This is a genomic window from Halomonas sp. PAMB 3232, from assembly GCF_031954225.1.
In the GTDB taxonomy this organism is placed as follows: domain Bacteria; phylum Pseudomonadota; class Gammaproteobacteria; order Pseudomonadales; family Halomonadaceae; genus Vreelandella.
Window position 1 is genome coordinate 453,348 of the sequence record NZ_CP134865.1, and the last position, 55,900, is coordinate 509,247.

The window sequence follows — 55,900 nt, forward strand, 5'->3', positions numbered from 1 at the left end:
TGCCAGCTGGTCGGCATCCGCCTGACCCAGCGAGCGCCACTGGCGTAAAAGCGCCGCCAGTCCCGCGCGCATCCTGGTGTAAAAGTCGTTTTGCGCCATGCTCGTCGTCAATCCTTTCGCAATCAGTGAGAACTCTCATGGGCTTCGATTTTGCCACGCCTGTCGAGCGGCGCCACCCCGAAGGGGGCTACTCGTCACAAAAATGGCACCGCTACGGCGCCGACATCCTGCCGCTGTGGGTGGCGGACATGGACTTTCGTTCGCCGCCGGCGGTGATCGAGGCGCTCGAGCGCCGCGTCGCCCACGGCGTGTATGGGTACGGCGAGGTGCCCGAAACGCTCAAGAAGACGCTTTGTGACTGGAGCGCGGCACACTACGACTGGCCGATCGAGGCCGAGTGGCAGCACTGGCTGCCCGGCGTGGTGCCCGCACTGCACTTCGCCACGCTGGCGCTGACAAAGCCCGGCGACGCCGTGCTTACCGCCACGCCCATCTACCCGCCGTTTCTGGCCGTGGCCGAGCGTACCGGGCGCGTGAGTCAGCAGGCAAGACTCGCCGAACCCACCAGCCCCGGCGAGCCCTGGCGGCTCGATCTCGAAGCGTTGGAAGCTGCCATCACGCCAGAGACGCGCCTGCTGCTCTGGTGCCACCCGCACAACCCGACCGGCCGCGTCTGGCGCCATGAAGAGCTTGAAGGATTGGCCGAGCTGGTCGCGCGCTTCGATCTTTTCGTGGTGTCCGACGAGCTGCACTGCGATCTTCTACTCGAGGAGGGTGCGCAACACCGCCCGTTGGCCGCACTGTTTCCGGAGCTCGCCCGGCGCACGATCACGCTCTGGGCGCCGTCCAAGACCTTCAACCTGGCAGGGCTCTCGAGCGCCTGCGCGGTGATTCCGGACGCCACGCTTCGCCAGCGCTTTGCCATGGCCTGTAAGGGGTGGCTTCCGGAGGTGAACGTGTTGGGGCTGGTGGCCGCCGACGCCGCCTATGGTCAGGGCGAGCCCTGGCGCCAGGCGCTGCTCGAGGTACTGCGCGGCCACCGCGACATGCTAAAGCAGTATGTTGCCCGCTGGCCCGGGGTGAGTCTAAGCGTCCCGGAGGCGACCTATCTGGCGTGGCTCGACGTGCGCCGGGCGAATCTGGGCGATTCGCCCTATCAAGCGCTCAAGGAGCAAGCGGGAGTGGCGCTTTCCGACGGAGCGGCGTTTGGCCGCCCCGGCTTTCTGCGCCTGAATTTCGGCACCACGGGCGCCGAGCTCGAAGCGGCGCTTTTGCGGCTCGACGCGGTGCTCGGACCCGCGGCTCAGTAGAGCAGCGCAAAGAGCTTGCGACGGTAGGCCACGGTCAACGGGTGGTCGGCGCCGAGGGCGTCGAACACCTGCAAAAGCGTCTTGCGCGCGGCGTCATCGTTATAGGCGCGATCGGACTTCATCAGCGTCAGAAGCCCTTCAAGGCCCGTATCGTAGTCGCCGTCGGCGACCTGACGCAGGGCGCGCTGGTAGCGCGCTTCGCTGTCGTCGCGATCCCCCAGGGCGGCGATTTCCTCGGCGGTGAGGGCCTGCTCGCTGAATTCGATGCTGGCGCGTACGCCGCGGGCGGCTGCTCCTTCGCGCTCTTCCGGCGGCAAGTTGTCGAGCACGCTGCGCGCCTCGTCGCGCTGGCCCTCGGCCACCAGCACCTTCGCCATGGCTACCTGGTAGGCGTGGTACTCCGGGTACTGGGTGATCAGCGTCTGGTAGATCTCCCTGGCGGTGGCGGTGTCACCCTCGGCCAGCGCCGCTTCGGCCTGCTCTTCGGGCGTGGCCGGTGCATCCTCCGGGGCCTGAATGTAGCGCCCGAGCCACTCACGCACCTCTTTTTCCGGCAGCGCCCCCTGGAAGCCATCGACCAGGCCGCCCTGGCTTACGAGCTTGACGTCCGGCACCGAGCGCACGCCGAGCTGTGCGGCGATCTCCGGGTTGGCCTGAGCGTCGAGTTTGGCCAGCAGGAAGGCGCCGCCGTACTCCAGCGCCAGCTTTTCGAGCACGCTGATCAGCTGCTGGCAGGGCTCGTTGGCCGGCGAGTAGCTGTCGAGCAGCACCGGTACCTGGCTCGAGGCTTCCAGCACTTTCTGAATGTTGGCCGCGCTCAGCTCGATGATCACATCGTCGCGGGCGACGGCGGGCCGGCTGCCGCTGGCGGCAGTGTCGGCGGCGGGTTCGGCCGTCAGCGTATTTCCGGTGCGGGGATCAATAATCGACATGTCACGTTCTGCGCTCTGCTAGGGAAAGAATAAAACAAGCATGGCACATGATATTAAGGCGGGGAGGGCGTTATTCAAGCGGTGCCGCGCAGGCAACGACACCGCAAAGGTGTGACCGGTTATTGGCGGGCGTCGAGCTCGGCCTGCATGTCGTCGATCATGGCGTACATGTCGTCACATAGCGCCTGGGAGGGCTCGTGACCTGATCCTGGCTCCATCAGTTCGAGCTCGTCCTGATGGCGAGAAAGTACGTCCTGAACGCCGCCGGCGCTGGTGATCGCTTCCATGTCAGCGGTGAGCTCCTCGGCAGTTTTGCCCTGCTGCATCTGGTTGGCCGCGTAGGCTTCCAGCTGGTCGTACACGTTCTGGTTGGCGGCCATCAGCGCCTCGGACGAGCACGCCTGGCTTTGAGCGAAGGCGCCCTGGGTGGTCAGGGCCGCGGCCAGGCTCAGAAATAGGGCGAATTTTTTCATGAAGACACATCCTTTATAGGTAGAGCGTTGCGCTCAAGAGACACTCTCAAGTGGGAGTCGTTCCCGTAATGACGTCATTTGAACGGGAAACGCCGGCAGCACCGCCTGGAAAAGCGCCTGCCCCTCTGGTGAGGTCAGCGTCAATGGCGAGGTGACGGGGCGGTCCTCGACCAGCCGCCCGGCGCCCATGACCAGTACCCGTGCGCAGAAGCGCTCGACCAGACGAAGATCGTGAGTGACGAACAAGAACGCCACGCCGACGTCGCGCTGCAAAGCGGTGAAGAGTTCGAGCATCTGGAGCTGCAGGTGCAGATCCAGATTCGAGACCGCTTCATCCAGCACGATCAGCGACGGCCGGGGCGCCAGTGCCCGTGCGATACACACGCGCTGAAGCTGACCGCCGCTGAGTTCGAACGGGTAGCGGCGGGCAAACCGGCGGGCCAGGCCGACGGCGTCGAGAAGCTCCGCCACCCGGGCCGGGTGCTGGGCACGGTCCAGGTCGGTGAGGTGAATCAGCGGCTCGCTGATGATATCACTCACGGTGAGGCGCGGGTTCACCGCGTTCTGCGGGTCCTGAAACACCATTTGCACCTGGCGGCGAAACGCCTGCCAGCCGGGTTTGTCGAGGTTGGATAACGCGTTGCCTTGAAAACGCACCGTGCCCAGGCTTGGCGTTTCGAGTCCGGTGAGCAGGCGCGCCAGGGTGCTCTTGCCGCAGCCGCTGCGCCCGAGAAGCCCCAGGGTTTCGCCCGGTTCGATCTCAAGCGACACCTCTGACAGCACGGGCCGGGCCGGGCGACGGTGCAACAGCGACCGCCTCGGGGAGTAGCCGTGAGAGACGCCTTCGGCGCTTAAAAAACTCATATGACCAGCCTCATGACGGTGCCTGCCGCTGCGGGTAGAGCGCCAGGTGCGCCTCGACCAGCGCCCGGGTAACGACGTGCTGCGGGCGCTCAAAAAGCGTTTCGACCGGTGCGCTCTCCACCAGCCGGCCCTGATCCATCACCAGCACCCGGTCGGCCAGGCGCGCCACCACGCCCATGTCGTGGGTGATCAGCAAAAGCCCCAGCCCAAAGCGCGTACGCAGATCGGCGAGCAGATCGAGGATGTCGCGCTGGTGGATGACGTCTAAATCCGTGGTCGGCTCATCGGCGAATAGAAACGGCGCCTCGCTTGCCAGCGCCAGCGCAATCATCGTGCGCTGGAGCATTCCGCCGCTCATTTCAAACGGATAAAGCTTCAACAGCCGCTCGGGCTCATCGAGCCCCGCATCCAGCATCGCCTGGCGGCTACGCGGGCCGCGCGCCTTTCTTGCCACGCCCAGCGCCTTGAGCGTTTCATCGAAGTGGCTTTTGAGCGTGCGCACCGGATTGAAGGCGCTGCGCGGGTTTTGCATGATCGACGCCACCACGCGACCGCGCAAAAGCGACGCGGCGATCGGCGTGCCGTCGAGGTGGACCTGGCCCGCACATTTGATCGTGCCGCTGGGCAGGGTGTCGAGGGCCGCCGCGCAGCTCAGCGACTTGCCCGAGCCGCTGGCGCCGACCAGCGCCACCACTTCGCCGCGCTCGAGAGTGATCGAGACGTCGTCGACCAGACGCTCGTCGTGGGTGTCGACGGTCATGCCTTCAAGGGTCAGGGTGCGGTGCGTGGGCGGCGCGTTCAATGCGTGTGCTCCCGTTGAAGTTGAGGGTCGAGGCGGTCGCGCAGCGCGTCGCCCAGCAGGTTGAAGGCCATTACGCTCAAAAACAGCGCCAGCCCCGGCCAGAGCATCAAACGTGGCTCGGTCCAGACGAACTGGCGCGCATCCGAGAGCATCACGCCCCACTCCGGCGTGGGGGCGGCGACCCCGAGCCCGAGAAACGACAGGCCCGAGACGTGTAGCATGATGTGACCGATATCGAGCGAGGCGAGCACCGCCAGCTGCGAAAGCGTGGATGGCAGCAGGTGGCGGGTAAAGATGCGCAGCCGCCCGGCGCCGGCCATGCGCGCAGCGCTGATGTAGTCGCGGTGCTTGAGCGACAGCACCACCGAGCGAGTGATCCGCGCGTACCAGGCCCAGTGGGAGAGGGCGATGGCGAGTATCACGTTGGTAAGCCCCGTGCCCAGCATGCCGATCATGAACAGCGACAGCACGAAGGTGGGGAAGGTCAGAAAGATATCCGTCAGGCGCATGGTGATCTGATCGAAGCGCCCGCCGATGACCCCGGCGCTGCCGCCCACCACGATGCCCAGCGCCAGCAGCAGCGAAAGCGTCACGGCGACCACGCCGAGCGAGACCCGCGTGCCCTCCAGAAGCCGTGCGAGAATGTCGCGCCCCAGGTGGTCGGTGCCGAGCCAGTGCGTGGCGCTCGGCGGGGCGAGGCGCTCGGAGAGTGCCACGGCGCTGGGGTCAAACGGCGAGAGCCCGGCGCCGAACAGCGCCACGAACACCAGCCCCGCCACCAGCGCCAGAGCGATGCAGGTGGTCAGGCGCGCTTTGGGTAAGCGCCTCCGAGATGGAGAATGAGACGGAGAAAGCGGTGCGCTCGAAGACCTCACTGCACGCCCTCCCTGGAAATACGAATGCGCGGGTCGGCGGCGGCGTAAACGATATCGACGATCAGATTGCAGACCACGAAGATGGTCACCATCAGCAGCGTAAAACACTGGATGACCGGGTAGTCGCGGTTGAAGATCGCCGATACGGCGTAGCGCCCCACGCCCGGCCAGCCGAAGATGCTCTCGATGATCAGCGTGCCGCCGATCAGCTCGCCGACGTGCATGCCGGTGGCGGTGATGATCGGAAGCAGGGCGTTTCTCAGCACGTGGCGGCGCTCTACCTCGCGCTCGCCAAGCCCGCGCAGGCGGGCGTACTGCACGTGGCGCTGGCTTCCCACCTCCAGCATGCTGGCGCGCAGCATCCGCGCGTTGATCGAAAGCGACATCAGCGAAATCGCCACGGCCGGCAGCACCAGGTGCGCGACGCCGCCGCGGCCCATCGGCGGAAGCCACCCCAGGGTCACCGAGAACAGCAGCACCAGCAGAAAGCCGAGCCAGAAGTTGGGCATCGACACACCGAAAAAGGCGATCAGGCGCACGACGAGATCCGGGGCGCGGTGATGGTGGCGCGCCGCCCAGCGGCCGAGCGGAATCGATACCAGCAGCGTCAGCACCAGCGCAACGCCGGCAAGCTCGAGGGTCGCCGGCAGAAAGTGCAGCATATCCTCGAATACCGGGCGCTGGGTAGCATAGGAGACGCGGAAATCGAGGCGCACCGCGCTTGCAAGCCACTGAGCGTACTGAGTGATCAGCGGCTGGTCGAGGCCGAGCGCCGCCCGCGCGTGCTCGAGCGCCTGGGGCGTGGGCGGCACCTGGGAGAGGCGCAGGTAGTCCATCGCCGGATCCGACGGCCCGAGACGCAGCAGCAAAAAGATGATGATGGACGCCGCCAGCAGCAGTAGCGGCAGCAATAAAAGCCGCTTGAGGATGAAACCGGCCATCAACGCCCGGCCTCGGGGGTGAACCGATCAAACGGAATTTCGCTGGCCATGGCGCCAAAGCGGATCTCGCCGACCGTCGGCGAAGCGACGGCGAGCACGCTGGCGTAGGTCAGCGGCAGATAGACGGCGGCTTCGTGCAGGCGGGTCAAAAGCGTCTCGTAAAGCGCCTGGCGCTGCGTCTCGTCGGTCGAGGTCAGAATCTCGCCAATCAGCGCGTCGATCTCGGGTTTGTCAGAAAGCCCCAGCTGCGCCTGGTAGTCGGCGTGGGCGGGCGCGCGCATGGCGCTAATAAACGCGTGGGGATCGAAGGGCGCGCCCCAGGTCCGGTTGAAGATCATGCCGAAGCGCCCGTCGCGCTGGCGGGCGTAGACACTGCTCTCCTCCTCGCCGATCAAGCGAACCATCATGCCCAGCGCGGAAAGCTCTGCCTGGACGATTTCCGCGGTGGATTTCGACACCGCGTCGTTGCCCACGAACACCAAATCGATCTGCAGCGGCTCGCCCTCCTTCATGCGCACGCCGCGGTCCATGCGCCAGCCCGCCTCATCGAGCAGCTCGGCGGCGCGGTCGGGATCGAACGCGTAGGGGGTAAGTCCCACATCGGCGTAGGGCACGCCGGGGGCGAATAGCGTGTCGGCGACCTGCTGCGTGCCGTAGAAAACGCTTTGGGCGATGCTGGCCTTGTCCACCGCGTGATTGATCGCCTGACGTACGGCCAGCTCCGCCGTGGCGCCGCGCTGGCTGTTCAGCGCCAGCATCAGGGTTTCCGTCGGCTCGGAAAGCGCCGTCAGGTAGCGCTCGTCCTGGGAGAAACGGGTAAAGGTGTCCGGCGAGATCAGGCCGTTGGGCCCGTAAATCAGGTCGATCTGACCGGTTTGAAGCGCCAGCGCCCGGGTGTTGGGATCGACGATCACGCTGACGTTTACCTCATCAAAGGCCGGCGCTTCGCCCCAGTAGGCGTCGTTTCGCACGAAACGGTCGAACTCGCCCAGACGCGTCTCAATGAGCTGCCAGGCCCCGGTGCCAATCGGCGCGCTCACGCCGGCGGTAAACGTGCCGTCGATCAGCTGCGACGGGGCGATAAAGCGAAACGGGCGGGGCAGCGCCAAATCCTGCAGTACCGGGTAGTAGGGCGCGTGCAGGTTCAGCTCGACGCGAAACTCGTCCAGCGCGCGAACGCTTTCGATCTGCTCGGTCAGCCCAAGCCAGGCGTGGCGCTCGCGGTGGGCCAGAATCGCGTCGAAGTTGGCCACCACCGCCGCGGCGTTGAAGGGCTCGCCGTTGGAGAAGGTGACGTCGTCGCGCAGCGTAAAGGTATAGGTGCGCCCGTCGTTGGTGACCTCCCAGCGCCTGGCAAGCCAGGGCGCCACGGTGCCGTCGGCCTGGTAGCGCACCAGCGGTTCATACACCATCGCCTGGGCGAACATCTGGTTGGGCGTATAAAGGTGCGGGTTCAGCGCCCCCACGTTGCTTGGCCAGGAAGCGTCGAGCCGCGATTCGGCCGTAGCCGGGCCGCCAGGGCCCAGCGTCAGGGAGAGTGCCAGAAGGGCGCCTAGAGCTGCGCGCATGATCACCTCGGTTCGCTCGAGCATTCGCTCGAACAGTGTGCAGAGTCAGTATGAAGAATTGCGAAAATTATCATACTTTCCCACCGAGGCGTAGGCAGGTGCCCGCTTGCGGCCCTTCAAAACGAGCGGACGCCGCGCTTTAGCTTGCCTGGCCGCAGCGCTCGATCTCGTCGGCGATCTGCTCGAGCAGTGCCGGGTAGAGCGACGCATCCAGCGCCAGGCCGACGCCCAGCGGGTCGAGTACGCCGGTATAGACCGCGGTGTCGCCAAAGACGCTCTCGACGAGACGGGCGTTGAACTGCGGCTCGCTGAACACGCACTGAATGTTCTCGTCACGCACCAGGTTCTGGAGCGCCTCGATACGCGCCGGGCTTGGAGAAGAGGCGTCACCCAGCGAAATCGCTCCGGCAGCCGGTACGTCGAAAGCCTCTTCGAAATATTGGTAGGCGTCGTGAAAGACGACGTAGCGGGTGTCGTGCTGATCGATGAGCTGCTCTGCAAGCCGCGCCTCGAGGGCGTCGAGCGCTTGCCGGCCTTGCTCGGCGTTGGCGCGGTAGTCGTTAGCGTTGCCCGGGTCGAGCTCGCTTAGCTGCTCGGCGATGGCGCCCAGCCACTGGCGGGCGTTGTCCGGCGAGAGCCAGGCGTGGGGGTTGGTGCCTTCGTGGCTGTGGCTATGCTCGTGGCTGTGTTCGTGACCCTGGTTCTCGGCGTGGTCATGATCATGCCCGTGATCGTGAGAATGGTCGTGGTCGTCGCTATCGTCAAGGGCGAAGGTGGCGCTGTCGCGGTACGTGAGCACGGTGGTGTTTGGGGCCTTGAGAAGCTCCAGATGGCGCGCATCACTTGCCAGGTTCTCGATCGGCGCGGTGAGCCAGGGCGTCAGGTCGTGGCTTACCCAAACGACCAGGTCGGCATCATTCAGGGCCTGGGCTTCGGAAGGGCGCAGCGAGTAGCCGTGAGGCGAGGCGCCGGGCTGGATGAAAAGCGCAGGCTCGCCGCGCTCGCCCAGGACGGTGGCCACCAGTGATGCGACCGGCGGAATGTCGACCGCCACGCGGGGGACATCGGCAACGGCAGCCACGGGAAAGGCGACCAGCAAGGGCCAGGATAAACGCGTTAACGGCATGTCGTGCTCCAGAAAAGTGATCGGGGGAGGGGCGCCGAGCGTGAGACGCTTATCTTAAAGGGTCGTCAATGCTCTCAAGTCATGTTATAACATAACAATATTTTGAAAAGCGATGAACTTCCATGATGCTGACTTCGCAGACCTCAAGCGATGCGCTCGTTACTCTTTCGCGCCTGAGCGTTCGCTTCGGCGGGGAAAACGTGCTCGAGAACATCGACCTGACGCTTTATCGCCACCAGATCCTCACGCTGATCGGCCCCAACGGCTCGGGCAAATCGACCCTGGTCAAGGCCATTCTGGGGTCGGTCAAACCCGCCTCGGGAAGCGTCAGCGTCCGGCCCGGCCAGCGCATCGGCTACGTGCCCCAGCGGCTGCACCTCGACCCGACGCTACCCATGACGGTCAAGCGCTTCATCAACCTGCCGCGCCGCCATGACCCGAAAGACGTCGAGCGCGCCCTAAAAGAAGCGGGCGCTGCCCATCTTTTACGCGCGGCGATGAGCACGCTTTCCGGTGGCCAGCTCCAGCGAGTGCTGCTGGCCCGGGCGCTGCTGGTCAAGCCGGACATCCTGATTCTCGACGAGGCCACCCAGGGGCTCGACCAGCGCGGTACGGCGGAATTCTACCGGCGTATCGACACCGTGCGCCGCACTTACGACTGCGCCGTGCTGATGGTCAGCCACGACCTGAACGTGGTGATGCGCACCGCCGACCACGTCGTCTGCCTGAACCGCGCCCTTTGCTGTCAGGGCAAGCCCGAGCGGGTGGTGTCATCGCCGGATTACCAGGCGCTATTCGGCGAAACGCTCCTCAACAGCGAGGGTAATGAGGCGCTAGCGCTTTACCGTCATCACCCGGGAGAGGTCGCTGATGCTGGATGATTTCATGGTGCGCGCCACCCTCGCCGGCGTGCTGGTGGCGCTGGCGGCGGCGCCGCTTGGCTGCTTCGTCGTCTGGCGGCGCATGGCTTACTTTGGCGACGCCACCGCCCACGCGGCGATTCTCGGCGTGGCGCTGGCGCTGTTGATGAACATCTCGATCTTCGCCAGCGTGTTGATGGTGGCGCTGCTCATGGCGGGCGGCGTGTCGATGCTCAGCGGGCGCGGCGTCGCCATGGATACGCTGCTCGGCGTTGCCGCCCACTCGGCGCTGGCGGTGGGGCTGGTGGCGGTGTCGTTTCTCTCCGGGGTGCGCATCGACCTCAACGCCTACCTGTTCGGCGACATTCTGGCTGTGGGTAGGAGTGATCTCTGGGTGATCGGCGGCGGCGCGGCGCTGGTGCTGGCGCTTCTGGGCTGGCGCTGGTCGTCGCTTCTGATGGCGACGATGAGCCGCGAGCTTGCCTACGCAAGCGGCATCGACCCGCGCCGCGAACAGCTCATTTTGACCCTGGCGCTGGCCATGGTGGTGGCCGTGGCGCTCAAGGTCGTGGGCGTTTTGCTGATCACCGCACTTCTGATCATTCCGGCGACGGCGGCGCGCCCGTTTTGCCGCACCCCGGAGGCCATGGCAATCGGCGCCACCGGCGTGGCGCTCACGGCGGTGACCGGCGGTCTGAAAACCGCCTACCTGATGGATACGCCCACCGGCCCCACCATGGTGACGCTGGCCGCGGTGCTGTTTCTGCTGGCAACGCTTGCAAGCCAAGGGGTTCGCCTGGCGCAGCGTTTGACGGCGCGGGCTTGACCCGCCCGACATTTTTCTCGACCCGTTTCTGGAGACCGCCATGACGCAACGACTCGCTCCTGCCTCAACGACCCTGTTTGGCCACGCCGCGCTCGATGACGACGTCAGCGTGCTGCCGCGCATTTTTGAAGAGGCGATCAACCTGGCCGTGCTGACACGCCCGCTCCCGGCGGATATCGTGCTGAGCGCGCAGGCGCAGTGTCAGACCGACCGCGCCTGGCAGTTTAGCTGGCTGGGTGAGGTGGACGAGGCCTTTACCGCGGACCTTCGTCGCCACCTGCCGGCGCCCGACGCCGGCGACGCGCTGATCGACGACGTCAGCACCATTGCCTCGGCCATCGCCTTTCTGTTCGAGACCGAAACCGTCGGCGTGCGCCTTCGCCTGCTCGATAGCGCCATGTGCCCGCGCTTTCACTGCGACAACCTGCCGGTGCGGCTGGTGAGCACCTACGTGGGGCCGGGCAGCGAGTGGCTGCCGGCGCACGCCGTCAACCGGGCCGGCCTCGGCGCGCCGCGCCCGGAGCGTCCGGACATCGTCACCGAACCGGGTGCCATTCAGACCATGGCGAACGGCGACATTGCCCTGATCAAGGGCAGCGGCTGGGTCGGGTGTGAAGAGCGGGCGCTGGTCCACCGCAGCCCGGCGCTGGCTCCCGGCGAGAAGCGGCTGTTGATGACCATCGATCCGGCGTGATGGAGTGAACGTCATGACGACACCGCCCTTGATTCCCGTCAACGTGCTCACCGGCTTTCTGGGCAGCGGCAAGACCACGCTGCTCAACCGTTGGGTGCGCCAGACGTCCATGGATAACACCTTGGTGGTGATCAACGAGTTCGGCGACATTGGCCTCGATCATCAGCTGATCACCCAAAGCGACGAGCAGGCCGTGATCGAGATGAGCAGCGGCTGTCTGTGCTGTACGCTGCGCGGCGACTTGAGCCGCACCCTGCGCGAGGCGCTCGAGGATCTCGAGGTGCGGGGCAAGCCCGCCCCAGCGCGCGTGGTGATCGAAACCACGGGGCTGGCGCTGCCGACTTCCCTTTTGCAGCTGTTGATGACCGATGCCTGGCTTGCGCACCGCTTCAAGCTCGACAGCGTCGTGTGCTGCGTGGATGCGGTCAACGGCGAGGCCACATTGGACGCTCATGAGGAGTCGCGCCAGCAGGTCGGCGTGGCGGACAAGCTCCTGATCACCAAGACCGATCTCGCCGAGCAGGCGAGGGTATCCGGGCTTGCCAACCGGCTCGCTCGGCTCAACCCGACCGCCGAGCAGTGGCAAGTGATCGATGGCAAACTCTCCGCGAGCCTGCTGGTGGGCGCCGGGCTTTACGCCGACGGCGGCTATCAGGTCGACCAGTGGCTCAAGGCCGGGCGCTACACGGTCAGCGCCGCTGCGTCCCACGCGGGCACCGCGATTTCGTTAAGCCCCGGCCCTGTCACGGCGCACCACTCAGGCGATCTCCACGCCCACCACATCGACTCGATCCGCGCCTTCTGCTTCACCGTCGAGGAGCGCATTGCCCCGGATACGCTGGAGAACTGGCTGGACATGCTGATGTCGCTGATGGGCGACAAGATGCTGCGCATCAAGGCAGTAGTGCACCTGAGTGACCGCGACGCGCCGCTGGCGATTCACGGCGTACAGCAGATCTTCCATCCGCCTGCGGAGCTTCCTCTCGAGAGCGTTTCGGATCGCGTCTCGCGGTTCGTGTTCATCACCCAGCACATCGCGCCGGAGACGGTGGCCGAGATGTATCACTTCTTTAGCGCATCGAAAGAGAGCGCCTGACGCGCGCCGCGCTCAATGCACGACCTCGGCGCGCGGGGTCTTGAAGCGCGCCCGGTAGGCGGTGGGAGTGAGCGCGTAGCGCCTGGCGGGCACTGTGTGCCTCCGCTCGTCCAAGCTGAAGCCGGCTTGGCTGCTCCATCGTTCAGACACAAAAAAGCCGATTCTCGAAAGAATCGGCTTTTATATCAAAGATGGTAGCGGGGACCGCTGACTTTAAAAAAGAGCGAATCGATGACCTTCCTGAACTTATGAAGAGCTGAGCCCGCTGAGCTACTCGTCTGCCTCACCGTTCAGGCATAAAAAAAGCCGCTACCTTTCGGTAACGGCTTTTTTATCGAAGATGGTAGCGGGGACCGCTGACTTTAAAAAAAGAGCGAACCGATGACCTTCCTGGACTTATGAAGAGCTGAGCCCGCTGAGCTACTCGTCTGCTTCACCGTTCAGGCATAAAAAAAGCCGCTACCTTTCGGTAACGGCTTTTTTATCGAAGATGGTAGCGGGGACCGGATTTGAACCGATGACCTTCGGGTTATGAGCCCGACGAGCTACCAGACTGCTCCACCCCGCATCAACGTGAGGCGTATTCTACATAAGTCTGAGAAGGAGTCAATCATCGAGTGCGATAAATCGATACGCCATGCGTGGATTCATCGTGCTGCAACATTGGGGGAGTAACGCTATGCTTTCCATGACGCAACGGGCTTTCTCAACTTCAATGAAACCGGCTCGGTGCGCAGGAGCAAAAGATAACAACACGTGCGTGCCAAACGCTTTGCGGTGGCACCAATCCGAAGTGGCTTGCGCCACGTCTTGTGTGGCTCGGATGCAGGTCATTTGTCATTTCAGGGAGGTAAACAATGGCTAATCAACCCCAGGTGGCGTGGGTGACGGGTGGAACAGGCGGGATCGGCACGGCCATTTGCCGGTCGCTGGCCGAGGCGGGGTATTTGGTCGTCGCCGGTTACCGTAACCCGGAGAAGGCAAAAACGTGGCTCGAGAGCCAAAAAGCCGACGGCTTCGACAACATGGCGCTTTCCGGCGTCAATTTATCGAACTACCAAGCGTGCCTGGACGGCGCCCAAGAGATCGCCGATACCCATGGCCCGATCAGCGTGTTGGTCAATTGCGCCGGTATCACGCGCGACGGTACGCTCAAGAAGATGGCCCGGGAGCAGTGGAGCGAGGTGATCGATACCAACCTCAACAGCGTCTTCAACACCTGCCGCAGCGTGATCAACCCAATGCTCGAGCAGGGCTACGGGCGCATCATCAATATTTCATCGATCAATGGGCGAAAGGGGCAGTTCGGCCAGGTCAATTACGCCGCGGCGAAGGCAGGTATGCATGGGTTGACCATGTCGCTGGCCCAGGAAACCGCTACCAAGGGCATCACGGTCAACACCGTGTCGCCGGGCTATATCGCCACCGATATGATCATGGAGATCCCTGAGAAGGTGCGCGAAGCGATTCGTGAAACCATCCCCGTCAAGCGCTACGGCACGCCGGAGGAGATCGGCCGGCTGGTGGCGTTTTTAGCCGATGAGCAGTCGGGATTCATTACCGGCGCCAATATCGATATCAACGGCGGCCAGTTCATGGGCTGATACGCCTTGGCCTACCGCTGACACTCAGCCGCTTGAATACGACGTAAAAAAAGGAGGCCACAAGCCTCCTTTTGAGTTTCCCCTTTCCCGTGTGCAACGCATCTGTCGCGCTGCTCTCCTGACGCCTCAAGCGTGGGGCGGGCGCGCAAGCCGACTCAGCAGCGCGTCGAGCTCACCAACCTCCCGGTCCCAGACGTCGCCGGGCACCGGCCCCAGCGCCATGAGTGCTGCCAGCACGCTGCGTGTCTCTTCGGCCTGGCTGCGCTCACCGCCCAGACCATCGTTCAAACGCTCGACCTGAATGGCCAGGCGAAGCGGCTCGTCTTCGGGTTTGACGCTGCCCAGCGCCAAAAGCGAGAGATGTACGCGAAGCCGTGCCACGCCCTCTTCGACGGTTCGACGGCTCTGCTCCGGAGCGCTGATCGCCGCGCATCGAGCGGCGTTGCGGCGCTGGTGCGCGTCCAAAAACGCTCCGGTCGGCGGGGTCGCGAGCACCTGCGCCGCCTCGACGGCGTCGTTTTGCTGCGCTTCAAAAGCGCGCTGGTCCGCGCTCAGGTGGGCTTGAGTCAGCGGCATGAGCGCGTGCCACTGCGCGACGGTATCGGCCACTTCCAGGCGGCTCAACCGCTCGCGCCGGGCGCGCAGAATACCGCTCAGGCGGCGCTGCATGCCCTCGCTTCGCCGGTTGCGCGGCAGCGGTTCGAGCTGCTGGGCGCGCTGGATAAACGCTTCGAGCGCTTGGGCCTCGCGGGCGTTTTCCGGCTGCCAGGCGTCCATTTCGTCGATCAGGGCCTGCATGGCGTCGAGCTTTTGCTGCGAGCGCGCCGACTGTTCGCTCTTGTGCGCGTCGCGCTGGGCAAACAGCTGATCGCAGGCCCCGCGAAAGTGCTTCCAAAGCGTTTGCTCCTCGCCCTTTGGGGCCCGGCCCAGGGTGCGCCACTGCTGCTGAAGCGCCTTGGTGCGGGTGGTACGCTCGTGAATGGGGCGCTCGGTGGCATGCAAAAGCGCATTCACCTCGTCGATCAGCGCGCGCTTTTGCGCGGCGATCTGCTCGGCGCGCTGGTCGATCAGCGCCTGCAGCCGATGGCGCACCTTGCCAAAGCGCCGACCGACCGTTTCCGAGGCTTCCCGCGGGATGGGCGTGTATTCGCGCCACTGATGCCGGGCGCGATCGCGAATTTCGCGCAGCACGTCCGGGTCGGCGTTGTCGGCGGGCTGCTCGCACAGGGTTTCGAGCTGCTCGCAAAGCGCTTCGCGGTGGCGAAGATTGGCCTGACGCGTCTGCTCGAGGGTTTCCCGCCAGGGCGCCAGGCGTTCGTGAATGCGCTCGGAAGCGGCGCGAAAGCGCGTCGACAGCGCCCGGCTGGCCGCGGCGTCGCCAAGCTCCTTCCACTCCTTGACCAGCTGGCGATGGCGGCGGTCCAGCGCCGCGTCCGCCATCGCCGGCGCCTCGGCCAGCGTCTCGATGCTCGAGGCGAGCTGCTCGCGCTTGGGCCCGGCGACGAAGCCGCGCCAGTCTCTAAGCTCCGCCAGCTGCGCGCCCAGCTGCTTCAACCGCGCCTTGAGGGGGTTGGCCTGGACACTGTTCAATGCGTCGATCGAGGGCTTGAGTCGTTGGTGAAGCCGGCTGGCGCTTTTGAACGCGCCGCGCTCGAGCATGTGCTCGAAACTGTCGAGCTCGGCGGTCAGCGCCTCGAGTGAAGGCGCTTTTTGGGTCTGTTCCCCCGCTGGCTGCTCCAGCGCCAGAAGTGCCTGGGCGCGCTGTAAAAGCGCTGGCTTGGAAAGGTCCTTGGGCCAGGCAACGCGTTTGACTCGATCCTCGAGTGTCGCGGGGTCGTGGTCGGCGAGTCCTCGCTCGACATCGGCCTGGTGCGTCTGCCAGCGCTGCCAGGCTTCTGTGACGCGCTCATACGCGGCAAGCGCCTGGGTGTAGCGCGCCTGGGTCGTCTCCGGCGGTGCGTGAAGATCCGACAGTGACTGCCAGCGCTGGCCCAGCAGCTGGCGCTGGGCACGCAGGCTGTCGATGTCCTGAAGGGTGACGGCCTCGGCGTGGACCAGCCCGTTCAGGGTCTCCTCGAGCCCGGCGAGCAGCTGATCACGAGTCGTTTCGATCTCTTCGCGGTGCACCTGGCGCTCCTGGCGCGCCTGTTCCTGGGTTTCGTGGTCGTTCAAGGTCTTGCGCGCGCCGAGCAGCGCCTGATGAAAGCGCTCCTCTTCGCGGGGGCCGGGCGGATGGTCGAGTTTTCGCCACTCGCGCTCCAGATGACGAAGGCGGCCGCCGTAAAGCGGCTCCCAGGGCGCGCGGGCGTGCTGCTCGAGTTTTTCCAGCAGCTCTTCGCGGCGCGTCATTTGCTGATCGAACCACTCGTTGTCGTGACGAAGCCGTGAGAGCTTTTCGCGCGCCAGGCGCATGACGTTGCGATCGCGGCGCGCCTGTTTCAACAGCGTCTTCAAACTCGCTTCGCTGTCGAGGCGCTCGGCGGCGCGCTTGCGCACGCTCGCCACACCGTTGTTGCAGGCCTGATAGATCAGATCCTCGTCATCAACGAGCCGCTCCAAAGCGGTCAGGCGAAGATCGAGGTTGTCGCCACGCAGCGCGATCTCGTTGAGCAGTGCCGTGTTTGAAAGTGAGTCGACCAGCCGGCTGCGCGTATAAAGGTCGGTCTGGCCTTCCCGGCCGGTCAGGCGCTCGATCACGGCCTCGCGCCAGCCGGGAACGTGCTGGCGCTCGGGGAGCCGGCTGGTCAGCGTGTCGAGGTCCCCCAGCGCCAACAGGGCGGCCAGCTCAACGGTGGGGTCCGGGTCGTCGACCAGCGTTTTCAGCGCGTCGCGCTGATCGGGCTGCTGCGGGTCCAGCGTTTCGAGGGCCTGGCGGCGAATCTCGGCGTTGGGGTGCTGCCACCGAGGCGCGAACAAGCGTCTTAACAGTCCGTGCATGAATCTTCCTGCAAGAGGTGCATCGCGTGAAAAAAATCAGCCATCGGTGCTTTGGTAGTTGCAGTCACCGTCGCTGTCGCTTAGCTTTGCCAGTGGCAATGTGCGCTGGCCGCAAGAGGTGGGCGAGCCGTCGCATTCCAGCGCGTACCAGCGCTAAGTTTATCTTACCTGAACATGACATGGAGTTCGGCCATGAGCCTCAACGCCGATAGTGCCGACAACGCCTTTACCTTTAAAGGCGGCATGCTGCCCATGACCGTCATGGAGTTGAGCAGCGCCGACCCCGAGCAGATCAGGCGTCAACTGGCCGGCAAACTCTCCCAATCTCCCGCCTTCTTCCAGCATACACCGGTTGTGCTGGGCGTGGAAAAACTCGATGAGCCGCACCTGGCGCTGGAGCGTATCTGCGCGGTGTGTCGCGATCACAAGCTTTTGCCGGTCGCGGTGCGCGGCGGCCCTGAGCCGGTGCGCCAGTCGGCCTGGGCGCTGGGGCTTGGCTGGTTTGCGCCGGTCGAAGAGGGGCGTTCGCGGGCACTTGAAAGCGTCGAGCGCACCGATGCAGGGTCTCATGAGACGGCTTCGGCCGAGGTCGAGCGCGAAACCCCGCACGAGCCGGTCGCGGTCACCACGCGGCTTTTTCGCGGCACCGTGCGCTCGGGCCAGCAGGTTAGCGCCGCCGAAGGCGATCTGGTCGTGATCGGCGCGGTCAACGCCGGCGCCGAGGTGCTCGCGGCGGGCAGCATTCATGTTTATGGCGCGCTGCGAGGGCGGGCGCTGGCGGGCATTCACGGCAATACCCACGCCGGCATTTATTGTCGCGAGCTCGAAGCGGAGCTTCTATCCGTGGCCGGCAACTACAAGCGCCTCGAGGACATCGACCCGAAGCTTTTGGGACTGGCCGCGCAGGTGCACTTCAGTGAAGAACAGCTCGAGATCAAACGTCTGGCCTAGGGTGTGGCTGGTACGATTGACGTAGCGACGTGGCGGGCGCTTTTCGATAGAGTAGCGATACAGGCGACGTCACCGGATTGACACCGATATGTGCGTTGCGCGCGATGACGATAAGAAGAGGCGCCGCGCGATTCAACGACCTCTTAAAGGATATAACTCTTGGCCAAAATTATCGTAGTGACCTCAGGTAAAGGGGGGGTCGGTAAAACCACCAGCGCGGCGGCCATCGCCACCGGGCTTGCGCTGCGCGGCAAAAAGACCGTCGTCATCGATTTCGACGTGGGGCTGCGTAACCTGGATTTGATCATGGGCTGCGAGCGGCGCGTGGTGTACGACCTGGTCAACGTCATTCAGGGCGAGGCGGCGCTCAACCAGGCGCTGATTCGCGACAAGCGCGTGGATAATCTGTTCATCCTGCCGGCGTCTCAAACCCGCGACAAGGACGCGCTGACTCAGGAAGGCGTGGAAGAGATACTCGAGCAGCTGCGCGGTGATTTCGACTTCGTGATCTGCGACTCGCCCGCCGGCATCGAGCGCGGCGCGCAGCTCGCCATGTACTTCGCCGACGAGGCGGTGGTGGTGACCAACCCGGAAGTCTCCTCGGTGCGCGACTCCGACCGCATCCTCGGGCTTTTGGGCTCCAAGACCCGCCGCGCCGAGCAAAGCCAGGACCCGGTGCGCGAGCACCTTTTGATTACCCGCTATAACCCGTCGCGCGTCACCTCCGGCGATATGCTCACCCTGGAAGATATCCGCGAGATTCTCGCCATCAATCTGCTGGGGCTGATTCCGGAGTCCGAGGCGGTGCTGCGCGCCTCCAACCAGGGCGTGCCGGTCACCCATGACGGCGCCAGCGACGCAGGTCAAGCCTACGCCGACACCGTGTCGCGCCTGCTTGGTGAAGATGTGCCGCTGCGCTTTCACGAAGTACAACGCAGGAGTCTTCTGGGCCGCATGTTTGGAGGAGGTCGGCGATGAAACTGCTCGAATTCCTGAAGCGCGAGCGCAAGAAGTCCGCCTCGGTGGCCAAGGAGCGTTTGCAAATCATCGTGGCTCACCAGCGCAGTCAGCGCGGTCAGCCCGACTACATGCCGATGCTCGAGCGCGAGCTTTTGGAAGTGGTGCGCCGCTACGTCCACGTCGCCGACGATGCCATCCAGGTATCGCTCGATAGCGAAGACAACTGCTCGGTGCTCGAACTCAACGTGACCTTGCCGCGCGATTCTTGAGTGGTTGGTCGTGAGCGGTGAGCGGTGAAGGGCAAGGCGTGAGCGGTTGAGGGTAAGTCGTGAGTAACGGGCGGGCGTAAGCCGGGAGAACGGTGGAACTTTTGTGTTCACCGCCGTTGTTGTAGGGTGGCGGGATACGTCCACGGGAGTATCCGCACATGGCGCCAGCCAACGCCGCCCCTGCCAGTTTTCTTTGGCACGATTACGAAACCTTCGGCGCCGACCCGCGCCGCGACCGACCGGCGCAGTTCGCCGCGATCAGAACCGACGCCGACTTCAACGAAATCGGTGAGCCGGTCGAGATCTACTGCAAACCCGGTGACGATGCGCTGCCGCACCCGGCGGCCTGTTTGATCACCGGTATCACGCCGCAAAAGGCCCGGCGTCACGGTCTGCCCGAGGCCGAGTTCGCCGGGCGCATCCAGGCGCTGATGAGCGACCCCGGCACCTGCGTGGTGGGCTACAACAGCCTGCGCTTCGACGACGAAGTCTCGCGTCATCTGTTCTACCGTAACTTTCTCGACCCCTACGCCCGCGAGTGGCAAAACGGCAACTCCCGTTGGGATTTGATCGACGTGGTGCGCGCCTTCTACGCGCTGCGCCCCTCTGGCATCACCTGGCCCAAACGCGACGACGGCGCCCCGAGCTTCAGGCTCGAGGATTTGACCGCGGCCAACGGCATCGAGCACGCCGGCGCCCACGATGCGCTGGCGGACGTGCGCGCCACGATCAGTCTGGCGCGGCTTCTCAAAGCCCAGAACCCCAGACTGTTCGACTACCTGCTCGGTCTTCGCGGCAAGCGCGCCGTGGCCGCCCAGCTGGATGTCGCCAGCGCCAAACCGGTGCTGCACATTTCCAGGCGCTACCCGGCCAGCCGCGCCTGTAGCGCGCTGGTGATGCCGCTGGCCGAGCACCCCACCAACCCCAACGGCGTGATCGCGTTTGATTTGAGCGCTGATCCGAGTGCGCTTACTTCATTAAGCGTCGAGCAGATTCGTGAGCGGGTGTTCGTCAGCCATCAGGATCTGGCGGAAGGGGAGTCGCGCATTCCGCTCAAGGTGATCCACATCAACCGCTGCCCGGTGGTGTTTCCCGCCACCGCGCTCAAGGACGTCGAGGGGCCGAAAAAGGGCGAGTACGGCGATATCCAGGCGCGCTTAGGGATCGATGTCGACCAGTGTCGCGCCCACTGGAAGACGCTTCGCGATCAGGGCACGGTGATTGCCGAAAAGGTCGCCAGCGTGTTCAATGCCGGCTTCGAGGACGGGCCCCAGGACCCGGATTTGATGCTCTACTCGGGCAGCTTCTTCTCGGGGGCGGATCGCCAGCAGATGGAGCGGGTGCGCGAGACGCCGGCCTGGGATCTGGTCGGGGCGCGCTTTGCCTTTCAGGATCCGCGGCTCGAGGAGATGCTGTTTCGCTTTCGCGCGCGCAACTACCCGGACACCCTGGAAGGCGAGGAGCGCGAGCAGTGGGAGGCGTTTCGCTGGGCGCGGTTGAACGACCCGGCGGTGTCCGGCTTTACGCTCAAGGCCTTCGCTCGGGAGATCGAGCGCTACAACCAGCAGAGCCTGACCGACTACCAGCGCCAGATTCTCGAAGAGGTGGTGATGTTCGTCGAGGCGATGCTGCCCGCCCAGGCGTTCGACGCCTGAGCGGGCGCGGCTCACACTAGCGCGCCGCGTCGTCTTGTGGGAAGGGGTCGAGCGTGGCGCGGTAGGCGGCCACGTCGCTTGGCGTGTCACCCGGATCGAAACGCACCTCCAGCACGTGGGCCATCAGCGATGGCCAGCTGTCGCGCACATCATCAGCGCTGACCTTGAGCACCGCTTCGGCCATTTGCGCCTGGCGGTCGAAGCGCACCGGGTCCAGGGCGGTGGCCTGCCAGTAGCGGCTGGCCATGCTGGAAAGGCTCGTGTCGCGCTGCTCTAGCCGGCGCGCCACGGCCTGGCGGTGAGGTGCTAGCGCCTCGTCATCGAGGGTTTCCAGCGCCTCGGCGGCCTCTTCCAAAAAGCGTTCGATGCGTGCGGCGATGTCGTCGCTGTCGACGTCCGCCGACTGCACCAGAAAGGCGATCCCCGGCGCCTCGAGCAGCGGTGAGTAGCTGGCGTTGACGATATAGCCAAGCTGCTGCTCGGTGCGAAGCGCCTGGTAGAAATCGGTATCCAGCCACTGAGCGATGACTCTGAGCGTTGCCTGTTCGCGCTCGCTTTGATCGCGCCCCTGCACGTAGCGAAGCGCCAGCGACTCGTCTCGAGCGCTATCCGGACGCAGTATTGTATCTCCCTGCTCGACCGAGAGCGGCGTGAGTTCAATGATCTCATCGCGGGTCAGGCGCGGCGTCAACGCGTTGCGAAGCGTCTCGGCCTCTTCCCGGGCCTGCGCCTTTGTCAGGTTGCCCACCGCCATGGCGTCGACGTAAAGCCCACGCAAAAAGCGTTGGCGGAAGTCCTCCAGGTGGTGGCGGTCGAGGTGCTCGCTCGCCTCGAGCAGCGTGCGACTCCCCCACTGCGGAGACAACAGCGCCTCGCCCACCAAACGGCTAGCCTGACCGTAGAGCGATGCCTGGGGGGCATTTTGCCACTCGCGCGTAAGCTGGCTGCGCACGCGCTCGAAGCTGTCCTCGGTGATCTCGGCGGTCTTGAGCTGCTCGATGGCCTGCTCGATGAACGGCGCCTGGCCGTCACGCCAGCCGGAAAACGCCAGCGTCATGCCACGCGCGTGCGGGTAGGCGCTGAAGGAGTGCCCGGCGAGCCAGGCCGGGTACAGCGCGCTGCTGAGGCTGTCGTTGAGCCAGCCGGACAGCAGCCGCGTCAGCACCGCTTCCTCGGCGGAGTAGCTTGCGCTTGGGTGCTGCAGGCTGATCCGCCACTCCACGCTTGGCGTATTGAAGCGGCTGTCCTGCATGTGCCAGGCGGTGAAGGAGGGCGTCTGCATCAGCACGCCAGGCGCCTCGTCCTGGCCCGGCTCTAGGGTCAGGTCGCTGGCAATGAACGGGTTGGGCTGGGCAAGCGCAAGCCCGGACAGCGCCTGGCCTGTGGTGTCCGGCGCGTCGAGGCGCGCCCACCGGGTATCGAACCAGGGCGAGGCGGTGTCGCCCTCGACGCTTTGATCCGAGTAGACGCGAATCATGTTCTCTGGCGTCAGCGCCTCCAGGTAGGTTTGCTGCGCCGCGCTATCCATGCCGTCCATGCGGTAGGCAGCGTACTGCACGTCCTCCACCGGGTAGCGCGACAGGCTCATGGAAAGCCGGGTCGCCTCGCTTTGCGGGTCGCCGTGCTGCTGGAAGCGAAACGCCTGCTCGGCAAGGGCGGCCTGCTCGTCATAACGCCAGGTGTCGATGCCTTCGCGGCGAATCTCGTCGATGGCGGCGAAGAGTGTGGCCTGCACGTCCTCCAGCCGCTCGGTACCCTCCTCGGTCAGGCTGATCGAGACCGTGAACAGCGCGTGCTCGCCGTCGCCGCGCCCGACCCCGGCAGAGAGGCCAAGCGCTAGGCCCGCTTCGCGCAGTACGGCGAGCAGACTGCCTTCGCTTTCGTCGCCGAGCAGATGCGCGATGAGCTGCGCCGGCTTGGTGCGGTACTCGTCGACCGGGTCCGGCACGGGGAAGTAGAAGTTGACCCGGCGGCGATCCTCGAGCGACTGACGCTCGAGATACGTCGGAAGCTCGTCGCTCAGGACGAGCGGCGCGTCGATGGTCGGCGCCGAGAGGTCGTGGTCCGGGATGTCGGCAAAGCGCTCGGCGACCCATTCCTCCAGCGTATCCAGCGGCTGCGGGGCGACCACGGCCAGATTCATGACGTTGGCATCGTAGTGCTGGTGGTAGAACTCGATGATGCGATCGCGCAGTGAGGCTTCGCCTTCTGCGGGGCTGGCCAGGGTTTCGCGGCTGCCCACGGCGAAGCCGGTGGTGGCGTTGTCCGGGTTCAGCACCTGGTCGAGCACGTCGCTTTCGCGGCGGGCGTCATCGCGAATGCGCGCCATGTACTCGGAGTGGATGATGTTGCGCTCGCTTTCGAGCTGGTCGGCGTTAAACAGCGGCGAGAGAAAGAACGCGCTGAAGCGGTCGAGCGCGCCGGGCAGCGCCTCGGGGTCGACATCGAAGAAGTAGTTGGTGTCCTGCTGCGCGGTGAAGGCGTTGTGCGAGCCCGCGTTGTTGGCGATGTAGCTCTGGTAGGCGTCCGGCTCCGGGTAGGGTTCGGTGCCCAGAAACAGCATGTGCTCGAGAAAGTGGGCAAGGCCCAGAAGATCCTCCGGGTCCTGGGCGCTGCCAACGCGCACGTTCATCGACGCGGCGGCTTTGTCGGCGTCGGGGTCACTCACCAGTAGCGCCTGCAGACCGTTTTCCAGGGTCAGTACCCGGTAGTCGCGGGCATCGAAAGGGCTGGTGATGGGCGTAGAGGCCTTTGCGACCTGGGGCGGTTCGGCCCAGAGCATCGGCGCGTACAGGCACGTGCCGAGCAGCGCGCCGGTCAAGGCGTCACGCAGGGAGACGCGAGAAAAAGGGTCGCTTGGTAACATTGAAACTCCGTTGTCGAGATACGGCTAAGGGGCGCTCCACCGCAGCATGGGCCCCTGCGGATGGGCGCAGGCGGCCGACTGATTGGCGGGACTATTGACATGCTTTGATACCGGAAACGCGCCCAACAGTTCCAGCGGTGCCGGGGTCATCATCGCCTGAAGCGTCTCCGGCGGGCTTTCGGGGTCAAGCCAGGTCTCCAGCTGGGAGGCGTCGATGACCAGCGGCAGGCGGTCGGTCAGCGACGACAGACACACGTTGGCGGGCACGGTGATCAGCGCGGTAGAGTCGGTAAACGCCGTGAGCGTGGTGTGATAGCGACACCACAGCGCGCCGAGCAAAAGCGGCGCGCGGTCGGTGGCGGTGACCAGATAAGGCTGTTTACCGCCGTGACGCGGCTGCCACACGTAGAAGCCGGTGACGGGAATGACGCAGCGCCGGGCGTTGAAGGCTTCCTCGAACATCGGCCGGGCGGCGAGCGACTCCGCGCGGGCGCAGTGCGGGGCGTGGTCGAGCACCTTGAGCCAGGGCGGCGTCAGCCCCCAGAAAAGCGGCTCGTGGCGATAAACGCCCTGCACCATACGGATGGCCGAAATCGGCTGGCGCGGGGCCAGGTTGGGCGAGGTAATGAACGCGTCGTGCTGATCAAGCGATGGCACCATGCGCGAAAGCGAAAGGCGCTGCACGTGTAGGCGTCCCGTCATGCCGGCCTCCTTGTCACCCGGGGATAAAACGCATTAGAGCCAGACGACAAGAATACGCTTAAAGTCGTCATATAGTATCGAAAACAGTGTTCGATGTGGGGTATCCTGTCTTATATTAACCCTTCCTCAAACTCAAGTGCGCTGAGGCTTTCGCCTTTTTGCATGATTTCAAGAGACCGCCATGGCCCGTCCCAGACAGCACGCGCCCGACACCCTTCATGCGCAGGTCATGCAGGCCTGCGATGAGTGGTTGGCCACGCGGCCGGTGCACGGCCTATCGCTGCGTGCGCTGGCCCGGGAGGTGGGGTGCGCGCCGAGTACGCTGCTCAAACTCTACGGCAGCTTCAACAATTTGCTCCAGCACGTCAACGTCGACACCCTGGCGCGGTTGCAGCAAACCATCGAAAGCCTTGCCGAGGACGAGCCCGAGCCCTGGCTTCGCGCGCTGGCCCACGCCTACTGGCGCTTCGCCGAGCAGGGCTGCTACCGCTGGCAGCTGTTGTTCGACTACCCCCTGGCCGAAGAGGGCGAACTCGACCAGCGCCAGAGCGATCTGATCGAGGCGCTCTTTACCCAGGTAGAGTCATCGCTCACCCGCTATCAGCCGGCGCTGGACGACCAGGAGGCGCGGCGACTCGGGCGCACTCTGTGGGGCAGCGTGCATGGGCTAGTGCAGCTTGGCCTGAACGAGCGGTTGGGCTACTGGCAAGGCCAGCAGCTCAAGGTCGACGAGCTGCTCGATCAGCTGATGAGCACGGTGCTGGCCGGGCTTCGCGCTCAGGGGACTGATGGTGAAGGAGTGGGCGCTCAAGGGCGGGGTGCATGAAACGACTGGTCAAACCGGTGCGCTTCGTGCTGCGCCACGCCATTTATATCACCATGCGCGCAAGCTATCGGCTGCGCGTGCATGGCCGCGAGCACCTGCCCGCCAGGGGCGCAGCGCTGGTGGTGTGTAATCACGTAAGCTTCATGGATGCACTGGTGCTGGGCGGCGCGAGCCCCCGGCCGCTGCGCTTCGTCATGGATCAGCCGATCTATGACTCGCCCTGGCTCAAGTGGTGGTTTTTGTTGGTGGGCGCGATTCCGGTCGAGTCCGAGCGGCGTACCCCGGCCGGGCTTCGACGTACGCTTGGAAAGATCAGCGAAGCGCTGCGCGACGGCGAAGTCGTGATGATTTTTCCCGAAGGGCGGCTAACGCCGGACGGTGAGGTACAGGCATTTCGTCGCGGGCTCGAAACGATGCTCTCGCGAGACAACGTGCCGGTCGTGCCCGCCGGGCTTGCTGGGCTCTGGGGCTCCTGGGCGTCGCGCTGCAATGGCCCCGCTTTCAAAAAGTGGCCGAGGCGTTTTCGCGCGCGGGTACAGGTCACCTTCGGCCCGCCGATCTTGGCTCAGGAGGCTCAGGACACCGCCCTTCGTCACTACCTGCAGGCGCGCGTCGTAGCGCTGAAGGCTGCTGGCGAGCAGGATATCGCCCGCCGCGAACAGGCGGGCGAGAAGAGCGTGCAGTCGCGCAACAAGTAGTCTTGCAAAAAAGTCGCGTCAGCCGGTAGAGCCGGTAGCGCTGGGTCGTCGGCCGGGCGTACCTAGCGACGCTGCAGGCGCATCAGCGGCCAGCAGCGTGCCGAGGTGATCAGGTTGTCGCGAATCTCCAGAATCTCCATGCGCGTGCCGCCAATCTGCAGCGACGCGGGGCCTTCCGGAAACGCTTCCAGATGCTCGAGAATCAGCCCGTTGAGCGTCTTGGGGCCGTCGGTGGGCAGCTGCCAACCGAGCATCTTGTTGATCTCGCGAATGTTGGCGGTGCCTTCGATCACGTGGCTGCCATCGTCCTGCTGGTGAATCTCCTCGTCCTCGGAGACGTCGGTGGTGAACTCGCCGACGATCTCCTCGAGAATGTCCTCCAGCGTCACCAGCCCTTCCACATCGCCGTACTCATCGACCACGATGCCGATGCGCCGCTTCTGCTTTTGAAAGTTCAAAAGCTGCGTATGAAGCGGGGTCGATTCCGGAATGAAGTAGGGCTCGCGCGCCTCCTGCACCACCGCCGCCTTGGTCACTTCCTCCTTGGAGAGAAAGCGCGCGGCGTTGCGCAGGTGCAGCATGCCGATGATGTTGTTGATATCGCCCTTGTAGACCGGAAGCCTTGTGTGCTGGCTGGTGCGAATCTGGGCGAGAATCTCCTCCAGCGAGTCGTCGAGATCAATGCCCAGCACCTCGTGGCGCGGCACCATGATGTCGTTCACCGTGACGTTCTCGAGATCGAGAATCGACAGGAGCATGGCGCGGTGGCGATAGGGAATGAGCGTGCCCGCCTCGTGGACCACGGTGCGCAGCTCGTCGCGGGTCAGGCTGTCGCCGCCGTTTTCCACGCTTTTGACACCCACCAGCCGTAAAAGCCCGTTCGAGACCGCATTGACCAGCCATACCAGCGGGTACAGAAGCTTCAAGAGCGGCTCCAGCGCCATCGAGGAGGGGTAGGCGATGCGCTCGGGTTTGATCGCCGCGTAGGTTTTGGGCGTCACCTCGGAGAAGATCAAAATGGTGATGGTCAAAAGCGCGGTGGAGATGGCCGGGCCCGAGACGTCGCCGAAGAAGTGAATGGCGATGATGGTGGCGATCGAGGCGGCCAGGTTGTTGACGAAGTTGTTGCCGATCAGGATGACACCGATCAGCCGGTCCGGGCGAGTCAGAAGACGCATGACTCGTTTGGCGCGGCGGTCGCCGCTGCCGGCCTGGTGGCTGAGTCGATAGCGGTTGATCGACATCATGCCCGTTTCAGAACTCGAGAAGAAGGCAGATAGCAGTATCAGCAGGGCCAGCAGGCCAAACAGTAATCCCAGTGGGAAATCGTCACTCAAGTCGAAGGTTCCTTTGTGGCGTATCAAACTCGTTGTAAAAGGGTGGGGGGTGGCTGTCAAGCGCACCCCCATCGGCACTAGCGCGCGAGAATGATTTCCAGCACGAATTTACTGCCAAAATAGGCCAGCACCAGCAGCAAACAGCCGCCCAGCGTCCAGCGCACGGCGCGCATGCCGCGCCAGCCAAAGCGGTGGCGCCCGACCAAAAGAGTGGTGAAGATCACCCAGGCCGCGATCGACAGCACCGTCTTGTGCATCAGATGCTGGGCGAAGAAGTTGTCCAGAAAGATCAGGCCGCTGGCGATCGACAGCGTCAACAGCAAAACGCCGGCCCAGACCAGCTCGAACAACACGCGCTCCATGGTGGTCAGCGGCGGCAGCGACTGCACGATGCCGCGAATGTGGTGATGCCGGAGCGCCTGGTTTTGAAGCCCGACCAGCACCGCCTGCACCGCCGCGATGGCCAGCACCGCAAACGCCAGCGCCGAGCTTGCCGCGTGCAGCAAAATGCCCGGCGTAAGCCCGGTGTGGCTGCCCTGGTTGGGTAGCCAGGTGGCGAAGATCAGCGCCACCCCGGCCAGTGGAAACAGTGCGATGGCGGCGTTCAACACCGGCTTGAAGAGACTGGCGATCAGCACCACGTTCACCGCCACGGCCATCAACAGTGTGACGCTGGTGGTAAAGCCGGGCAAAAGCCCCGGCGCTTCCCGAAGCAGCATCACCACCACAGGGATATGCAGCAGAAGCCCGATAGCGCCCAGAAGGCGCACCATGCCCCGGCGCGGTGGCACGCGGCGAACCAGAGTCATGCCCTGCCAGATGGCCGCGGCGATATAGAGTACGAAAGCGATGGTCGCGAAAGGCAGCGCCTGCATGATGCTATCCGTGCGCATGTCGCGCATAAGTGATGAGGAAACGACGCGAGAACGTGGTCGAGAACGTGGTCATGAGCGATGGCCACGAGCGACCAAAGAGCCTAGAGACTAGCGTCTACTATAACCAATCGTAAAGCGTCGCACAGCAGCGCAACGCGAAGAGCCATAGAGACTCACGCGCTGAGCGCGTATAATCGAGCCAACACACGTCCGGCGGCGTCTACGCCCGGCGACAGCGACAAAGGCAGAGGCCCCATGTTCCAGAATTTGAGCGAGCGTCTTTCCCAGACGCTGAAGTCGATCAAGGGTCAGGCGCGCCTGACCGATGACAACATCAAGGAAACGCTTCGCGAGGTGCGAAAGGCCTTGCTCGAGGCGGACGTGGCGCTTCCCGTCGTCAAGGCGTTCATCGAGCGTGTGCGCGAGCGCGCCGTCGGCCAGGAAGTGTCCAAAAGCCTTTCGCCGGGCCAGCAGTTCGTCAAGATCGTCCAGCAGGAGCTCGAGGCGATCATGGGCGAGGCCAACGAAGGCCTCAGCCTGAAAGGCTCGCCGTCGGTCGTGTTGATGGCCGGTTTGCAGGGCGCCGGTAAGACGACCTCGGTCGCCAAGCTCGCCCGCTATCTGCGCGAGCGTGAGAAGAAAAAGGTGCTGGTGGTGTCGGCGGACGTTTACCGCCCGGCGGCGATCGACCAGCTCGAAACGCTAGCGAAAGAGGTCGAGGTCGACTTCTTCCCGTCAAGTTCGGATCAAAAGCCGGTCGATATCGCCAACGCCGCGATCAAGCACGCCAAAATCCAGTTCCATGACGTGGTGCTGGTGGATACCGCGGGGCGTCTGGCCATCGACGAAGCGATGATGGCGGAGATCCAGGCGCTTCACAAAGCGATCACGCCAAGCGAGACGCTGTTCGTCGTCGACGCCATGACCGGCCAGGACGCGGTCAACACCGCCAAGGCCTTCCACGAAGCGCTGCCGCTGACCGGCGTGATCCTGACCAAGGCCGACGGTGACGCCCGCGGCGGTGCCGCGCTGTCCGTGCGTCACATCACGGGCAAGCCGATCAAGTTCATGGGTGTGGGCGAGAAGGTCGATGCGCTCGAGCCGTTCCACCCGGACCGCGTCGCCTCGCGCATCCTCGGCATGGGCGACATGCTCTCGCTGATCGAGGAAGCCGAGCGCACCGTTGACAAGGACAAGGCCGCCCAGCTCGCCAAAAAAGTGAAAAAGGGTGACGGCTTCGATCTCGAGGACTTCCGCGAACAGCTCCAGCAGCTCAAGAAGATGGGCGGCATGGGCGGGCTTCTCGGCAAGCTCCCCGGCATGGGCCAGATGGCCGAAATGGCTCAGGGCCCGGGTCCGGAAAAGGAGATGGGCAAGCTCGAGGCGCTGATCAACTCCATGACGCCCAGGGAGCGGCGCTCGCCGGACATCATCAACGGCTCGCGCAAGCGCCGCATCGCCGCTGGGGCGGGGCTGGACGTACCGGCGCTTAACCGCCTGCTCAAGCAGCACAAGCAGATGCAGAAGATGATGAAGAAAGCCGGCAAGAAGGGCGGCATGCAGAAGATGATGCGCGGCATGTCCGGCATGATGGGCGGCGGTGGCCCGGGCGGGCCCGGCGGCCCCGGTGGAATGGGCGGCATGGGTGGCCCCGGCGGCATGCCCTGGCGCTAGGCTAAAGCGTCTGGCCCCTGACCCCCAACCCCAGAGCGAATGACGAGAGCGCCCGCCGGTGATCCGGCGGGCGCTCTTGCGTTGGGGTATCGCTTACGCGCGCAGGTGGCGCCGGTACACGCTCACGCCCTGCGGCCCCCAGTGATGGAGGGGGTAGCTGAAGGGCACCGGCTGCGGGCACGGCGCCTCGATGCTGCCCGGGGTCAGGTGGTACTCGAACGCCGGGCTACCCGCCACCCCCACGTGGTGCGCGCCCCAGTCGGTATGAAACGGCTGATGGATGTGACCACACAGAATCCTCACGGAGCGACCCGCCAGCAGTTCGGCGAACCGCTCGCGCCCCTCGATCAGACTGAACGTATCCCAGTGCGGGTGGCCGGTCTGAACCGGCGGGTGGTGCATGACGATCACCGTCGTCCCCTTGCTTGAGGCGAGCTCGCCTTCCAGCCAGTTCAAACGCTCGGCGCAAAGTGCCCCGTGGGGCGCCCCCGGCACCACCGTGTCCAGGCCCAAAAGCGTCACGCCGGGAAGCGCCACCCGCGCATTCAGAAACGGCCCCGGCACCAGCCCCGTCAGCCGGCTGCCGAGCCCCTCGCGCATCGCGCCGCGCCGGTCGTGGTTGCCGGGCACCGCCAGTATCGGCATGGAGAGAGGGGCGAGCAGCGCAGTCAGGCGCGCGTAATCCGCCGGGGTGCCGCCGTCGGCCAGATCGCCGCTAATCGCGACGATGTCCGGGCAGGGGGCGAGGGCGGCGATATCCGCCACCAGCGCTTCGAGCACGCGCGCGATATCGCCGCGCGCCTCGCCGGTCTCGGAGCGTTCGGTGAAAAGATGAAAGTCAGAAAGGTGGGCGATCAGCATGAAGGAAAGACTCGGGTAGGCACCGGCCTAGCGGCCGATGCGGGACAGCACGTCCGCCTTGAGAAAACGCTCGATGACGAGCATGAAGCCGATAGACGGAATCAGCAGAATCAGCGCGGTGATGGCGGCCACCTGATAGTTCCCGCCCATCGAGGCGTTGAACATCAGAAGTGGCAGCGTGGTGATTTCCGGCGCGCCGACGAAGAACGTGCCGGTGAATTCGTCGACGCTGTCCAGAAACACGAAGATCGATGCGGCGAGCAGCCCCGGCAGGGCCTGGGGCAGCGTCACATCGAAAAACGCGCGCAGCGGTGAAGCCCCCAGGTTGCGCGCCGACTCCTCCAGCGAGCGGTCCACCGCCGAGAACGCGGCGGTCGCGATCCACACTGCGTAGACCAGCCCCGGCAGCGAGTGCACCAGCACCACGCCGATCAGCGTGCCGTTTAGCCCGAGCTGGTGAAAGATCGCCGCGATGTTGACGAAGATCGGCAGGTTGGGAAACGCCTGGGGCAGCAAAAATAGCAGCATGATGGCGTGGCGCCCGGGCAGCGCCAGCCGCGCCAGGGCGTAGCCCGCCGGTACTGCCAGCGCCATGGAGAGCGCCACCGCGGAGAACGCGACCAGCACGGTATTGAACAGTGAACTCCAGGCGCCGGCGCGGGGGCGAAAGACCCGCGCCCAGAAATCGAAGCCCCACTGGGTGGGCAGCGTGTGGGGGTAGAACCACTGCTCGGCGAAGGCCCAGAGCCCGAGATTCAAAAGTGGGCCGAAGACGACGAAGGCTAAAAGCCCGAGCGCAAGCCCAAGGCTCAGCTGTGAAACGAGACGCGAGGCGTTCATTGGCGGGCCTCCCGGGCAAGCGTCAGACGTAGATAGATCCAGGCGGTCACGGCGGTCAGCGCATAGGAGAAGAGCCCCAGGGCGTTGGCCACGCCGTAGTCGCCGTAGTAGGTAATGCGGTGCGCCATCATCGAGGTCATCATGGTGGGGTTGCCGGACAGCAGCATCATCGGCACCGACAGTACCGAGAGCATCGCCACCAGCGAGAGAATCAGCCCCACCCAGAGCGTCGGCGCGGCCTGGGGCAGCACGATCTGAAACAGGCAGCGCAGCCGCCCGGCGCCCAGATTGCGCGCCGCCTCGCTGTGGCTCTGATCGATGGCCGCCATCGCGCCGGCCAGCAGCAGGGTGACGAAAGGAATCTGCTTCCAGGCGAAGGTCACGATCAATCCGCGCCAGTCCAGAAAGCTCTGTGCGCTCTGGGCGCTCATGAGCCCGGCCTCGATCAGCGCGGTGTTCATCATGCCGTTGGTGGAAAGAAACGAGCGCGACAGCTGCCCGGCCACCACGAAGGGGATGAACAGCGGCCAGCGATAGAGCCAGCGCAGGGCGCGCACCGCCCAGGGCGTGGCGCCGAGCGTCAGGTAGCCCGCGATGGCGACCGAGCAGGCCGCGATGAGCGCCAGCGCCCCCAGGCTTACGCCGATGGAAAACGCCACGTCGCGCCCGTAGAGCGTGAGCGCGCGCGTCAGATGATCGAAGGTGAGCCCGCTTTCATCGGTAAAGGCGCTCGCCAGCGAGCGCACCAGCGGCAGCGCATAAAGCAGCACCACCGCGGTCATGGCTGGAAACACCAGCAGCAGCCCGAGGCTCGGTACCAGGCGCCGTCGCGGCGGCGTGCAGGATGTGGCAAGAGAGGACGAAGTCATGAGGGTCGCTCGTCAACGTGAAGGGGGCGAGACGCCCCCGGTGGCGGGTCGGTGCCGGCTCAGCGGCTGACTTTCTGCTCGTAGGCTTCGAGAATGGCGCGGAAGTAGTCGCCCTGGGGCATCGAACGCCCACGGCTGGCCAGCGTCTCTGGCGAGACATCGGCGTAGAGCGCGTCCCACTGCGCCTGGCTCAGCTCGTCTTTCACGTGCTCGGCGTCGATCCCCGGAAACCAGTTGAACTCACCGACGATGCCTTCGGCCTGTACCTCGGGGCTGGTGGCAAGCGCGATGAACTCGGCGGCAAGTTCGGCGTGCTCGGCGCGTTCGGGAATGGCGTAGTACATCGGCTGGCCGGGCATGCCGGGTTCGGGCAGCAGCAGGCGGAAATCCGGGTTCAGGCGCCCGTCGGCTTTCCAGGTGTAGTACATGTCCATCCACACCGGGCCCATGCTGATCTCGCCGCGGTTCATGGCATCCAAAGTGCCGGCGTTGCCCGGCGTCATGGTGACATCGGCATTGAACGCGCGAAGCCCCTCGAGCGCATCGCTCCAGCGCGCCTCGGCATTCTCCTGCCAGGGGCCGTTTTGCAGGGTGTCCGCCATGTCGGTGAAGGCGTACATCCAGCCGAACACGAAGCCGACGCCGGCCATGCCGCCGGTGATGCCGTTATAGCCGAACGCGCCCGGGTGCTCGGTCACCCACTCGGCAAGCTCGGCGTAGCTTTGCGGCGGCTCGGCCAACAGCGCCGGGTTGTAGGCCAGCGCGATCTGGCTCTGAAACATCGGCATCACGTAGCCCTCGACGTCCACGCCGAGCGCGTTTTTCGCACTCTCGCCGGTGGCCAGCGCGGCGGTGTCCAGCTCATCGGTGTAGCGGCGCAGCAGACCCTCTTCGACCATCTGCCCGGCCATGCGCTGATGCAGGACGGCGACGTCCACGTCCCAATTTTCGCTGTCGCGCTGAGCGCTGATGGTTTCAAAGATCGCCTGGCTGCCCGCATCGCCTGGGCCGGTGCCGAGGGCGCGCACGGTGACATCCGGGTGGCTCGCCTCGAAGCGCGGGGCGAGGAACTCGTTCACGTAGGCGACCATGTTGTCGTCGCCGGCGGTGAAGACGTTGAGCGTGGTGTCGGCACTCGCCTGGCCGGTCACCGCGGCAAGCGCGAGCGCCAGTGGCGCGATACGAAAGAGGGGCGAGCGAAGGGCGTTTTCACGGGATGTGTTCATGCGGTGTGCTCCTGACGGTGGGCGGTGGATAGATAACGCTGGTGGGTGTCGAAGGGCATCAGCGCCTTCTCGGGAACCTGCAGGGTGACGAAGCGCCCCGGTGGCAGCGGCGCGGCGGCGGTGGCGAAGAGCGTCGTGCCCAGCACATCGACGCTGACCTGATAGCCGTCGCCGGTGTAGACGCACTCGATGACCTGGCCCTGGCGGCGCAGGCCTTGATCGAGTGCGGTCTCGTCGATGCGAGCATCGCGGGTGCGAAAGCCAAGCGTCGCGGCGCCGGCACGCATCAAGGGGTCCTGTGCCGTGCACGCAACGGTGTTGTCCACGCCCAGAAAGCGGGCGGCGTCCAGATCGGCGGGGGCTTCGTAGAGGGTGGCGGGTGGGGCCACCTGAACGATTTGGCCTTCGCGCATCAGCACGATCTGATCGGCCATCTGCAGCGCTTCTTCCTGATCGTGAGTCACCATGACGGTGGTCAGCCCGAGCGATTTCTGCAGGCGTCGAAGCTCCCCGCGCAGGCTTCGCCGAATGGCGGCGTCGAGATTCGAAAGCGGCTCATCCAGCAGCAGCAGTGGCGGGTCGATGATCAGCGCGCGCCCCAGCGCAATGCGCTGGCGCTGGCCGCCGGAAAGCTGGGTGACCGAACGTGCCTCGAAGCCACCAAGCGCCAGCCGCTCGAGCATCGCCGCTACCCGGCGCTTTCGCTCGAGGCTTGGCACGCCGCGAAGCTTCAGCGGGTAGGCGAGGTTCTCGCCCACGCTCATGTGCGGCCACAGCGCGTAGGATTGAAACACCATCGCGGTCTCGCGCTTCTCCGGAGCAAGCGCTGCGATCGATCGCGTACCAAGGCGAATGTCGCCGTCGCTGATCGGCGTGAAGCCGGCGATGGCGCGCAAGAGCGTGGTCTTGCCACAGCCTGACGGCCCCAGAAGACAGGTGAAACTGCCCGGTGCCACGTCGAGCCTGATGCGCTCGAGGATGCGGCGTTGTTTGAGGTCGACCGTCACGTCGCGCAGAGTGAGAGCATTCATCGACACTGGCAGGCTCCTCGCCAAACGGGTATTTTGAAAGCGCGTGCAAAAAAGTGATGAGGCGATCCTAAAACGTCACTGTGACGCTTTGATGTCGCTCGCATGGCGCTGCTTTTTTATCGCGCGCGCTCTTTATCCACGACCAGGCAGAAGGTGTGCCATGACACAGCAAAAGCGCCGCGTGACGGCGGACGACGTGGCGGCGGCGGCGGGGGTCTCTCGCGCCATGGTGTCGCGGGCGTTCACACCCGGGGCGTCGGTGTCGGTGAAAAAGCGCGAACACGTGCTGGGCGTGGCCGCCGCGCTCGGCTATCGGCCCAACCTGATCGCCCGGGGCTTGACCGGGCAGCGCACCGGGCTAGTCGCGGTGGTGGTCGGCAGCGTCTCGAAGCCTTATGAGGCCTGGCTTCTGGAGCACCTGCTGGCGGCGTTGACCGAGCGCGGTTATCAGCCGCTGCTGCTGCCCGCCGGGGGCAACAACATGAGCGAGATGATTCACCACGCGCTCTCCTATCAGGTGGAAGGCGCGATCGTGGCGGCGGGCTCGGTGAGCCCGGACATCGCCACGCTGTGTCGCCGAAGTGGCGCCCCGCTGGTGCTGATCGGGCGAGTGCTCGACAACTGTCAGGCCGATGCGGTGTGCTGCGACAACCAGGCCGGCATGGCGGCACTGGTGGGCAGGCTCTTGAGCCAGGGGCGCCGGCGTCTGGCCTGGCTTGGCGGGCGCGCGGACGCCTTCTCCCACCAGGAGCGTCTGAGCGGCGCCGAGCGCGCGCTGGCAAGCGCCGGGCATTCGTTCGTGGCCCACGCCCAAGGCGACTTCTCGCTGGAAAGCGGCGTCCTCGCCGCCACCGAGCTCTTGCGCTCGAAAACCGCTATCGACGCCATCGTCTGCGCCAACGACGCCATGGCCCTGGGAGCGCTCGAAGCCGCCCGGCGGTTGGGTATCGAGGTACCCAGGGCGCTTGCGGTGACCGGCTTTGACGACGTGCCGAGCGCGGCCTTTGGGCTCTGCCCGCTGACGACCGTCACCAATCCGGTAAAAACGACCGCTTCTGAAGCGCTTCGGCTGCTGGAGCGGCGCATGGCCACGCCCGCGGCCGCGGTCAATGTCGTTCGCGTGGCCGGGTCGCTCGTCGTGCGCGACAGCGCCTGACGAAAGGCCCTCGAGCCGTGCGATGAAAAACGCCGGGAACGAGGCTGGGCGCGGTTGACGCCCTGCGAGTTTTCTGGCTGTCAGGCTTTCCAAGCAGGCCGCATTTGCGTAGAATGCGGCCTCTTCATGTGTGGGTGTTGGCAAGCGGGGCGTCGAGTGCGCCGTCCGAGCCTGTCGCCTGGGCGTGAAAAAAGGTACAAAACGGCCTGCAGTCGGTATCGCCAGGCGCGCGCTGTATCGCGGAAGTTGTACCGGAAAATAGTCCGGAAAACAGCATGATGAGTGTTCTGATGGCGATGTCGCCATGCTCCACTCTCGTAACCTCAACCGAAGGATAGTTATCGTATGGTTACCATTCGTTTGGCACGTGGTGGCGCCAAGAAGCGTCCCTTTTACCACCTCACCGTCACCGACTCGCGTAACGCCCGTGATGGCCGTTTCATCGAGCGCATCGGCTTTTTCAACCCGGTAGCCCGTGGTCAGGAAGAGCGTCTGCGCGTCGATCTGGACCGCGTCGTACATTGGCAAAGCCAGGGCGCACAGCTCTCTGGTCGCGTTGCCGAGCTGGTGAAAGAAGCACGCAAGCAGGCGTAAGCCTGAACGTTCGTCGATGACGAACAGGGATACGGTTCGTAGGATGGCGGTTTTGTGGTAATGCACTGTAGGAGCACGGGCCAATGACGCGTTTAGACGCCGGCCAGACAGACGAGCACGTGGTGCTCGGCAAGCTGACCAGCCCCCACGGGGTGAAGGGTTGGCTCAAGGTATACTCCTACACAAGTCCTATCGACAGTATCCTGCAGTACCCGGAGTGGTGGGTTCGCCAGGGGGATACCCTGACGCGAATGCCGGTCATTCAGGGGCGCCAGCAGGGCAAGGCGCTGGTGGTGCAGCTCGAGGATGTCAACGACCGAACGGCCGCCGAAGCGCTGGCCCAGGCCGAAATCCTGCTGCCCAAGAGCGTGCTGCCGACACTGGCGGATGATGAGTACTACTGGCACGAGCTCGAAGGTTTGAACGTCTTCACTCGGTCAGGCGAGCGCCTGGGGCAGATCAGCTATCTGTTCGAAACCGGCGCCAACGATGTCATCGTCGTACGCGGCGATAGCGAGGCCATCGATAAGCGCGAGCGGCTGCTGCCGTATCTGCCCGATGACGTGGTGCTCGATATCGACCTCGTCGAGGGCCGTATGATCGTCGATTGGGACAGCGAATTTTGAGCGATCCAACGCTTCAGAACGCGCCCTTTGAAAGCGAACGCGGTGAAGAAGCACCCGCCCTGTGGTTTGGCGTGGTATCGCTTTTTCCCGAGATGTTCGACGCGCTCACCGGCCAGGGGGTCGTGGGTCGGGCCGTCGAACGGCGCCAGATCGAACTCGGGTTCTGGAACCCGCGCGACTACGCCACCGACAAGCATCGCAGCGTGGACGACCGACCTTACGGCGGCGGCCCCGGGATGCTGATGAAAGTCGATACGCTGCGCGCATCGATCGCCGATGCAAAAGCCCAGGGGCTTTCGCGGACAGGGCGAGTGCCAAAGGTGATCTATCTTTCGCCCCAGGGACGAAAGCTCGATCAGCCGGGCGTCGAGGCGCTGGTGCAAGGCGGCCCGCTGGTCGTGGTTGCCGGGCGCTACGAAGGTATCGACGAGCGGGTGGTGGAAAGTGACATCGACGAAGAGTGGTCGATCGGCGACTATGTGCTGAGTGGCGGTGAGCTGCCGGCCATGGTACTGATCGACGCAGCGGCAAGGCTGATTCCCGGCGTGCTGGGGCATCAGGACTCCGCCATCGAGGACTCGTTCAACGACGGTCTGTTGGACTGCCCGCACTACACCCGGCCGGAAGTCATAGACGGGAAGCGGGTGCCGGATGTGCTGCTAAGCGGCCATCATGGCGCGATCAAGCGCTGGCGGTTGAAGCAGTCGCTTGGGCGCACCTGGCAGCGTCGGCCCGATCTGTTGGCCGGACGCACCTTGAGCGCCGAGCAGCAGCGTCTGCTTGACGAGTTCATCGAAGAAAACGCCCTGCCCCACGGGTAGGCCAGGGCGGCGGTGCAGGGCTTAACGCACCTGCGTCACCCATAACGACTCCCGCGTGGCTCGTTTCGAGCGCCGGGATCACGGTTTGCCCCTTCCACAACTGCGTGGCAAACCATTACGTTATTCAGGAGTAAGACATGAGCAGCAAGAACAAGGTGATCCAGGCGATCGAAAACGAGCAGATGAGCAAGGAAATTCCGGGCTTTGCACCGGGCGACACCATCGTCGTTCAGGTCAAGGTCAAGGAAGGCACTCGCGAGCGTCTGCAGGCCTTCGAAGGTGTGGTCATCGGCAAGCGTAACCGTGGCCTGAACTCCGCGTTCACCGTGCGTAAGATCTCTCACGGTGTGGGCGTCGAGCGTACCTTCCAGACCTACAGCCCGCTGGTCGACTCCATCGAAGTCAAGCGCCGCGGTGACGTACGTCAGGCCAAGCTCTACTACCTGCGTGAGCGCAGCGGTAAGTCGGCCCGTATCAAGGAAAAGCTGGCGTAATCGCGGCTTTTTTGCGGGCGCGTTCGCGCCCGGGTACACAACCCCGTCTCCGCTTTGCGGGGCGGGGTTTTTTATTGGCTGCGCGCCGGGAGTCTGGCCTTGAACGACATCGATGTGTTTTTGGACGCCCTGTGGCTCGAGCAGGGCGCAAGCGAGCATACGCTGTCGGCCTACCGGCGCGATTTGATCGCCTGGCAGACGTATCTCGAACGCTTCGATGAGACCCTGCTGGCGCCAGACCCCGCGCGCTTTTCCGCCTGGCTCGACGAGCGCCAGCAGGCCGGCTATCAGCTTCGAAGCAACGCCCGGCTTTTGTCGTCGCTTCGAAGCTTCTACCGCTGGGCGCAGCTCGGTGGTCACATCGACCACGACCCGCTGGCCGAGGTGGCGCTGCCCCGGGTGCGCCCGAGCCTGCCCAATACGCTCGAAGAGGAAGAGGTCGACCGGCTGCTGCTCGCCCCGGACACCGCCACCGCGCTCGGGCTTCGCGACCGCGCCATGCTCGAACTCTTGTACGCTTGTGGGCTGCGTGTTTCGGAGCTCGTGGGGCTTTCCAGTGACGCGGTGAACCTGCGCCAGGGCGTGGTGCGGGTGCGCGGCAAGGGCGACAAGGATCGGCTGGTGCCGATGGGCGACGAGGCGGTAGGGTGGCTCGAGGAGTATCTGGCGCGCGGCCGGCCCGCGCTGATGGCGGACGTGACTCGCCCGGCGCTGTTTCCCGGCCGCGGCGGCAACGCCATGACGCGACAAACCTTCTGGCATCGGATTAAAATTCACGCCGTCACGGCCAATATCACCCGCTCTTTATCGCCGCATACGCTGCGCCACGCGTTTGCGACGCATTTATTGAATCATGGGGCCAATTTGCGGGTCGTACAGCTGCTTCTTGGACACAGTGACCTGTCCACGACGCAAATTTACACGCATGTTGCCCAGGCGCGTCTGGAGCAGCTGCACGCCGATCATCATCCACGAGGTTGAATACCATGCGTCAACGCACGACGTTATTATCACGCGCCGGGTCGCGCTCACGGCTTGCGCCGTTTTTGCTGGTGGGCGCGGCGCTTCTGCCCGCCGCGGCTCAGGCCGACGCCGAGCGCCTGGCCGAGTCGCTCGAAGTCAACGGCCAGCCCATGCCCGTCGAGGAAGTCCTCGAAACGCCCATGGAAGGCATCTACCAGGTGCGCCTGGAAAACGGCGAGTCCTTCTACGCCAACGAAGACGGCAGCTACTTTCTGGTCGGCGATCTTTATCAGAACGCCGAGCAGGGCCTGGTGAACCTGACCGAGCAGGCGAAAAACCAGCAGCGCATGGCCGCGCTCGACGCGGTGCCGGCGTCCGAGCGCTTCGTCTATCGCGGCGTGGACGAGCCCCGGGCGACCGTGGTGGTCTTCACCGACCCGACCTGCCCCTACTGCGAGCGGCTGCACGAAAGCGTGCCGGAGCTCAACGAGCGCGGCATTGCGGTGCACTACCTGGCCTTTCCGCGGGCAGGCATGGACAGCGACGCTGCCAGAACACTGGAGCGCGCCTGGTGCTCGGATAATCGCAGCGAAGCGATGACGCGCGCCCAGAGCCGTGAGAGCGTGAGCGGCGAGATCTGCGACAATCCGGTGGCGGATCAGTACCAGCTCGGCATGCAGCTCGGCGTCACGGGCACGCCGGCGATTATTTTGCCCGATGGGCAGCTGGTGCCGGGATTTGTTCCGCCGGATCGGCTGGTCGGCATGTTAGGCTTGGATGACTGACGTAAACGATTAAAATGCCGCCACGGGTGGCGCACGCCAAACTCAACTATCAAGACGCCGCACCCTAGGGTGCGAAGCTAGAGGGGAAGTATTTTGAAACCGGTAAGAGTAGGCCTTTGTGGTTTGGGAACCGTCGGTGGCGGCACGTTCAACGTTTTGATGCGCAACGCGGATGACATTGCTCGCCGCGCCGGCCGTCCGATCGTGATCGAGCAGGTCGCCCATCGCAGCATTCATCCCGACTGCGACATTACCGGCATCAACGCCACTACCGACGTGTTCGAAGTGGCGACCAACCCCAACGTCGACGTACTCGTCGAGCTGGTCGGCGGCTACGACGTCGCCCGCGAGCTGGTGCTCACCGCCATCGAAAACGGCAAGCACGTGGTCACCGCCAACAAGGCGCTGATCGCCGTGCACGGCAACGAAATCTTCCGCGCCGCGCATGAGAAGGGCGTGATCGTGGCGTTCGAGGCGGCGGTGGCGGGTGGTATCCCGGTGATCAAGTCGCTGCGCGAGGGCCTGGGCGCCAACCGCATCGACTGGGTGGCGGGTATCATCAACGGTACCGGCAACTACATTCTGACCCACATGCGCGACGAAGGGCGGGCATTCGAGGACGTGCTCGCCGAAGCCCAGGCGCTGGGCTACGCCGAAGCCGACCCGACCTTCGATGTGGAAGGCATCGACGCCGCCCACAAGCTGACCATTCTGGCCTCCATTGCCTTTGGCGTGCCGCTGCAGTTCGAGAAAGCCTTCACCGAGGGCATCGCGCGCATCACCGCCGAGGACGTCGAGCAGGCGGACAACCTGGGCTATATCATCAAGCATCTGGGCATCTGCAAGCGCACCGACAAGGGGCTCGAGCTTCGCGTTCACCCCACCCTGATTCCGAAAGAGCGCCTGCTCGCCAACGTGCACGGCGTCAAGAACGCCATCGCCGTGATGGGCGATGCGGTCGGCCCGACGCTTTACTACGGCGCCGGCGCCGGCGCCGAGCCGACCGCCTCGGCGGTGGTCGCGGACATCCTCGATGTCGCCCGCGACATCACCACCGACCATCACTATCGCGTGCCGTATCTCGCCTTCAGCGGCATCGAAGACGATATCAACGATCTGCCCATCATGCCGATGGAGGAGATCACCACGGCCTACTACCTGCGCCTTCTGGCGGTGGACCGCCCCGGCGTGCTGGCACGGGTCGCCACCATTCTGGCCGAGCAGGGCATCTCCATCGAAGCGCTGATTCAGAAAGAGGCCACCGAAGGCGAGCTCGTCCCGATCATCCTGCTGACGCACCGCACCCGGGAGAAGCAGATGAACGAGGCGATTCGCGAAATCGAGGCGATGGCCGATATTGCTGGCCCGGTCACGCGTATCCGCGTGGAGAGCCTGGACGAAGGGGAGTAGTCACATGCGCTATATCAGCACGCGGGGCCAGGCCCCCGCGCTCTCGTTCGAGGAAGTGGTGCTGACCGGCATGGCCAGCGACGGCGGGCTTTACGTGCCGGAAACGCTGCCCACGTTCTCGCAGGAAGAGCTTGAGGCGATGGCCGGGCTCTCCTACGCCGAGATCGCCTTTCGCGTCATGAAGCCGTTCGTCGGCGGTGAGATCGACGACGCTACCTTCAAGCGTCTGGTGGAGGAGGCTTACGCCACCTTCAGCCACGACGCGGTGGTGCCGCTCAAGCAGCTCGACGCCAACCACTTTTTGCTCGAACAGTTCCACGGCCCGACGCTGGCGTTCAAGGACGTCGCGCTGCAGCTTCTGGGGCGTCTGCTCGATCACTTCTTGAAAAAGCGCGGCGAGCGCGCGGTGATCATGGGCGCGACCTCCGGGGACACCGGCTCGGCAGCGATCGAGGGCTGTCGCCACTGCGACAACCTGGATATCTTCATTCTGCATCCGCATAAGCGGGTATCCGAGGTGCAGCGGCGCCAGATGACCTCGGTGCTGGCCGATAACGTCTTCAATATCGCCATCGAAGGCAATTTCGACGACGCCCAGGCGATGGTCAAGGCGAGCTTCGCCGATCAACACTTTTTGCAGGGTACCCGGCTGGTCGCGGTCAACTCGATCAACTGGGCGCGCATCATGGCCCAGATCGTCTACTACGTGGCCGCCGGCGTCGCGCTCGGCGCGCCGCACCGCGAGGTCAGCTTCTGCGTGCCCTCGGCGAATTTCGGTAACGTGTTCGCGGGCTACACCGCTTACAAGATGGGGTTGCCGGTGAAGCAGTTCATCATCGCCACCAATGCCAACGACATTCTGCACCGTACGCTTGCCGCCAACGACTTCTCCAAAAAGGAGCTCGAAGCGACGCTTGCACCGTCGATGGACATCGTCGTCTCGTCGAACTTCGAGCGGCTGTTGTTCGATGCCTACGAGCGCGACGGCAAGGCGGTCGCGGCACTGCTCGAGCGCTTCCAAAAAGAGCCGACGGCGCTCGCCGAGGCCCCGCTTGCGCGGCTGCGGGAGAAGTTCGCCAGCCACAGCGTGGATGATGCGACCATTCTGGAAGTGATCCGCGAGGCGCATCACCGCACCGGCGAGATGCTCGACCCGCACACCGCGACCGGCTACCGGGCCGCCGAGCGCGAACGCGCTGACAGCCACACACCGGTGATCACGCTGGCTACCGCTCACCCGGCCAAGTTCGCCGAGGCCGTGGTCAAGGCGGGCTTTCAGGGCGTGGCGCTGCCGACCCACATGGACGACCTGCTCGAGCGCGAAGAGCGCTACGCGGTGCTGCCGGCCGAGCTTGAAAGCGTCCAGCAGTTCGTGATCGATCATCGTCGCAAGCACTGATGGTTGATGTGAGCGACGCCATCGCAACGCTTTCGCAAAACGCCAGCCGGCCCCGACTGACGCCTCGTCCGTTGGACGAGGCGGTTTACGCTCGCGCCCAAAAAGAGGGCCTCTCCGAGCTGCAGTCAAGGCTTCTGGCCTCGCGCCTGCCGGGCTACACCGAGCCGCTTGCGCCGCTGGTGTCGCCGAGCCTTCGTTATCTCGCCCATCCGGCGCGTTTGGCCCACGGCAGGCGCGGCGCCGAGCGTATCGCCAAGGCCGTCGCCGAGGGCGAGTCGATCGGCATCCTGACCGACTACGACGTCGACGGTATCACCTCTCACGTGGTGATTCGGCGCACGCTGGTCGAGCTTTTTGGCGTGCCGGAAAAGCGGCTTCACAGCCTGATCGGCCATCGCATCAACGACGGCTACGGTATCAGCCTGCCGCTGGTCGAGCGCACGCTGGCGCTGTCGCCGCGCCCGAGCGTGGTGATTACCGCCGACTGCGGAAGTAGTGACGAGCCGCGGATCGCGCGCTTGAAGGAGGCGGGCATCGACGTGGTGGTGAGCGATCACCACGCGCTGCCCCAAGCGGGGCCGCCGGCCTCGGCATACGCCTGTATCAACCCGACGCGCGAGGACTGCGACTATCCGGACAAGACCATCGCCGGCTGCATGGTGGCGTGGCTTTTGATGTCGCTGGCCCGCGGCGTGCTCATCGAGTGGGGCGTTTTGAACGAGGCCACGCCCAAGCTCTCGCCCTGGCTCTCGTACGTGGCGCTGGGGACCGTGGCCGACTGCGTCTCGCTCGGCGCAAGCCCCGCCAACCGCGCGGTGGTCAGCCACGGACTGACCCTGATCAACCGGATGGACGCCGCCTGCTGGCGCGCCATGGCAGCAAGGCTCGGGGCGGACAGCGTGCCGTTCAACGCCGAGACGCTGGCCTTCCAAATGGGCCCGCGCATCAACGCCCGTTCGCGCCTCGATGACCCCTACGCGGCGCTTCACTATATGCTGGCCGAAAGTGACGCGGTAGCCAATCGCCAGCTCGAGGTGCTGGATCAGGACAACCAGTCGCGCAAGGCGATCGAGGCGGACATGGCCGAAGAGGCCAAGCGCCTGGCGCTGCCGGCGATCGAGGCCGGCGAGCCCGCGGTAGTGGTATTTCTCGAAGACGGCCACGCCGGCGTGCAGGGCATCGTCGCTTCCCGCCTGGTGCAGGCGTACGGGCGCCCGGCGGTGGTACTGACCAAAGCCGCCGCACCCAATATGCTCACCGGCTCCGGGCGCTCCATCGATGGGCTTCACCTGCGCGACGCCCTGCAGCGCACTTTTGAACTTGCCCCCGAGGCGCTGCCGCGCTTTGGCGGGCACAGCGGCGCGGCGGGGGTGGGCCTGGCGCTCGAGCAGCGCGAGGCGTTCAAGGCGGCGTTTCTACAGGCCGTGACCGAGCAGCTCGGAAGCGAACCGCGCACGCCAAAGCTTTACACCGACGGCACTCTCGACGCCGCCCAGCTGAATCTGGCGACACTTGGCGAAATCGACGCGCTGGGCCCGTTCGGCCGCGAGTTCGAGGCGCCGCTGTTTCAGGGCGACTTCATCGTCGAGTCGCTGCGCCCGGTGGGCGGCGACGGCGTGCACCTGATGCTGGAGCTCTCGAGCGGCCCGGTGACCTGCAAGGCGATCTGGTTTCGCGCCCTGACGCCCGGGGAGCTGCCCGCCTTCGGCGTCGGCGATACGCTGACCTGCGCGTTCAAACTCAACCGCAACCGCTGGCGCGGACGCGAGTCACTGCAGCTGATGGTCGAGCACGCCGAGATCATATAAGCGCCTGGCGACGCGGCCGTAGTATCAACAAGGACATAAAAGGGACGCACTCATGCGCGTGGAAGACCTGCCCCAGGACCCGCATACCCTGGTCGAAGACGCCATCGCGATGCTGCTCGGCACGCTGTTCGTGGCGCTGGGGGTGACGTTCTATACCCACGCGGTCCTGCTCACCGGCAGCACGGCGGGGCTGGCGCTTTTGTTGAACTACATGACCGGCTGGGGCTTCGGCGTCTGGTTCTTCGCCATCAACCTGCCGTTTTACTATCTCGCGATCAAGCGCATGGGCTGGAGTTTTACCCTGCGCACTTTCATTGCCATCGGTCTCGTGTCACTTTTCTCCGAGCTGACCGGCGAGTGGGTGGTCTTCGAGAGCGTACCCACGCTCTACGCCGCGCTGATGGGCGGGGCGCTGATGGGTCTTGGCATGCTGATGCTCTTTCGCCATCGCACGAGCCTGGGTGGCATCAACATCCTCGCGCTTTACCTGCAGCAGCGCCATGGCCTGCGGGCGGGCTACGTGCAGCTTGGCGTCGACTCCGTGATTCTCGCCGTCGCGCTCACCCAGTTGCCGCTGGATCGCGTCGCTTACTCGGTGCTGGGCGCGCTGACGCTCAATCTCATCATCGCGCTCAACCACAAGCCCGGGCGCTATATCGGCGTGAGCTAGGCCGCGCCTGGTTCTCGTAACGGCGGGCCAAAACTTTAGCCCCAGCGGGGGCGATTTCCCCCGGCGCTTTCAACGCTGCGCTGTGTTTTCATGGCGGCATTAAAACCGTGCCTACGAGTTTGAGAAAAGCCGTTCGGCGCGCATTAAAATGCTCGTACGACTAATGGATAGCCCCGAAAATAAATAAAACGAGCGTTTGCCTCTTGAACCCGCGCCCGCATTGGGCGAAAACTAATCACTGGAACACAATAATAAGGCGGGCGAGTCGTAGTGCCTGCCGGATCATTCGAAAACGAGGCTCACTATGCATAACAACGTAAAAAAACTCGCGCTGGTGTCCGCCGTTGCGGCGGCGGCCTTCGCAAGCCAGGCCAACGCCGGGGGCTACCAGATCAACGAACAGAGCGTCAGCGGCCAAGGTTATGGGCACGCCGGACGCAGCTCCAACGTCAACGACGCCACCATCGTTTACGGCAACCCGGCGGGCATGTCGTTTCTCGACCGCGCGCAGATCACCGCCGGCGGCACGTACCTGAACCCGAAAACCGACATCAGTAACGTTCAGGCCAGCCGTACGCTGGACTCGGGCGTGGCGACCGGCGGCGCACCCAACGGCGTTCAGGTGCCCGTGGGCGGTATCCCCGGTACCAACGAAGGCGACATGGTGCCCGGCACGCTGGTGCCGTTCGCGTTCTACGCGCATCCGGTCAACGAGCGGCTGGCGTTCGGCTTCGGCGTCTACGCCCCGTTTGGCTCCAAGACCGAGTACGAAGGCTCGTTTCAGGGCCGCTACTTCGGTGACTACACCGAAGTGGTCGTGCAGTCGGCGCAGCCGACGGTCTCCTACCGCTTCAACGACCAGTGGTCGGTGGGCGCGGGCGTTACCTACAACAAGGTCGACGGTGAGCTGCGCCGCCAGCTGCCTTCCGGCCCGGCGTTCAGCGCCGCCACCGATATCGACTCGCGCGTCGAAGGCGACGACGAGGCCTGGGGGTATAACCTCGGCGTGATCTATCAGCCGGTCCCGGAGACCACCTTCGGTCTGACCTACCGCTCCAAGGTCGACTACACCCTGGAAGGCGATTTCTCCGCGACCGACCCGCTGGGCAACGTGGTGCGCGCCGACTCAAACGCCTCGCTCGATTTGACCACGCCGGAGACGGTCAACTTCTCGCTGACCCAGCAGATGAGCGACCGACTCAAGCTGATGTTCGGCGCTTCCTGGGTACGCTGGAGCCAGTTCGACGAGATTCGCGTCACCGGCACCGGCGGCGGCGTGATCACTCAGGAGCAGCAGGACTACTCCAACGCCTGGGCGTTCGCCACCGGCGGTGAGTACCAGCTCACCCCCGAGCTTGCGCTGCGCGCGGGCGTCACGCTCGACTTCACGCCGACCAATGACGAGTTCAGAAGCGTGCGCATTCCCTCCGATGACCGGCGCATCTTCTCACTGGGCGCGGGCTGGACGCCGATTCCCGATTTGACGCTGGACGTGGCCTACTCGTACCTGACCGAGCGCGGCACTTCCGTCGAGCAGTCGCGCCAGGATCTGCTGGCAAGCCCGGCGACTCGCGGTATCCCGGTGGGCGGGGCGACCTACTCGGCGGACTACAAAAACGAAGCTCATGGCTTTGGCGCGCAGCTGACCTACCGCTTCTAAGTACGTCTCGGTACTCTCTTGAAAACCCGGCTCCGGCCGGGTTTTTGCGTGTGCGGGCAGGGCGGTAGATGCACCCACCCCCCGCTTTCGTTACACTAGGTGCCCATTAATGCATCGGTTTCGTTTGTCGGGTCAGCGGCCTTGCGCCGCCCCCGTGCTCAGCGAGCGCCCCGACCAACGACCACCCCATTTGAGTACCCTGGCGGTACTGATCAGATCAAGGCGCGACCCATGTTGGAAACCAACCCGATTCATACCCAAATCAAGGACCTGTCTGAGCGGACAGACGTTCTTAGGGGGTATCTTTGACTATGCCGAGAAGAAGGATCGGCTAGAAGAGGTCACCCGCGAACTCGAGGACCCGAACGTCTGGAGCGACCCGGAGTACGCCCAGAAACTCGGCAAGGAGCGGGCAACGCTTGAGACCATCGTCGCCACTATCGACGAGCTGGACCAGGGGCTTGGCGATAGCCGGGATCTTCTGGAGCTGGCCGAGATGGAGGAGGACGAGAGCACCGTCGAAGAGGTCAAGCGCGAACTCGATACCATGCAGGCGTCGCTCGAACGGCTCGAGTTTCGCCGCATGTTCGCCGGCGAGATGGACGAAAACAACGCCTACCTCGACATTCAGTCCGGCTCCGGCGGCACCGAAGCCCAAGACTGGGCGAATATCCTGCTGCGCATGTACCTGCGCTGGGCCGAGCATCACGGCTTCAAGGCCGAGATCATCGAAGCTTCCGCCGGCGAAGTGGCGGGCATCAAGTCGGCCTCGGTGCATATTCAGGGCGATCACGCCTTTGGCTGGCTCAGAACCGAAACCGGCGTTCACCGGCTGGTGCGCAAGAGCCCGTTCGACTCTGGCGGTCGCCGCCACACGTCCTTCGCCTCGGTGTTTTTATCGCCGGAAGTCGACGACAGCTTCGAGGTCGAGATCAACCCGTCGGATCTGCGCGTGGACACCTACCGCTCCAGCGGCGCCGGCGGTCAGCACGTCAACACCACGGACTCGGCGGTGCGGATCACCCACGAGCCGACCGGTATCGTCGTTGCCTGCCAGAACCAGCGCAGCCAGCACGCCAACCGGGACTTCGCCATGAAGCAGCTCAAGGCGAAGCTCTGGGAGCACGAGATGCAAAAGCGCAACGCCGCCAAGCAGGAAGCCGAGGACTCCAAGGCCGACATCGGCTGGGGCAGCCAGATCCGCTCCTACGTGCTCGACGACCAGCGCATCAAGGATCTGCGCACCGGCGTGCAGTCCAGCAACTGCGACAAGGTGCTCGACGGCGATCTGGATCAATTTATCATCGCAAGCCTCAAGCAGGGTTTGTAATCTTTTTTGGGTTCGATCATTCAAGGGTGTCTGATGGCCAACCAGGACGCGTCTTCTGCGGAAAACGAAAATCATCTGATCATGGAGCGCCGCGGCAAGCTCGCCGCGCGCCGCGAAAGCGCCGCCACCACCGGCAAGAGCGCCTTTCCCAACGGCTTTCGCCGGGATAGCCTGACCGTCGAGCTGCAAACGCAGTTCGGTGACAAGGACAAGGCGGAGCTCGAGGCGCTGGATCATCAGGCGGCGGTGGCCGGGCGCATCATGCGAAAGCGTGGCCCCTTCATCGTCATTCAGGACGTGGCCGGTCAGATCCAGCTCTACGTGGATAAAAAGGGCCTGCCCGCCGAGCTTCTGGAAGACATCAAGAGCTGGGACATCGGCGATATCGTCGCCGCGCGCGGCCCGGTGCATAAATCCGGCAAGGGCGATCTCTACGTGATGATGGTCGATGCCCAGCTTCTGACCAAGAGCCTGCGCCCGCTTCCTGACAAGTTTCACGGCCTGACCGACCAGGAAGCGCGCTATCGCCAGCGCTACGTCGACCTGATCATGAACCCGGAGTCGCGCAAAGCGTTCGAGACCCGCGCTGCGGTAATCAGCGCGATGCGCCGCTTTTTCGAGGACAAGGGCTTCATGGAGGTGGAAACCCCCATGCTGCAGCCGATCCCCGGCGGGGCCACGGCGCGCCCGTTCATCACCCACCACAACGCGCTGGGCATGGACATGTACCTGCGTATCGCCCCGGAGCTTTATTTGAAGCGGCTGGTGGTGGGCGGCTTCGAGAAGGTCTTCGAGATCAACCGCAATTTCCGCAACGAAGGTCTCTCGACCCGGCACAACCCCGAGTTCACCATGGTCGAGTTCTACTGGGCCTACGCCGATTACAACGACCTGATGGACATGACCGAGGCGATGCTGCGCGCCACCGCCCAGCAGGTACTCGGTACCACCACGTTGAGCTATCAGGGCAATGAGTACGATTTCGGCGCGCCGTTTCGCCGCCTGACGCTCAAGGATTCGATTCTCGAGTACGGTGACGGCATCGATGCCGCTGAGCTCGAGTCGCTTGAAGGCGCCGTGAAAGTCGCCGAGCGCGTGGGCGTGAAGGTGAAGCCGAGCTGGGGGCTGGGCAAGGTCCAGACCGAGATCTTCGAGGAGGTTGCCGAACATCGCCTCGATCAGCCCACCTTCATTACCCAGTACCCGGCGGAGGTGAGCCCGCTGGCAAGGCGCAGCGACGCCGATCCTTTCGTCACCGACCGTTTTGAGTTTTTCGTGGGCGGGCGCGAGATCGCCAATGGCTTCTCCGAGCTCAACGATGCCGAGGACCAGGCCGAGCGCTTTCGCGAGCAGGCCGCCGAGAAGGACGCGGGCGATCTGGAGGCGATGTACTATGACGCCGACTACGTGCGGGCGCTGGAGTACGGCATGCCGCCCACGGCGGGCGAGGGCATCGGGATCGACCGGCTGGTGATGCTGTTCACCGACAGCCCCTCGATTCGCGACGTACTGCTGTTCCCGGCGATGCGTCCGGAAGTCGAGTAAAAGTTGGTAAGGGCGCGTTTTAGCGCCCATAATGGTCAACGTTTCGACGGCGAGGAGAATCCCATGAAACTGCTTAACCGCTCCGCTCTGAGCGTCAGGCCGACCCAATCCTTTCTGGATTGGATCAACGCGCTGGAACCCACCATGGGAGACGACGACCTGACACTGGGTGACGTCGAACGTGAAAGTACCATTTACCTGATCCCCGAGATGGACACCCCCGAGGCGCTAGAGACCTTCGTGCACGAGCGCTGCGTGGAAATTCTCGAAACCGAACTGCGCGCCTGGGAAGAGGACGAGCGTCAGTGGCCCGAGACGCTGGACTGGTCACTGTTCCAGTCGTTTTTGCGCGTCGAGCACAGCTACCTGGCGATCGATCTCGACGATGAAACGGCGCTTGAAATTTCCGATGTCGACGACGCGCTGCTGCTCGACAACGACCCGGCCTGACGCTTTCGCAGAGCGTACGTTTTTCGAAACCGGCTTCGGCCGGTTTTGCCGTCAAGGCCCTGCAAAAAAGCCCGGCAAAAAAGCGCTGTAAAAAAGCGCTGTAAAAAAGCCCTGCAATAACGTCCTGCTCGAAGTCCTGCCCAGGGAGCGCTTTACTCAAACGCAGGCCTGTCTTAAGGAAGCCTTGCTCCATGCGACTGTTCGAAACCCGCCCAGGCGACGACGGCCTGCCCGGCCGTGAACGTGCGCTGGCGCTTCTGGCGCTGATGACCGGTACCACCATGGCGGTAATGGATACCACCATGGTCAATTTGGCGCTACCCACCATCGCAGAGGATCTGGGCGCCTCCGCCTCGCGTTCGGTGTGGATCACCAATATCTTTCAGGTCGTGTGCGCGGCGTTCTTGCTGGTGTTTGCGGGGCTTAGTGAGCTGATCACCCGGCGCCGGCTCTATCTGCTGGGGCTGGCCATCTTCGTTGGCGCCTCCATCGGGGCGGCCCTCTCCCGACATCTTGAGACGCTCTTGGTGTTTCGGGCACTCCAGGGCCTGGGCGCGGCGGCCACGCTCTCCATCGGCCCGTCGCTTTATCGGATGATCTTTCCGACCCGGCTGTTGGGCAGTGCCCTGGGTCTGAGCGCGCTGATCGTCGCCGCCGGCTACTCCGCCGGGCCCACGGTGAGCGGGGCGATTCTCTCTTTTGCCGATTGGCCCTGGCTTTTTGCGCTGAACGTGCCGCTCGGGCTCTGCTCGCTCTATTTTGCCGCCACGGCCTTGCCTCGCGAGACGCCGCGCTCGGGCGCCTTCGATATCGCCGGGGCGCTTTGCTCGATCGTGATGCTGGCGAGCTTCTTTCTCTCGATGGATGCGCTGGGTCATGCCGAGCCGTTGGCGGCGCTCGCCTGGGCCGGGCTCTGCCTGATCGCCGCGACGCTGTTCATTCGCCGCCAGCGCCGGGCGCGCTATCCGCTTTTACCGCTGACGCTCTTTAGCGAGATGCGCTTCACCCTGGCAGTCTGTACCTCGGGGCTTGCGTTCATCGGCCACGGGCTGACGTTCGTCGCGCTGTCGCTTTTTTACCAGAACCAGATGGGGTTCTCGCCGCTCGAAACCGCCTGGCTCTTCACCCCGTGGCCGCTTGCCATCATGGTGGTGGGGCCGCTGGCCGGGCGCCTTGCCGACAAGGTCAACCCGAGCATCCTGTCGAGCGTGGGCCTTGGCTTTCTGATGGTCGGGCTGATGGCGCTGGCGCTGGTGGATGAGACCACCGGGGCGGCGGGCAGTCTCTGGCGTACGGCGCTGTGCGGGATCGGCTTCGGGCTTTTCCAGCCGCCCAATAACCGCGAAATGATGGCGAGCCTGCCGCCGGAGCGCAGTGCCAACGTCTCCGGCATGATGAGCACGGTACGCACCGTCGGCCAGTCTTTCGGCGTGGCGGTGGTGGGCGCGGCGCTGGCGCTGGGGTTTTCGGTGCAGGTCACGCTCTGGTTCGGCGCTTTCACGACGCTTTTGGCGCTGGCAGCGAGCCTTTCGCGGGTGTCGCTTGCCGGGCGCGCACTCGTTGAACGGCGGGCATCGTCGAGGCCTCGGTAAGGGCGTACAATGAAGCCGTCCACACACCGAGGAGGCCTGTCATGACGTTGCAGACACAGATCGAGCAGAAATTAACGGCGCTTTCGCCGGACGTGCTGCGCGTAGAGAACGAAAGTCACCTGCACAACGTGCCGGCCAATTCCGAAACCCACTTCAAGGTGACGCTGGTCTCTGACAGCTTCGAGGCGATGATGCCGGTCAAGCGCCATCAGCAGATCTATGCGCTGCTCGCCGACGAGCTCGGCGGCCCGGTCCACGCGCTGGCGATGCACCTTTATACACCTGAGGAGTGGGCTGCGCGCGGCGGCGAGCGGCCCAATTCTCCGAACTGTCGTGGCGGCGAGAAGTGACCCCGGAAGCCAGCCGACGCCACTACCTGGACGCCATGGGCATCACCGCCTGGGCGTGCCGCTATCAGCTGCCCAACGCCCTGGCGACCGAGGCCTGCGAGTGGGAAACGCCAGAGAAAACCGAGCCGCGCCAGGCGCTGCACGCGCTGCTCGACGAGCCGCAGAAAGCCCCCGCTAGGGCCCCGGAGAGCGCCCCGAGCGCGCCACCCCAGGAAGCGCCTTCGAGCGCGCCGCCCAAATCCGCGCGGGCGCTGCTGGGCGATATCGCCCCACCCGCTCGGCCGGCGCTGGAACCCGCCGCCGCGCCCGCCACTCCACAGAGCGAGCCTGCGGCGCGCGCCGAGCCGGTCGTGTTCACCCTGACCTGCGCCTGCATCGACGGGCGCTGGCTCAGCGTACATGCCGGAGAGTTGGGCCCCACCGAGCGGCGCCTGCTTGCCAACATGCTTATCGCCGCCGGCGCCCCGGCCGGCACCACGCCCACGTTCACCGTTTTCAAATGGCCGCCGATGGCCGGCGCTTTCGCCTCGGACGACCCGCTTGCCGAGGCCCGGGAAGGCGTGGCGGCATTCATCGCCGGCGCCGCGCAGCGCCAGGGGTGGCACCTCGAGCGGCTGCTTTATTGGGCGAACGCGCCGACGCAGGACGAAGGCGAGGATACGCTCGCTCGGGTACTGGCGTTTGAAGGCGATTACAGCCGCACCCTCGAACTTCCCGTCTGGCGCGCTCCGGCGCTGGGCTCGTTGTTTGACGCGCCCGCCAAGCGCGCGCTCTGGCCAAAGCTTTTGAAACTGACTCAAAGCGGCCCGACGTGATACGACCGCTTTCGACGGGTGACCTTGCGGCGCTGCTCGCGCTGGAGGCGGATGCACAGAGTGGCGCGAGCGCGGCATCGCTTGCGCGCGCATTAGAAGATGAGGCGATGATCGTGCTGGGAGCGTGGCAAGAAAAAGCGCTGGTCGGCTACGCGCTGCTTGCAAGGCTGCCGTTCGAGGCGGAGCTGCAGGCGATCGGCGTGGCAAACGGGCAGCGCGGTCAGGGCATCGGCGGCGCGCTTTTGGAGACTGTGCTGGCGCATGCCCGCACGTGGCAAAGCGAGCGCACGCTGCTCGAGGTGCGCGCATCCAATCACTCAGCGATCAGACTTTACGAGGCGGCGGGGTTTTGCGTGGACGGTCGGCGGCGCAACTACTATTCGCCCGGCGCCCCGGCGGCCGGCGCTCCGGCGGCCAGCGATTCGGCGACCGGGCGAGAGGACGCGCTGCTAATGTCGCGCGCGCCCTGACGGTTGGCTCAGGCGCTTTCGGTGGCGCTTTCCTCGAACTTCGACAGCACCCCCTGCAGGCGGCGCTCCCACTCTTCGCGCTCCTGCTTGTACTCGGCGTTTTCGCGGCGAAGCTCTTCGTTTTCGAGCTTCATCAGCTCCAGCGCTTCGACGGTATCGGTGACTTTCTGTTCCAGCTGATTGAATAGTTCAAGGCTCATGCCGACCTCCAAAAACGGGGCAGAAAGCCCTGCCCCCGGTAAATGACGCGTTGAGCGTAACGCCACGCCGACTATTGGGCAAGCGCGCCGCGCCGGTAAAGCCGCGCGCTGGTTTCTCCGGCGCTGGTTTCGCGGTGAAGTTGCCAGGTGGCAGGCACCTCGACGGTCAAATCCCGCTCGGTTTCGAGATAAATGAACGCCTTTGGCGAAAGCCAGCCGTTCTCCAGGGCCTGGCAGCACGGCCCGGCCAGGCCCTTGTGAAAGGGCGGGTCGAGAAACACCAGCTCATACGTGCTCGGTGCGCTCGCCAGGAACGCGCCGGCCTCCATGGTCACGACCCGGGCGTTGGCCGCACCGAGCGTGGCCAGGTTCTGCTCGATCAGCCCGGCCACGCGCGGGGTCAGCTCGACGAAGGTCGCCTCACGAGCCCCCCGGGAGAGTGCCTCGATACCCAGCGCTCCGGAGCCTGCGAACAAATCCAGGGCGCGCTTGCCGGCAAGCGCCGGGCCCAGCCAGTTGAACAGCGTTTCGCGCACCCGGTCCGGCGTTGGGCGAAGCCCTGGGTGATCCAGCACGGGAAGCTGGCGGCGGCGGTAATCACCGCCGATAATACGTAGCTTGCCGGACGCTTTGGACGTCTCGCGCGACGCGGTGGTTTTGCGTGTAGAGCGTTGTCGTTTCATGGCGCCGATTGTAGCGGGGTCCGTGTCCAAAGTCCTGGCCGGCGGTGTTAGGATGGGCACAATGTTCACCTTTTTTAGTTGGATACCTCCATGTTCGGTTTCTTAAAACGCAAGAAAAAGCAGGATTCGCAGCCCCAGGACGAGCGCAAACGCGACGAGGTGGGCCTGGGCGACGCGAAGGACGAGAGCGCCGAGCGCGAGCCCGCACCAGGCCCGGTCGTGACAGAGGCGCCGGTTGAGGAGCAAGCCGAGCCGGCGCCGCGCCCCAGCGAGCCGGACGGCGAGCCGGGCCCGGAGAAGCCCGAGATAGAGCCCGAGATCGAACCCGAGCCCAAAAAGCCCGAGATCGAACCCGAACCCGAGCAGCCCGAAATCGAGCCTGCGCCGGAACCCCCCGAGGTGGAGCCGGAACCCGAAAAACCCGAGGTCGAGCCCGATAAAACCCCGGAAGTCGAGCCGGAACCGGCACAACCCGAGGTTGAGCCCGAGATCGAACCGGCGCGTCAAACGCCGGAAATCGAGCCCGAACGTCCGCCCGAGGTAGCGCCCGAACCCAGCGCACCGGAAGTCGAGCCTGCGCCCAGCGCGCCTGAAATCGAGCCGGGGTCGAGCGCGCCCAGCCCCTCGCCCCAGGACAAGCCGGTCGCGGCCAGGGAGGAGAAAAAAGAGGAGAAGAAGGGGTTCTTCGCTCGGATCAAGTCCGGGCTCGGCAAGACCCGGGCGAATCTGACCGACGGGCTGGCGGATCTCTTTCTGGGCAAAAAGCAGATCGACGACGAGCTTTTGGAGGACCTCGAGACCCAGCTTCTGATGGCGGACGTGGGGATCGAGGCGACCACCGCGATCATCGAGCGCCTTCAGGCGCGGGTATCGCGCAAGGAGCTCAATGATCCCGCCGCGCTTTACAAGGGGCTGCAGGAAGAGCTCGGGCGGATGCTCGAGCCGGTGGCCAAGCCGCTCGATTTCGACAAGCAAGGCGACGGCCCTTTCGTTATTCTGGTGGTCGGGGTAAACGGCGTGGGCAAGACCACCACCATCGGCAAGCTCACCCAGCGCTTTCAGCGCGAGGGTAAAAGCGTGATGCTCGCCGCCGGCGATACCTTTCGCGCCGCGGCCGTCGAGCAGCTCAAGGTGTGGGGCGAGCGCAACGACGTGCCGGTGATCGCCCAGCACACCGGCGCCGACAGCGCCTCGGTGATTTATGACGCGGTGTCGGCAGCCAGGGCCCGCGGGGTCGACGTGCTGATCGCCGATACCGCCGGGCGGCTTCACAACAAGAGCCACCTGATGGAGGAGCTCAAGAAGGTTCACCGCGTAATGCAGAAAATCGACGCCAGCGCCCCGCACGAGGTGATGCTGGTGCTCGACGCCGGGACCGGTCAGAACGCCATCTCCCAGGCCAGCACCTTCAATGAAGCCGTTCCGATCAGCGGCATCACGCTGACCAAACTCGACGGCACCGCCAAGGGCGGTGTGATCTTTGCCCTCGCCAAACAGCTCGAAACGCCGATCCGCTTCATCGGCGTCGGTG

General features: G+C 64.7%; 54 protein-coding genes and 1 tRNA gene (2 of these 55 only partly in view). 33 read left to right on the plus strand and 22 right to left on the minus strand.

All coding sequences use genetic code 11. The features are described 5' to 3' along the window. A protein-coding gene (locus tag RN346_RS02115; protein ID WP_263585267.1) for a hypothetical protein crosses the window boundary here: on the minus strand, positions 1-99 show its beginning. 333 nt of this gene lie to the left of the window's left edge; only the first 99 of its 432 coding nucleotides appear in the window; the start codon lies at positions 97-99; the stop codon falls past the left edge of the window. 38 nt (positions 100-137) lie between these two features. On the opposite strand from RN346_RS02115, the gene RN346_RS02120 reads away from it, so the two are divergent. Beyond that, positions 138-1,310 carry a PatB family C-S lyase gene (locus RN346_RS02120; RefSeq protein ID WP_311961977.1) on the plus strand — a complete coding sequence of 391 codons (1,173 nt, stop codon included), beginning with the start codon at positions 138-140 and terminating at the stop codon, positions 1,308-1,310. On the opposite strand, the gene RN346_RS02125 is transcribed toward RN346_RS02120, so the two are convergent. The 8 genes from RN346_RS02125 to RN346_RS02160 all read right to left on the minus strand — a co-directional run bounded on the left by RN346_RS02125 (position 1,304) and on the right by RN346_RS02160 (position 8,891). Beyond that, a complete protein-coding gene (locus RN346_RS02125; protein WP_311959801.1) occupies positions 1,304-2,242 on the minus strand; it encodes a tetratricopeptide repeat protein in 939 nt (312 codons plus the stop codon). The two genes, RN346_RS02120 and RN346_RS02125, sit on opposite strands and share 7 nt — an antisense overlap. Positions 2,243-2,361: 119 nt before the next feature. Further along, entirely contained in the window at positions 2,362-2,715 is a 354-nt protein-coding gene (locus RN346_RS02130; protein WP_263585264.1) for a hypothetical protein, read from the minus strand. 33 nt (positions 2,716-2,748) lie between these two features. Beyond that, positions 2,749-3,579, minus strand: coding sequence for a nickel import ATP-binding protein NikE (gene nikE, locus RN346_RS02135; RefSeq protein WP_311961978.1), 831 nt, complete (start codon positions 3,577-3,579; stop codon positions 2,749-2,751). Between the two features lie 10 nt (positions 3,580-3,589). Then, positions 3,590-4,381 (minus strand): ATP-binding cassette domain-containing protein, encoded by a 792-nt coding sequence (locus RN346_RS02140; protein WP_311961979.1) that lies wholly within the window; start codon positions 4,379-4,381, stop codon positions 3,590-3,592. Further along, positions 4,378-5,256 carry a nickel ABC transporter permease subunit NikC gene (gene nikC, locus RN346_RS02145; RefSeq protein ID WP_311961980.1) on the minus strand — a complete coding sequence of 293 codons (879 nt, stop codon included), beginning with the start codon at positions 5,254-5,256 and terminating at the stop codon, positions 4,378-4,380. The genes RN346_RS02140 and nikC overlap by 4 nt, the downstream gene beginning before the upstream one ends. Next, positions 5,253-6,197, minus strand: coding sequence for a nickel ABC transporter permease subunit NikB (gene nikB, locus RN346_RS02150; RefSeq protein ID WP_311961981.1), 945 nt, complete (start codon positions 6,195-6,197; stop codon positions 5,253-5,255). Before nikB ends, nikC begins: the two co-directional genes overlap by 4 nt. Continuing rightward, on the minus strand, positions 6,197-7,765 hold the full coding sequence (gene nikA / locus RN346_RS02155; protein WP_311961982.1) for a nickel ABC transporter substrate-binding protein: 1,569 nt from the start codon (positions 7,763-7,765) through the stop codon (positions 6,197-6,199). The genes nikB and nikA overlap by 1 nt, the downstream gene beginning before the upstream one ends. 139 nt (positions 7,766-7,904) lie before the next feature. Continuing rightward, the gene (locus RN346_RS02160; protein ID WP_311961983.1) at positions 7,905-8,891 is read right to left on the minus strand and encodes a metal ABC transporter solute-binding protein, Zn/Mn family; all 987 of its coding nucleotides are present in this window, start codon (positions 8,889-8,891) and stop codon (positions 7,905-7,907) included. Between the two features lie 122 nt (positions 8,892-9,013). On the opposite strand from RN346_RS02160, the gene RN346_RS02165 reads away from it, so the two are divergent. The 4 genes from RN346_RS02165 to RN346_RS02180 are packed head-to-tail and all read left to right on the plus strand — an operon-like array spanning position 9,014 to position 12,367. Further along, complete coding sequence (locus tag RN346_RS02165) at positions 9,014-9,772, plus strand: metal ABC transporter ATP-binding protein (protein WP_311961984.1); 759 nt, start codon at positions 9,014-9,016, stop codon at positions 9,770-9,772. Next, entirely contained in the window at positions 9,762-10,577 is an 816-nt protein-coding gene (locus RN346_RS02170; protein WP_311961985.1) for a metal ABC transporter permease, read from the plus strand. The genes RN346_RS02165 and RN346_RS02170 overlap by 11 nt, the downstream gene beginning before the upstream one ends. A 40-nt stretch (positions 10,578-10,617) precedes the next feature. After that, complete coding sequence (locus RN346_RS02175) at positions 10,618-11,271, plus strand: DUF1826 domain-containing protein (RefSeq protein WP_311961986.1); 654 nt, start codon at positions 10,618-10,620, stop codon at positions 11,269-11,271. Between the two features lie 13 nt (positions 11,272-11,284). After that, positions 11,285-12,367, plus strand: a complete 1,083-nt coding sequence (locus RN346_RS02180) for a GTP-binding protein (protein ID WP_311961987.1) — start codon at positions 11,285-11,287, stop codon at positions 12,365-12,367. 491 nt (positions 12,368-12,858) lie between these two features. Here the strand turns inward: RN346_RS02180 and RN346_RS02185 are convergent. Beyond that, a tRNA-Met gene (locus tag RN346_RS02185) sits at positions 12,859-12,935 on the minus strand. Between the two features lie 289 nt (positions 12,936-13,224). Here RN346_RS02185 and phbB point away from each other — a divergent pair. Beyond that, entirely contained in the window at positions 13,225-13,971 is a 747-nt protein-coding gene (gene phbB, locus RN346_RS02190; protein WP_311961988.1) for an acetoacetyl-CoA reductase, read from the plus strand. 126 nt (positions 13,972-14,097) lie between these two features. Here phbB and RN346_RS02195 read toward each other — a convergent pair whose 3' ends face one another. Beyond that, positions 14,098-16,908, minus strand: coding sequence for a DUF349 domain-containing protein (locus RN346_RS02195; protein ID WP_311961989.1), 2,811 nt, complete (start codon positions 16,906-16,908; stop codon positions 14,098-14,100). A 192-nt stretch (positions 16,909-17,100) separates the two neighbouring features. Here RN346_RS02195 and minC point away from each other — a divergent pair, with 192 nt between their 5' ends. The 4 genes from minC (at position 17,101) to sbcB (ending at position 20,743) form a co-directional block, all read left to right on the plus strand. After that, positions 17,101-17,859, plus strand: a complete 759-nt coding sequence (gene minC / locus RN346_RS02200; protein WP_311961990.1) for a septum site-determining protein MinC — start codon at positions 17,101-17,103, stop codon at positions 17,857-17,859. 159 nt (positions 17,860-18,018) lie between these two features. Further along, a complete protein-coding gene (gene minD / locus RN346_RS02205) occupies positions 18,019-18,837 on the plus strand; it encodes a septum site-determining protein MinD (protein WP_311961991.1) in 819 nt (272 codons plus the stop codon). Continuing rightward, positions 18,834-19,088 (plus strand): cell division topological specificity factor MinE, encoded by a 255-nt coding sequence (minE, locus tag RN346_RS02210; RefSeq protein WP_252109457.1) that lies wholly within the window; start codon positions 18,834-18,836, stop codon positions 19,086-19,088. The genes minD and minE overlap by 4 nt, the downstream gene beginning before the upstream one ends. Before the next feature lie 158 nt (positions 19,089-19,246). Further along, entirely contained in the window at positions 19,247-20,743 is a 1,497-nt protein-coding gene (gene sbcB, locus RN346_RS02215) for an exodeoxyribonuclease I (protein ID WP_311961992.1), read from the plus strand. Between the two features lie 16 nt (positions 20,744-20,759). Here sbcB and RN346_RS02220 read toward each other — a convergent pair whose 3' ends face one another. Both RN346_RS02220 and RN346_RS02225 read right to left on the minus strand, forming a co-directional pair. Beyond that, positions 20,760-23,609 carry an insulinase family protein gene (locus RN346_RS02220; RefSeq protein WP_311961993.1) on the minus strand — a complete coding sequence of 950 codons (2,850 nt, stop codon included), beginning with the start codon at positions 23,607-23,609 and terminating at the stop codon, positions 20,760-20,762. Between the two features lie 24 nt (positions 23,610-23,633). After that, the gene (locus RN346_RS02225) at positions 23,634-24,311 is read right to left on the minus strand and encodes an SOS response-associated peptidase (RefSeq protein ID WP_311959881.1); all 678 of its coding nucleotides are present in this window, start codon (positions 24,309-24,311) and stop codon (positions 23,634-23,636) included. Positions 24,312-24,492: 181 nt separating this feature from the next. On the opposite strand from RN346_RS02225, the gene RN346_RS02230 reads away from it, so the two are divergent. Both RN346_RS02230 and RN346_RS02235 read left to right on the plus strand, forming a co-directional pair. Beyond that, a complete protein-coding gene (locus RN346_RS02230; RefSeq protein WP_263585231.1) occupies positions 24,493-25,137 on the plus strand; it encodes a TetR/AcrR family transcriptional regulator in 645 nt (214 codons plus the stop codon). After that, positions 25,134-25,835 (plus strand): 1-acyl-sn-glycerol-3-phosphate acyltransferase, encoded by a 702-nt coding sequence (locus RN346_RS02235; protein WP_311961994.1) that lies wholly within the window; start codon positions 25,134-25,136, stop codon positions 25,833-25,835. The genes RN346_RS02230 and RN346_RS02235 overlap by 4 nt, the downstream gene beginning before the upstream one ends. A gap of 62 nt (positions 25,836-25,897) precedes the next feature. On the opposite strand, the gene RN346_RS02240 is transcribed toward RN346_RS02235, so the two are convergent. Both RN346_RS02240 and RN346_RS02245 read right to left on the minus strand, forming a co-directional pair. Continuing rightward, positions 25,898-27,172, minus strand: coding sequence for an HlyC/CorC family transporter (locus RN346_RS02240; protein WP_263585229.1), 1,275 nt, complete (start codon positions 27,170-27,172; stop codon positions 25,898-25,900). Positions 27,173-27,249: 77 nt separating this feature from the next. Continuing rightward, a complete protein-coding gene (locus tag RN346_RS02245) occupies positions 27,250-28,047 on the minus strand; it encodes an inner membrane protein YpjD (protein ID WP_263585228.1) in 798 nt (265 codons plus the stop codon). Between the two features lie 255 nt (positions 28,048-28,302). On the opposite strand from RN346_RS02245, the gene ffh reads away from it, so the two are divergent. Then, a complete protein-coding gene (gene ffh, locus RN346_RS02250; RefSeq protein ID WP_263585227.1) occupies positions 28,303-29,721 on the plus strand; it encodes a signal recognition particle protein in 1,419 nt (472 codons plus the stop codon). 93 nt (positions 29,722-29,814) lie between these two features. Here ffh and RN346_RS02255 read toward each other — a convergent pair whose 3' ends face one another. Genes RN346_RS02255 through RN346_RS02275 form a run of 5 tightly spaced genes read right to left on the minus strand, consistent with a single transcriptional unit; the run spans position 29,815 to position 34,548 of the window. After that, entirely contained in the window at positions 29,815-30,582 is a 768-nt protein-coding gene (locus tag RN346_RS02255; RefSeq protein ID WP_311961995.1) for a metallophosphoesterase, read from the minus strand. Positions 30,583-30,609: 27 nt separating this feature from the next. Next, positions 30,610-31,422, minus strand: coding sequence for an ABC transporter permease (locus RN346_RS02260; protein WP_263585225.1), 813 nt, complete (start codon positions 31,420-31,422; stop codon positions 30,610-30,612). Continuing rightward, positions 31,419-32,291: a sugar ABC transporter permease gene (locus tag RN346_RS02265; RefSeq protein WP_311959895.1), complete on the minus strand. Its 873-nt coding sequence runs from the start codon at positions 32,289-32,291 to the stop codon at positions 31,419-31,421. The genes RN346_RS02260 and RN346_RS02265 overlap by 4 nt, the downstream gene beginning before the upstream one ends. Before the next feature lie 59 nt (positions 32,292-32,350). Further along, positions 32,351-33,517 carry an extracellular solute-binding protein gene (locus tag RN346_RS02270; RefSeq protein WP_263585223.1) on the minus strand — a complete coding sequence of 389 codons (1,167 nt, stop codon included), beginning with the start codon at positions 33,515-33,517 and terminating at the stop codon, positions 32,351-32,353. Then, positions 33,514-34,548, minus strand: a complete 1,035-nt coding sequence (locus RN346_RS02275) for an ABC transporter ATP-binding protein (RefSeq protein ID WP_311961996.1) — start codon at positions 34,546-34,548, stop codon at positions 33,514-33,516. Before RN346_RS02275 ends, RN346_RS02270 begins: the two co-directional genes overlap by 4 nt. Before the next feature lie 160 nt (positions 34,549-34,708). Here RN346_RS02275 and RN346_RS02280 point away from each other — a divergent pair, with 160 nt between their 5' ends. The 19 genes from RN346_RS02280 to RN346_RS02370 all read left to right on the plus strand — a co-directional run bounded on the left by RN346_RS02280 (position 34,709) and on the right by RN346_RS02370 (position 53,486). After that, positions 34,709-35,704, plus strand: coding sequence for a LacI family DNA-binding transcriptional regulator (locus RN346_RS02280; protein ID WP_311961997.1), 996 nt, complete (start codon positions 34,709-34,711; stop codon positions 35,702-35,704). A gap of 345 nt (positions 35,705-36,049) precedes the next feature. Continuing rightward, the gene (rpsP, locus tag RN346_RS02285) at positions 36,050-36,298 is read left to right on the plus strand and encodes a 30S ribosomal protein S16 (RefSeq protein WP_007111767.1); all 249 of its coding nucleotides are present in this window, start codon (positions 36,050-36,052) and stop codon (positions 36,296-36,298) included. Positions 36,299-36,381: 83 nt separating this feature from the next. Further along, the gene (gene rimM / locus RN346_RS02290) at positions 36,382-36,924 is read left to right on the plus strand and encodes a ribosome maturation factor RimM (RefSeq protein WP_263585220.1); all 543 of its coding nucleotides are present in this window, start codon (positions 36,382-36,384) and stop codon (positions 36,922-36,924) included. Positions 36,925-36,983: 59 nt separating this feature from the next. Then, positions 36,984-37,745 (plus strand): tRNA (guanosine(37)-N1)-methyltransferase TrmD, encoded by a 762-nt coding sequence (gene trmD / locus RN346_RS02295; RefSeq protein WP_311960811.1) that lies wholly within the window; start codon positions 36,984-36,986, stop codon positions 37,743-37,745. Between the two features lie 137 nt (positions 37,746-37,882). Then, a complete protein-coding gene (gene rplS / locus RN346_RS02300; protein ID WP_263585219.1) occupies positions 37,883-38,239 on the plus strand; it encodes a 50S ribosomal protein L19 in 357 nt (118 codons plus the stop codon). Positions 38,240-38,338: 99 nt separating this feature from the next. Further along, complete coding sequence (xerD, locus tag RN346_RS02305) at positions 38,339-39,220, plus strand: site-specific tyrosine recombinase XerD (protein WP_311959921.1); 882 nt, start codon at positions 38,339-38,341, stop codon at positions 39,218-39,220. A 5-nt stretch (positions 39,221-39,225) separates the two neighbouring features. Next, entirely contained in the window at positions 39,226-39,987 is a 762-nt protein-coding gene (locus RN346_RS02310) for a DsbC family protein (protein WP_311961998.1), read from the plus strand. A 93-nt stretch (positions 39,988-40,080) separates the two neighbouring features. Further along, a complete protein-coding gene (locus RN346_RS02315) occupies positions 40,081-41,397 on the plus strand; it encodes a homoserine dehydrogenase (RefSeq protein WP_263585216.1) in 1,317 nt (438 codons plus the stop codon). Between the two features lie 4 nt (positions 41,398-41,401). Next, positions 41,402-42,796 carry a threonine synthase gene (thrC, locus tag RN346_RS02320; RefSeq protein WP_263585215.1) on the plus strand — a complete coding sequence of 465 codons (1,395 nt, stop codon included), beginning with the start codon at positions 41,402-41,404 and terminating at the stop codon, positions 42,794-42,796. Between the two features lie 8 nt (positions 42,797-42,804). Next, a complete protein-coding gene (locus tag RN346_RS02325) occupies positions 42,805-44,604 on the plus strand; it encodes a single-stranded-DNA-specific exonuclease RecJ (protein ID WP_409335779.1) in 1,800 nt (599 codons plus the stop codon). Positions 44,605-44,656: 52 nt separating this feature from the next. Then, positions 44,657-45,274: a YitT family protein gene (locus RN346_RS02330; protein ID WP_311959932.1), complete on the plus strand. Its 618-nt coding sequence runs from the start codon at positions 44,657-44,659 to the stop codon at positions 45,272-45,274. A gap of 304 nt (positions 45,275-45,578) precedes the next feature. Beyond that, positions 45,579-46,934: an OmpP1/FadL family transporter gene (locus RN346_RS02335; RefSeq protein WP_263585212.1), complete on the plus strand. Its 1,356-nt coding sequence runs from the start codon at positions 45,579-45,581 to the stop codon at positions 46,932-46,934. 231 nt (positions 46,935-47,165) lie between these two features. Further along, positions 47,166-48,264, plus strand: a protein-coding gene (gene prfB / locus RN346_RS02340) for a peptide chain release factor 2 (protein ID WP_409335780.1) whose coding sequence is annotated in 2 segments (ribosomal slippage) — positions 47,166-47,240 and positions 47,242-48,264 — 1,098 coding nt in all. Because the reading frame shifts where the segments join, the coding sequence is not laid out codon by codon here. A 33-nt stretch (positions 48,265-48,297) separates the two neighbouring features. Beyond that, complete coding sequence (gene lysS, locus RN346_RS02345; protein WP_311962000.1) at positions 48,298-49,809, plus strand: lysine--tRNA ligase; 1,512 nt, start codon at positions 48,298-48,300, stop codon at positions 49,807-49,809. Between the two features lie 63 nt (positions 49,810-49,872). Continuing rightward, positions 49,873-50,259, plus strand: a complete 387-nt coding sequence (locus RN346_RS02350) for a hypothetical protein (RefSeq protein ID WP_311962001.1) — start codon at positions 49,873-49,875, stop codon at positions 50,257-50,259. Between the two features lie 191 nt (positions 50,260-50,450). After that, entirely contained in the window at positions 50,451-51,851 is a 1,401-nt protein-coding gene (locus tag RN346_RS02355; protein WP_311962002.1) for an MFS transporter, read from the plus strand. Between the two features lie 41 nt (positions 51,852-51,892). Then, the gene (locus RN346_RS02360) at positions 51,893-52,201 is read left to right on the plus strand and encodes a BolA family transcriptional regulator (RefSeq protein WP_263585208.1); all 309 of its coding nucleotides are present in this window, start codon (positions 51,893-51,895) and stop codon (positions 52,199-52,201) included. Then, the gene (locus tag RN346_RS02365; RefSeq protein ID WP_311959950.1) at positions 52,198-53,016 is read left to right on the plus strand and encodes a hypothetical protein; all 819 of its coding nucleotides are present in this window, start codon (positions 52,198-52,200) and stop codon (positions 53,014-53,016) included. The genes RN346_RS02360 and RN346_RS02365 overlap by 4 nt, the downstream gene beginning before the upstream one ends. Further along, positions 53,013-53,486, plus strand: coding sequence for a GNAT family N-acetyltransferase (locus RN346_RS02370; RefSeq protein WP_311962003.1), 474 nt, complete (start codon positions 53,013-53,015; stop codon positions 53,484-53,486). The genes RN346_RS02365 and RN346_RS02370 overlap by 4 nt, the downstream gene beginning before the upstream one ends. 8 nt (positions 53,487-53,494) lie before the next feature. Here the strand turns inward: RN346_RS02370 and zapB are convergent, their stop codons facing one another. Next, positions 53,495-53,686: a cell division protein ZapB gene (gene zapB / locus RN346_RS02375; protein WP_263585205.1), complete on the minus strand. Its 192-nt coding sequence runs from the start codon at positions 53,684-53,686 to the stop codon at positions 53,495-53,497. A 71-nt stretch (positions 53,687-53,757) separates the two neighbouring features. Then, positions 53,758-54,369 (minus strand): 16S rRNA (guanine(966)-N(2))-methyltransferase RsmD, encoded by a 612-nt coding sequence (gene rsmD, locus RN346_RS02380; RefSeq protein ID WP_311962004.1) that lies wholly within the window; start codon positions 54,367-54,369, stop codon positions 53,758-53,760. Positions 54,370-54,459: 90 nt separating this feature from the next. Between rsmD and ftsY the strand changes: the two genes are divergently transcribed. Continuing rightward, positions 54,460-55,900, plus strand: partial view of a signal recognition particle-docking protein FtsY gene (gene ftsY / locus RN346_RS02385; RefSeq protein WP_311962005.1) — the 5' portion only. The gene runs 86 nt beyond the window's last position; only the first 1,441 of its 1,527 coding nucleotides appear in the window; the start codon lies at positions 54,460-54,462; its stop codon lies off the right edge, out of view.

Coding starts and splice junctions, on each gene's coding strand:
- RN346_RS02120 (WP_311961977.1), top strand. CDS start 138: ATGGGCTTCGATTTTGCCACGCCTGTCGAGCGGCGCCACCCCGAAGGG.
- RN346_RS02125 (WP_311959801.1), bottom strand. CDS start 2,242: ATGTCGATTATTGATCCCCGCACCGGAAATACGCTGACGGCCGAACCC.
- RN346_RS02130 (WP_263585264.1), bottom strand. CDS start 2,715: ATGAAAAAATTCGCCCTATTTCTGAGCCTGGCCGCGGCCCTGACCACC.
- nikE (WP_311961978.1), bottom strand. CDS start 3,579: ATGAGTTTTTTAAGCGCCGAAGGCGTCTCTCACGGCTACTCCCCGAGG.
- nikB (WP_311961981.1), bottom strand. CDS start 6,197: ATGGCCGGTTTCATCCTCAAGCGGCTTTTATTGCTGCCGCTACTGCTG.
- nikA (WP_311961982.1), bottom strand. CDS start 7,765: ATGCGCGCAGCTCTAGGCGCCCTTCTGGCACTCTCCCTGACGCTGGGC.
- RN346_RS02160 (WP_311961983.1), bottom strand. CDS start 8,891: ATGCCGTTAACGCGTTTATCCTGGCCCTTGCTGGTCGCCTTTCCCGTG.
- RN346_RS02165 (WP_311961984.1), top strand. CDS start 9,014: ATGATGCTGACTTCGCAGACCTCAAGCGATGCGCTCGTTACTCTTTCG.
- RN346_RS02170 (WP_311961985.1), top strand. CDS start 9,762: ATGCTGGATGATTTCATGGTGCGCGCCACCCTCGCCGGCGTGCTGGTG.
- RN346_RS02175 (WP_311961986.1), top strand. CDS start 10,618: ATGACGCAACGACTCGCTCCTGCCTCAACGACCCTGTTTGGCCACGCC.
- RN346_RS02180 (WP_311961987.1), top strand. CDS start 11,285: ATGACGACACCGCCCTTGATTCCCGTCAACGTGCTCACCGGCTTTCTG.
- phbB (WP_311961988.1), top strand. CDS start 13,225: ATGGCTAATCAACCCCAGGTGGCGTGGGTGACGGGTGGAACAGGCGGG.
- RN346_RS02195 (WP_311961989.1), bottom strand. CDS start 16,908: ATGCACGGACTGTTAAGACGCTTGTTCGCGCCTCGGTGGCAGCACCCC.
- minC (WP_311961990.1), top strand. CDS start 17,101: ATGAGCCTCAACGCCGATAGTGCCGACAACGCCTTTACCTTTAAAGGC.
- minE (WP_252109457.1), top strand. CDS start 18,834: ATGAAACTGCTCGAATTCCTGAAGCGCGAGCGCAAGAAGTCCGCCTCG.
- sbcB (WP_311961992.1), top strand. CDS start 19,247: ATGGCGCCAGCCAACGCCGCCCCTGCCAGTTTTCTTTGGCACGATTAC.
- RN346_RS02220 (WP_311961993.1), bottom strand. CDS start 23,609: ATGTTACCAAGCGACCCTTTTTCTCGCGTCTCCCTGCGTGACGCCTTG.
- RN346_RS02225 (WP_311959881.1), bottom strand. CDS start 24,311: ATGACGGGACGCCTACACGTGCAGCGCCTTTCGCTTTCGCGCATGGTG.
- RN346_RS02230 (WP_263585231.1), top strand. CDS start 24,493: ATGGCCCGTCCCAGACAGCACGCGCCCGACACCCTTCATGCGCAGGTC.
- RN346_RS02235 (WP_311961994.1), top strand. CDS start 25,134: ATGAAACGACTGGTCAAACCGGTGCGCTTCGTGCTGCGCCACGCCATT.
- RN346_RS02245 (WP_263585228.1), bottom strand. CDS start 28,047: ATGCAGGCGCTGCCTTTCGCGACCATCGCTTTCGTACTCTATATCGCC.
- ffh (WP_263585227.1), top strand. CDS start 28,303: ATGTTCCAGAATTTGAGCGAGCGTCTTTCCCAGACGCTGAAGTCGATC.
- RN346_RS02255 (WP_311961995.1), bottom strand. CDS start 30,582: ATGCTGATCGCCCACCTTTCTGACTTTCATCTTTTCACCGAACGCTCC.
- RN346_RS02260 (WP_263585225.1), bottom strand. CDS start 31,422: ATGAACGCCTCGCGTCTCGTTTCACAGCTGAGCCTTGGGCTTGCGCTC.
- RN346_RS02265 (WP_311959895.1), bottom strand. CDS start 32,291: ATGACTTCGTCCTCTCTTGCCACATCCTGCACGCCGCCGCGACGGCGC.
- RN346_RS02270 (WP_263585223.1), bottom strand. CDS start 33,517: ATGAACACATCCCGTGAAAACGCCCTTCGCTCGCCCCTCTTTCGTATC.
- RN346_RS02275 (WP_311961996.1), bottom strand. CDS start 34,548: ATGAATGCTCTCACTCTGCGCGACGTGACGGTCGACCTCAAACAACGC.
- RN346_RS02280 (WP_311961997.1), top strand. CDS start 34,709: ATGACACAGCAAAAGCGCCGCGTGACGGCGGACGACGTGGCGGCGGCG.
- rpsP (WP_007111767.1), top strand. CDS start 36,050: ATGGTTACCATTCGTTTGGCACGTGGTGGCGCCAAGAAGCGTCCCTTT.
- rimM (WP_263585220.1), top strand. CDS start 36,382: ATGACGCGTTTAGACGCCGGCCAGACAGACGAGCACGTGGTGCTCGGC.
- rplS (WP_263585219.1), top strand. CDS start 37,883: ATGAGCAGCAAGAACAAGGTGATCCAGGCGATCGAAAACGAGCAGATG.
- RN346_RS02310 (WP_311961998.1), top strand. CDS start 39,226: ATGCGTCAACGCACGACGTTATTATCACGCGCCGGGTCGCGCTCACGG.
- thrC (WP_263585215.1), top strand. CDS start 41,402: ATGCGCTATATCAGCACGCGGGGCCAGGCCCCCGCGCTCTCGTTCGAG.
- RN346_RS02330 (WP_311959932.1), top strand. CDS start 44,657: ATGCGCGTGGAAGACCTGCCCCAGGACCCGCATACCCTGGTCGAAGAC.
- RN346_RS02335 (WP_263585212.1), top strand. CDS start 45,579: ATGCATAACAACGTAAAAAAACTCGCGCTGGTGTCCGCCGTTGCGGCG.
- lysS (WP_311962000.1), top strand. CDS start 48,298: ATGGCCAACCAGGACGCGTCTTCTGCGGAAAACGAAAATCATCTGATC.
- RN346_RS02350 (WP_311962001.1), top strand. CDS start 49,873: ATGAAACTGCTTAACCGCTCCGCTCTGAGCGTCAGGCCGACCCAATCC.
- RN346_RS02355 (WP_311962002.1), top strand. CDS start 50,451: ATGCGACTGTTCGAAACCCGCCCAGGCGACGACGGCCTGCCCGGCCGT.
- RN346_RS02360 (WP_263585208.1), top strand. CDS start 51,893: ATGACGTTGCAGACACAGATCGAGCAGAAATTAACGGCGCTTTCGCCG.
- zapB (WP_263585205.1), bottom strand. CDS start 53,686: ATGAGCCTTGAACTATTCAATCAGCTGGAACAGAAAGTCACCGATACC.
- rsmD (WP_311962004.1), bottom strand. CDS start 54,369: ATGAAACGACAACGCTCTACACGCAAAACCACCGCGTCGCGCGAGACG.